Annotated in this window: 49 protein-coding genes (2 of these 49 cut by a window edge); 21 read left to right on the forward strand and 28 right to left on the reverse strand. The window is 65.2% G+C overall.

The features are described 5' to 3' along the window. The 14 genes from LC407_RS02445 to LC407_RS02510 form a co-directional block, all read left to right on the forward strand. Nucleotides 1-10,055 carry the 3' portion of a hemagglutinin repeat-containing protein gene (locus LC407_RS02445; RefSeq protein ID WP_223482138.1) on the forward strand. The gene continues 1,387 nt to the left of window position 1, outside the view, so only the last 10,055 of its 11,442 coding nucleotides appear in the window; its start codon lies off the left edge, out of view; the stop codon is at nucleotides 10,053-10,055. A 2-nt stretch (nucleotides 10,056-10,057) separates the two neighbouring features. After that, nucleotides 10,058-10,681, forward strand: coding sequence for a hypothetical protein (locus tag LC407_RS02450; RefSeq protein WP_080149388.1), 624 nt, complete (start codon nucleotides 10,058-10,060; stop codon nucleotides 10,679-10,681). Nucleotides 10,682-11,194: 513 nt separating this feature from the next. Further along, nucleotides 11,195-11,674 (forward strand): hypothetical protein, encoded by a 480-nt coding sequence (locus tag LC407_RS02455; RefSeq protein WP_223482139.1) that lies wholly within the window; start codon nucleotides 11,195-11,197, stop codon nucleotides 11,672-11,674. A 57-nt stretch (nucleotides 11,675-11,731) separates the two neighbouring features. After that, on the forward strand, nucleotides 11,732-12,253 hold the full coding sequence (locus LC407_RS02460) for a hemagglutinin repeat-containing protein (RefSeq protein ID WP_223482140.1): 522 nt from the start codon (nucleotides 11,732-11,734) through the stop codon (nucleotides 12,251-12,253). Then, the gene (locus LC407_RS02465) at nucleotides 12,244-12,444 is read left to right on the forward strand and encodes a hypothetical protein (RefSeq protein ID WP_223482141.1); all 201 of its coding nucleotides are present in this window, start codon (nucleotides 12,244-12,246) and stop codon (nucleotides 12,442-12,444) included. The genes LC407_RS02460 and LC407_RS02465 overlap by 10 nt, the downstream gene beginning before the upstream one ends. A 2-nt stretch (nucleotides 12,445-12,446) precedes the next feature. Next, nucleotides 12,447-12,773, forward strand: coding sequence for a hypothetical protein (locus LC407_RS02470; RefSeq protein WP_223482142.1), 327 nt, complete (start codon nucleotides 12,447-12,449; stop codon nucleotides 12,771-12,773). A gap of 10 nt (nucleotides 12,774-12,783) precedes the next feature. After that, the gene (locus tag LC407_RS02475; RefSeq protein WP_223482143.1) at nucleotides 12,784-14,193 is read left to right on the forward strand and encodes a hemagglutinin repeat-containing protein; all 1,410 of its coding nucleotides are present in this window, start codon (nucleotides 12,784-12,786) and stop codon (nucleotides 14,191-14,193) included. Then, on the forward strand, nucleotides 14,166-14,771 hold the full coding sequence (locus LC407_RS02480; protein ID WP_263292165.1) for a VENN motif pre-toxin domain-containing protein: 606 nt from the start codon (nucleotides 14,166-14,168) through the stop codon (nucleotides 14,769-14,771). Before LC407_RS02475 ends, LC407_RS02480 begins: the two co-directional genes overlap by 28 nt. Nucleotides 14,772-14,818: 47 nt before the next feature. Continuing rightward, nucleotides 14,819-15,691, forward strand: coding sequence for a CdiA family toxin C-terminal domain-containing protein (locus tag LC407_RS02485; protein WP_223482144.1), 873 nt, complete (start codon nucleotides 14,819-14,821; stop codon nucleotides 15,689-15,691). A gap of 7 nt (nucleotides 15,692-15,698) precedes the next feature. Continuing rightward, on the forward strand, nucleotides 15,699-16,070 hold the full coding sequence (gene cdiI, locus LC407_RS02490; protein ID WP_059063517.1) for a ribonuclease toxin immunity protein CdiI: 372 nt from the start codon (nucleotides 15,699-15,701) through the stop codon (nucleotides 16,068-16,070). After that, nucleotides 16,070-16,378 (forward strand): hypothetical protein, encoded by a 309-nt coding sequence (locus LC407_RS02495; protein WP_223482145.1) that lies wholly within the window; start codon nucleotides 16,070-16,072, stop codon nucleotides 16,376-16,378. The genes cdiI and LC407_RS02495 overlap by 1 nt, the downstream gene beginning before the upstream one ends. Before the next feature lie 368 nt (nucleotides 16,379-16,746). After that, nucleotides 16,747-18,969 carry a methyl-accepting chemotaxis protein gene (locus tag LC407_RS02500; RefSeq protein WP_223482146.1) on the forward strand — a complete coding sequence of 741 codons (2,223 nt, stop codon included), beginning with the start codon at nucleotides 16,747-16,749 and terminating at the stop codon, nucleotides 18,967-18,969. Between the two features lie 160 nt (nucleotides 18,970-19,129). Beyond that, nucleotides 19,130-19,498, forward strand: coding sequence for a glycine zipper 2TM domain-containing protein (locus tag LC407_RS02505; RefSeq protein WP_208081976.1), 369 nt, complete (start codon nucleotides 19,130-19,132; stop codon nucleotides 19,496-19,498). 191 nt (nucleotides 19,499-19,689) lie between these two features. Then, nucleotides 19,690-21,006, forward strand: coding sequence for a hypothetical protein (locus LC407_RS02510; protein WP_193601116.1), 1,317 nt, complete (start codon nucleotides 19,690-19,692; stop codon nucleotides 21,004-21,006). 45 nt (nucleotides 21,007-21,051) lie between these two features. Here the strand turns inward: LC407_RS02510 and LC407_RS02515 are convergent, their stop codons facing one another. The 5 genes from LC407_RS02515 to LC407_RS02535 all read right to left on the reverse strand — a co-directional run bounded on the left by LC407_RS02515 (nucleotide 21,052) and on the right by LC407_RS02535 (nucleotide 26,735). Then, nucleotides 21,052-22,179 (reverse strand): ABC transporter permease, encoded by a 1,128-nt coding sequence (locus tag LC407_RS02515; RefSeq protein WP_223482147.1) that lies wholly within the window; start codon nucleotides 22,177-22,179, stop codon nucleotides 21,052-21,054. Continuing rightward, on the reverse strand, nucleotides 22,176-23,363 hold the full coding sequence (locus LC407_RS02520; protein WP_223482148.1) for an ABC transporter permease: 1,188 nt from the start codon (nucleotides 23,361-23,363) through the stop codon (nucleotides 22,176-22,178). Before LC407_RS02520 ends, LC407_RS02515 begins: the two co-directional genes overlap by 4 nt. Further along, a complete protein-coding gene (locus tag LC407_RS02525; RefSeq protein WP_025873793.1) occupies nucleotides 23,348-24,361 on the reverse strand; it encodes an efflux RND transporter periplasmic adaptor subunit in 1,014 nt (337 codons plus the stop codon). Before LC407_RS02525 ends, LC407_RS02520 begins: the two co-directional genes overlap by 16 nt. After that, nucleotides 24,354-25,730: a TolC family protein gene (locus tag LC407_RS02530; RefSeq protein ID WP_223482149.1), complete on the reverse strand. Its 1,377-nt coding sequence runs from the start codon at nucleotides 25,728-25,730 to the stop codon at nucleotides 24,354-24,356. The genes LC407_RS02525 and LC407_RS02530 overlap by 8 nt, the downstream gene beginning before the upstream one ends. 111 nt (nucleotides 25,731-25,841) lie before the next feature. Next, nucleotides 25,842-26,735, reverse strand: a complete 894-nt coding sequence (locus LC407_RS02535) for a LysR family transcriptional regulator ArgP (RefSeq protein ID WP_223482150.1) — start codon at nucleotides 26,733-26,735, stop codon at nucleotides 25,842-25,844. Between the two features lie 104 nt (nucleotides 26,736-26,839). Here LC407_RS02535 and LC407_RS02540 point away from each other — a divergent pair, with 104 nt between their 5' ends. Beyond that, nucleotides 26,840-27,454, forward strand: coding sequence for a LysE/ArgO family amino acid transporter (locus LC407_RS02540; protein WP_099842158.1), 615 nt, complete (start codon nucleotides 26,840-26,842; stop codon nucleotides 27,452-27,454). Here the strand turns inward: LC407_RS02540 and map are convergent. The 15 genes from map to LC407_RS02615 form a co-directional block, all read right to left on the reverse strand. Beyond that, nucleotides 27,451-28,233, reverse strand: coding sequence for a type I methionyl aminopeptidase (map, locus tag LC407_RS02545; RefSeq protein ID WP_134832197.1), 783 nt, complete (start codon nucleotides 28,231-28,233; stop codon nucleotides 27,451-27,453). The genes LC407_RS02540 and map overlap by 4 nt on opposite strands. Before the next feature lie 10 nt (nucleotides 28,234-28,243). Continuing rightward, nucleotides 28,244-28,456, reverse strand: a complete 213-nt coding sequence (locus LC407_RS02550) for a ParD-like family protein (protein ID WP_025873788.1) — start codon at nucleotides 28,454-28,456, stop codon at nucleotides 28,244-28,246. Between the two features lie 67 nt (nucleotides 28,457-28,523). After that, nucleotides 28,524-28,883, reverse strand: a complete 360-nt coding sequence (locus tag LC407_RS02555) for a VOC family protein (protein ID WP_025873787.1) — start codon at nucleotides 28,881-28,883, stop codon at nucleotides 28,524-28,526. 186 nt (nucleotides 28,884-29,069) lie between these two features. Next, nucleotides 29,070-29,954, reverse strand: a complete 885-nt coding sequence (locus LC407_RS02560) for an arginase family protein (RefSeq protein ID WP_105163739.1) — start codon at nucleotides 29,952-29,954, stop codon at nucleotides 29,070-29,072. A 3-nt stretch (nucleotides 29,955-29,957) separates the two neighbouring features. Continuing rightward, nucleotides 29,958-31,022: a GNAT family N-acetyltransferase gene (locus tag LC407_RS02565; protein ID WP_223482151.1), complete on the reverse strand. Its 1,065-nt coding sequence runs from the start codon at nucleotides 31,020-31,022 to the stop codon at nucleotides 29,958-29,960. A 32-nt stretch (nucleotides 31,023-31,054) separates the two neighbouring features. Further along, nucleotides 31,055-32,455, reverse strand: a complete 1,401-nt coding sequence (locus LC407_RS02570; RefSeq protein WP_223482152.1) for an aminotransferase class III-fold pyridoxal phosphate-dependent enzyme — start codon at nucleotides 32,453-32,455, stop codon at nucleotides 31,055-31,057. Nucleotides 32,456-32,503: 48 nt separating this feature from the next. Further along, the gene (locus tag LC407_RS02575) at nucleotides 32,504-33,190 is read right to left on the reverse strand and encodes an MtnX-like HAD-IB family phosphatase (RefSeq protein ID WP_025873783.1); all 687 of its coding nucleotides are present in this window, start codon (nucleotides 33,188-33,190) and stop codon (nucleotides 32,504-32,506) included. A gap of 162 nt (nucleotides 33,191-33,352) precedes the next feature. Further along, a complete protein-coding gene (locus LC407_RS02580) occupies nucleotides 33,353-34,555 on the reverse strand; it encodes a DegT/DnrJ/EryC1/StrS family aminotransferase (RefSeq protein WP_223482153.1) in 1,203 nt (400 codons plus the stop codon). Continuing rightward, nucleotides 34,552-34,950 carry a DMT family transporter gene (locus tag LC407_RS02585; protein ID WP_025873781.1) on the reverse strand — a complete coding sequence of 133 codons (399 nt, stop codon included), beginning with the start codon at nucleotides 34,948-34,950 and terminating at the stop codon, nucleotides 34,552-34,554. The genes LC407_RS02580 and LC407_RS02585 overlap by 4 nt, the downstream gene beginning before the upstream one ends. After that, on the reverse strand, nucleotides 34,947-35,306 hold the full coding sequence (locus LC407_RS02590) for an EamA family transporter (RefSeq protein WP_025873780.1): 360 nt from the start codon (nucleotides 35,304-35,306) through the stop codon (nucleotides 34,947-34,949). Before LC407_RS02590 ends, LC407_RS02585 begins: the two co-directional genes overlap by 4 nt. A gap of 1 nt (nucleotide 35,307) precedes the next feature. Continuing rightward, complete coding sequence (locus tag LC407_RS02595; protein WP_025873779.1) at nucleotides 35,308-36,144, reverse strand: alpha/beta fold hydrolase; 837 nt, start codon at nucleotides 36,142-36,144, stop codon at nucleotides 35,308-35,310. Nucleotides 36,145-36,223: 79 nt separating this feature from the next. Beyond that, nucleotides 36,224-37,603, reverse strand: a complete 1,380-nt coding sequence (locus tag LC407_RS02600; protein WP_223482154.1) for a sensor histidine kinase — start codon at nucleotides 37,601-37,603, stop codon at nucleotides 36,224-36,226. Beyond that, nucleotides 37,600-38,271: a response regulator gene (locus LC407_RS02605; protein ID WP_025873777.1), complete on the reverse strand. Its 672-nt coding sequence runs from the start codon at nucleotides 38,269-38,271 to the stop codon at nucleotides 37,600-37,602. Before LC407_RS02605 ends, LC407_RS02600 begins: the two co-directional genes overlap by 4 nt. A gap of 131 nt (nucleotides 38,272-38,402) precedes the next feature. Continuing rightward, nucleotides 38,403-39,527 (reverse strand): metallophosphoesterase, encoded by a 1,125-nt coding sequence (locus LC407_RS02610; protein WP_223482155.1) that lies wholly within the window; start codon nucleotides 39,525-39,527, stop codon nucleotides 38,403-38,405. A gap of 74 nt (nucleotides 39,528-39,601) precedes the next feature. Further along, nucleotides 39,602-40,051, reverse strand: a complete 450-nt coding sequence (locus LC407_RS02615; protein WP_032976028.1) for a helix-turn-helix domain-containing protein — start codon at nucleotides 40,049-40,051, stop codon at nucleotides 39,602-39,604. Between the two features lie 79 nt (nucleotides 40,052-40,130). On the opposite strand from LC407_RS02615, the gene LC407_RS02620 reads away from it, so the two are divergent. Next, the gene (locus LC407_RS02620) at nucleotides 40,131-41,312 is read left to right on the forward strand and encodes an MFS transporter (protein WP_223482156.1); all 1,182 of its coding nucleotides are present in this window, start codon (nucleotides 40,131-40,133) and stop codon (nucleotides 41,310-41,312) included. 40 nt (nucleotides 41,313-41,352) lie between these two features. Here the strand turns inward: LC407_RS02620 and LC407_RS02625 are convergent, their stop codons facing one another. Then, nucleotides 41,353-42,768, reverse strand: a complete 1,416-nt coding sequence (locus LC407_RS02625; RefSeq protein ID WP_223482157.1) for a GGDEF domain-containing protein — start codon at nucleotides 42,766-42,768, stop codon at nucleotides 41,353-41,355. Between the two features lie 287 nt (nucleotides 42,769-43,055). Here LC407_RS02625 and LC407_RS02630 point away from each other — a divergent pair, with 287 nt between their 5' ends. Then, on the forward strand, nucleotides 43,056-45,302 hold the full coding sequence (locus LC407_RS02630) for a TonB-dependent siderophore receptor (protein ID WP_099783331.1): 2,247 nt from the start codon (nucleotides 43,056-43,058) through the stop codon (nucleotides 45,300-45,302). Nucleotides 45,303-45,443: 141 nt separating this feature from the next. After that, complete coding sequence (locus LC407_RS02635; protein WP_025873771.1) at nucleotides 45,444-46,418, forward strand: cation diffusion facilitator family transporter; 975 nt, start codon at nucleotides 45,444-45,446, stop codon at nucleotides 46,416-46,418. A gap of 27 nt (nucleotides 46,419-46,445) precedes the next feature. Here the strand turns inward: LC407_RS02635 and nfi are convergent, their stop codons facing one another. Next, nucleotides 46,446-47,126: a deoxyribonuclease V gene (gene nfi / locus LC407_RS02640; RefSeq protein ID WP_025873770.1), complete on the reverse strand. Its 681-nt coding sequence runs from the start codon at nucleotides 47,124-47,126 to the stop codon at nucleotides 46,446-46,448. Nucleotides 47,127-47,220: 94 nt separating this feature from the next. On the opposite strand from nfi, the gene gpmA reads away from it, so the two are divergent. Further along, nucleotides 47,221-47,970 carry a 2,3-diphosphoglycerate-dependent phosphoglycerate mutase gene (gene gpmA, locus LC407_RS02645; RefSeq protein WP_025873769.1) on the forward strand — a complete coding sequence of 250 codons (750 nt, stop codon included), beginning with the start codon at nucleotides 47,221-47,223 and terminating at the stop codon, nucleotides 47,968-47,970. A gap of 157 nt (nucleotides 47,971-48,127) precedes the next feature. After that, complete coding sequence (locus LC407_RS02650; RefSeq protein WP_033830681.1) at nucleotides 48,128-50,218, forward strand: M13 family metallopeptidase; 2,091 nt, start codon at nucleotides 48,128-48,130, stop codon at nucleotides 50,216-50,218. An 81-nt stretch (nucleotides 50,219-50,299) separates the two neighbouring features. On the opposite strand, the gene LC407_RS02655 is transcribed toward LC407_RS02650, so the two are convergent. From LC407_RS02655 to rlmJ, 6 genes are all read right to left on the reverse strand, one after another. After that, a complete protein-coding gene (locus LC407_RS02655; RefSeq protein ID WP_223482158.1) occupies nucleotides 50,300-50,860 on the reverse strand; it encodes a hypothetical protein in 561 nt (186 codons plus the stop codon). Nucleotides 50,861-50,959: 99 nt separating this feature from the next. Beyond that, the gene (locus tag LC407_RS02660; RefSeq protein WP_025873766.1) at nucleotides 50,960-51,565 is read right to left on the reverse strand and encodes an HD domain-containing phosphohydrolase; all 606 of its coding nucleotides are present in this window, start codon (nucleotides 51,563-51,565) and stop codon (nucleotides 50,960-50,962) included. A 182-nt stretch (nucleotides 51,566-51,747) separates the two neighbouring features. Then, nucleotides 51,748-52,263: a hypothetical protein gene (locus LC407_RS02665; RefSeq protein ID WP_025873765.1), complete on the reverse strand. Its 516-nt coding sequence runs from the start codon at nucleotides 52,261-52,263 to the stop codon at nucleotides 51,748-51,750. An 82-nt stretch (nucleotides 52,264-52,345) separates the two neighbouring features. Further along, nucleotides 52,346-55,810: a transcription-repair coupling factor gene (gene mfd / locus LC407_RS02670; protein ID WP_033830682.1), complete on the reverse strand. Its 3,465-nt coding sequence runs from the start codon at nucleotides 55,808-55,810 to the stop codon at nucleotides 52,346-52,348. Nucleotides 55,811-55,936: 126 nt separating this feature from the next. Continuing rightward, nucleotides 55,937-56,482 (reverse strand): GNAT family N-acetyltransferase, encoded by a 546-nt coding sequence (locus tag LC407_RS02675; RefSeq protein ID WP_025879325.1) that lies wholly within the window; start codon nucleotides 56,480-56,482, stop codon nucleotides 55,937-55,939. A gap of 95 nt (nucleotides 56,483-56,577) precedes the next feature. After that, nucleotides 56,578-57,435: a 23S rRNA (adenine(2030)-N(6))-methyltransferase RlmJ gene (gene rlmJ / locus LC407_RS02680; RefSeq protein ID WP_093817710.1), complete on the reverse strand. Its 858-nt coding sequence runs from the start codon at nucleotides 57,433-57,435 to the stop codon at nucleotides 56,578-56,580. A gap of 35 nt (nucleotides 57,436-57,470) precedes the next feature. Here rlmJ and creB point away from each other — a divergent pair, with 35 nt between their 5' ends. After that, nucleotides 57,471-57,671 carry the beginning of a two-component system response regulator CreB gene (creB, locus tag LC407_RS02685; protein WP_080149366.1) on the forward strand. It continues 525 nt past the right edge of the window, so 201 of the gene's 726 nt are visible here — the first part of the coding sequence; it begins with the start codon at nucleotides 57,471-57,473; its stop codon lies off the right edge, out of view.

Genomic DNA, 57,671 nt, shown 5'->3' on the forward strand with positions numbered 1-57,671 from the left:
GCACTGGCGGCGGTACGCCGGTGACGCCGGCTGTTCCGTTGGCCGCCGGTGTGCTGGACATCGCCGGCACGCTCGACAACGACGGCGGCAGCATCAGCAACGGCGGTCGTGTATCGCTGGTTGCGGGCAATGGTCTGGACAACAGCGGAGGCCGCCTTGGTGTGGCCTCGCTGCGCGCCACGGGCGATCTGAACAACGATGGCGGCACACTGCAGGTGCACGGTGACGCTGCGCTGCAGCTGGGCACGCTGTCCAACCAGAAGGGCGCGCTGAGTGTGGCCGGTGCGCTGCAGCTGCAGACACAGTCGCTGGACAACCGGGCAGGCGAGCTGCGCCATGCCGGCAGTGCCGAGTCGGCCTGGACAGTGCAAGGCGCGTTCAACAACGAGGGCGGCCTGCTGGCGACCAATGCCGAGCGCCTGACGCTGGGGGCAGGTCGGGTCTTCAACGCCGGTGGCCGCATCGAGCATGCCGGTAACGGCGGCCTGTTGCTGACCACGGGCGACTGGACCGGTGCCGGCGGTCGCCTGAGCACGCTCGGTCGCCTGGACTGGACGGTGGGCAATGCGGACGTGCGCAATGGCACGCTCACTGCAGCGCAGTTCCAGATCGCCGCCGGCACGCTGGACAACCGCGGCGGCAGCCTGCTGTCGCTGGGCAATCAGGGCAGCATGCTGCGCGCCGGTACGCTGGACAACAGTGCTGGTGGCACCGTGGCCGGCAATGGCGAGCTGACCGTCTCGGCGGGGACGCTGGATAACAGCAAGGGCCTGCTGCAGCAGGCAGGCAATGGCTCCCTGCGCGTGCACGCCGATACCCTGCATGGCAGCGACGGCCGCCTGCTCAGCAACGGTGACCTGACGCTGACCGGTGGCCAGCTGGATGTGAGTGGCGGCACCACCTCGGCGCAGAGCGTGCAGATCCAGGCCGACGGCCTGCGCAACGCCGGTGGCCAGATCGTGTCGCTCGGGAATTCCGAGTTGGCGCTGGATGTACGTGGCACCTTCGACAACCAAGGCGGGCAGGTGCTTGGCAACGCGGGCCTGCGCATCGATGCGGGTCGCATCGACAACCAGAAGGGCACGCTGCAGTCGGCCGGTAGCCAGGGCGCGACACTGACCGTGCGCGACGAACTGGACAACAGCGCCGGTGCGATCTCTGGCAATGGCCAGTTGCAGCTGCACGTCGGCAGCCTGCTCAACCAGGGCGGCAAGGTGCTTGCGGCGGGGAACGGCCAGTTGCAGGTGCAGGCCCGCGAACTGCTGGACAACAGCAACGGCGGCCGCCTGGCCGGCACGGGCGACGTGCTGCTGCAGGCGGCGCGGCTGGACAACCGCAGCGGTGCAATCGAACACGCCGGCAGCGGCTCGCTGCAGATCCGTGCCGATGCGTTGCAGGGCGCAGCCGGGCGGATTCTCAGCCAGTCGGCGCTGATGCTTGACGGCGGCGAGCTGGTGCTGGGCGCCGGTAGTACCACCCAGGCAGAGCACATTGCAATCAATGCCGAACGCCTGGACAACGCCGGCGGCAACCTCAGCGCCACCGGCAGCGACGCACTGCAGCTGCGCGTGGCGCAGGCCGTGGACAACAGCGGCGGCACGATTGCTGGCAACGGCGCGCTGGACGTGCAGGCCGGTGAACTGCTCAACCGCAAGGGCACGCTCAGTGCTGCCGGTGCAGCCGACAGCACGTTGCAGGTCAACGGTACGCTGGACAACCATGAAGGCACCATCGCCAGCAATGCCAACCGGCTGACCCTCACTGCCGCACAGCTGGACAATACCGCCGGTGCCATCCGCCAGGCCGGCAACCAGGGCCTGGATATCACCACGGCCCGCCTGGATGGAAGCAAGGGCACGCTGGTCTCTGCGGCTACGCTGACCCTGCGCGCGGATGAGGTAGACCATCGCGACGCAACGCTGGGGGCTGATCGCTTCGACCTCGAGGCCGGAACGCTGGACAACACCGGCGGCCGCATCATCGCAAGTGGCGAGGGTGCCAACCGCATCCATGCCACCACGCTGGGCAATTCCGGCGGTACGCTGGCCAGCAATGGTGACCTGACGCTGCAGGCGCAGACGCTGGACAACAGCGCAGGCAAGATCCAGCACGCCGGCAGCGGCCAGTTGCAGGTGCTCGCACAGACCCTGCTGGGTGCGGGTGGCAGCGTGCTCAGCAATGGCACGTTGGTGCTGGAGGGCAAGACCCTCGATCTGTCGAAGGCGACCACCTCGGCGCGCCGCATCGATATCGACGCCGATAGCCTGACCACCGCCGGCGGTGCGCTCACTGCCACCGGCGAAGAAGCACTGCGCCTGCGGGTGCAGGGGCTGCTGGACAATCGCGGCGGCTCGCTGGCCAGCAATGGTGTGCTCGACGTTTCCGCGCGGCAGCTGATCAATGCGCAGGGCACCCTGCAGGGCGCCGGCAGCGGCCGTTCCACCCTGGCCATCGGCCAGGCACTGGACAACCAGAGCGGGCGCATCCTGCTGGGTGGCGCGGGCACGATCAATGCCGCCAGCCTCGACAACCTCGGCGGTACCGTCCACGCCGGTGGCAGCGAGCTGGTGCTGGGCATCGACGGTCGTCTCGACAACGGCAGCCAGGGCCTGCTGTCCAGCACTGGTTCGATGACGCTGGAGGCTGCCAGCCTCGACAACCGGCACGGCACGGTGGTGGCAGGCAAGGCCCTGCTGCTGACCACGGTTGCAGGCGTGGACAACAGCGATGGCGCGATGCAGGCCGGCGAGCTGCTGCAGCTGCAGGCCACTGGCCTCGACAACCAGCGCGGCACACTGCTGGGTGGGCAGCTGACCGTCGATACCCGCGGCCAGCGGCTGGACAACAACGCAGGTACGCTGGGTACGCAGAAGGGTGCGCTGACGGTGCACAGTGGCGCGCTGCTCAACCAGGGTGGCCGGGTGCAGTCGGCCGCCGATCTGCGCATCGATACCGCAGGGCAGGCCATCGACAACCGGGACACCGCCAGCAGTGGTGGCCTGTTGGCGGCGGGCACACTGCAGCTGGACGCTGGTGCGCTGGACAACCGAGGTGGCACGCTGAACGCACAGGGCGATGCGCGGCTGGTGCTGGCCAGTGCCGACAACAGCGCCGGCGGTACGCTTGCCAGCGCGGCGGGCCTGTCGCTGCAGGCGACGACGCTGGCCAACGGCGCCGGGCGCGTGCAGGCCGGGCGCAATCTCGACCTGACCCTGAGCGGGCACCTGGACAACACTGCCGGCGCGATCGCCGCCGGCCAGTTGCTGAGCCTCACCGCAGCCAGCGTCGACAACCGCAACACCCGCGGCGGCGATGGCACCCGCGGCCTGCAGGCGGGCCAGCTGCAGTTCGGAACGCAGTGGCTGGACAACAGCCAGGGACAGATCGTCACCGATGGCGGCGCGCGGTTGCAGGTCAACGGCCAGCTGCAGAACAACGGGGGTGTCATCACCACCGGCGGCAACCTCGACAGCAGTGCCGACAGCGTCGCCAACAGTGGCGGCCTGCTGCGGGCCGATGGCAGCCAGACCCTGGTGGCGCGCGCGCTCAGCGAGGACGGCCAGGTACACGCCCAGCGCGACTTGAGCCTGACCCTGCAGCAGGGCCTGAGCAACCGCGGCGAATGGGTGGCCAACGGCACGCTGGCCCTGCATCTGTCCGGCGACCTGGACAACCAGGGCGTACTGCGTGGCGGCAACCTCGATCTCAACGCGCAGAACATCACCAACGCGGCCAACGGCGAGATCTCCAGCGAAGGCATCACCCATCTCAATGCACGCGGCCAGCTGACCAATCGCGGCCTGATCGACGGCAAGGTGACCCACCTCGAAGCCGACGTGCTGGACAACCTTGGCACCGGCCGCATCTATGGCGACCACGTGGCGATCTCGGCCGGCGTGCTGAAGAACCATGCCGAGGATGCCAACGGTGCCACCCGCGTCGGCACCGTGGCCGCGCGCGAGCGCCTGGACCTGGGCGTGCGCGAACTGCAGAACACCGGCAAGGCCCTGATCTACAGCGGCGGCGACGCGGCCATCGGTGGATCGCTGGGGGCTGATCGCATTGCTGCGGGCACGGCCGGCAGGATCGACAACATCGGTTCGATCATTGATATGAGTGGCAACCTGGCGATCGATGCGGGCGTGATCAACAACATCCGTGAGAACGTGTCGGTCGTTTCGACAAAGACGATCGACACCACCGCGAGCATGACGGTTGCGTCGTGGCAGAAGAATAGCAAGAACACGGCGGGAACGGTCAGCGACACCAGCAACTACAAAGCATGGGAGTTCTACTACATCGCGCCGGAAGACGTGCTGCAGGATGAACCCTTCATTGCCGCCGACGGCACCCGGCTGGGCAAGGCGGTGATCCGCCTGACTGCGAACACCTCGCGCTTCTTCTTCGGCTCTGGCGGCTTGGGCTATGACGTGCGTGGCGAGCGCTGGCGCATGGATCCGGTGAACGGGACGGTCACGATCTACTACGTAAGCAAGGGTACTGCCGCCAATCCGGACCAGGTGGCAGGTGGCGATCCCTTCGATGTGCTCAAGTCCAAGGAGAAGTTCACCTACCAGACCGACCGTCTGACGTTCTCCAACGCGTACGGAACCTGCAGTACCACGTGCATCCAGTTCATCACCCCCGCCGGCTTCAACAACCCAGACGCGACCATCTTCGGGCGCCGCCAGCACACCCAGGAAACCAGCCTCAACGAGCAGAACCGCCTGGCGCACCATGTCGCCTACGAGGACCAGCTGCAGTCCGGCGTCGGCGCCGATGCGGTCATTCGATCGGGTGGCAACATGCGCCTTTCGGTAGATGAGCTGAACAACCTCTACGCGCAGATCGCTGCCGGCGGCAACATGCAGATCGTTGGCCACGGCGCGGAGAGCCGTGTGCGCAATGAAGGCGTGGAGCTGTTTCGAACGCATACGTTCAACAACACATCGATTGCCTACAACGGCACCCGCACGCAGTGGGAAGCAGCACCCATCTCCGAAAAGATCGGTCAACTGGGCGGGCAGATCACCGCCAACGGTACGCTCAGCATCGACGTCGGCGATCTGAGCAACCTCAACCAAGGGCGCAACGCACCCAACGTGCAGGATGGCGCGGCAATGGCCAACCTCAACGTGCAGGGGCCGAAGACGCTGCCGGACGGCCCTGGCCATAACGGTGCGCAGGGACCGGGCCACAGTGGTGGGACGGGGGCGGAACGCGCGCTGGCACAGGCGGCAGATGCCGCTGGCACGCAGCAGGGCGGCACGGTCGGGGGCATCGCCGGCAATGGCGCCGCATCCGGTTCGCGCGTGGTCGCCGCCGCCGGCGGCTCGCCGGACCGCATCGCGATGGGCGCGCCGGACACCCGCGCACCCACGGCCAGCCTGTTCAACGTCAACCGCAACGGCGGCAACTATCTGGTTGAAACCGATCCGCGTTTCACCGACCACAAGACGTGGCTGAGCTCGGACCACCTGCTGGGGCAGATGGGCTACTCGCCCGATACCGTGCAGAAGCGGCTGGGTGACGGCTACTACGAACAGAAGCTGGTGCGCGAGCAGATCGGCGAGTTGACCGGACGCCGCTTCCTGGACGGTTACGCAAGCGACGAGGCGCAGTACCGCGCACTGCTGGAAGCCGGCGCTACCGTGGCCAGCGAATGGGGCCTGCGCCCCGGCGTGGCGCTGACCGAGGCGCAGATGGCGCAGCTGACCAGTGACATTGTCTGGCTCGTCGAGCAGACCGTGACGCTGGCCGACGGCAGCACCACCACCGCACTGGTGCCGCAGGTCTACCTGCGCCTGCGCCCGGGCGATCTGGATGGACAGGGGACGCTACTTGCCGGCGCCAACGTCGATATCAAGTTGGCCAATGGCCTGGTCAACACCGGTGACATCGCTGGCCGCAAGCTGGTGACCATCGATGCCGGCAACATCGAACACCTGGGCGGCAGCATTTCCGGACAGTACGTCGGGTTGGCTTCGGACAAGGACATCCGCATTGCCGGTGCGACCGTGACGGCGACCGATGCGCTGTCGGTGCAGGCGGCGGGCAATGTCACGGTGGCCTCGACAGTGGAGACCCTCGGCGCAGGTGGAACGCATGCGTTCGGGATTACCCAGCTTGATCGTGTCGCCGGACTGTATGTGACCAACCCAAGCGGCGATGGCGTGTTGTCGGTGGTGGCCGGCGGTGACATCAGCCTGCAGGCCGCGCAGATCCGCAATGCGGGCATCGATGGTTCTGTCCAGTTGGCTGCTGGTGGCAATCTGGCTCTGGGGGCACAGACCCTGAGCCGAAGCACCGACAGCACCTTCGATGACCGCAACCATGTCCGCACCAGCAAGACTACCCATGCGGTGACCTCCATCGAGGCGGGGGGCGACGTCGTGCTGGCCGCGGGCAAGGACATCAACCTGGCTGCGGCCCAGGTGCAGGCTGGTGGCGACATGGCGCTGCAGGCGGAGGGCGACATCACCAGCCAGGCACTGGTAGACAGCGAGAGCCGTGACTTCGCCAGTGCGGGCAAGCGTAGCTCGCTGCAGGTCAGTCAGAGCGACGAGACGGTGCGCGGGAGCCAGTTGCGGGCGGGGGGAGATATCGCTCTGAGTGCAGGGCGTGATCTCACCCTGATAGCAGCTGGCGTAAGGAGCGACCAAGGCATGCTCAGCATTGGTGCGGAGCGGGACGTCAATCTGCTTGCCGCGCAGGAGTCGCACACCTGGGAAAAGGATGCTCAGAGCAAGAAGCGCGGGCTCACATCAAGCACCCGAACCGCAACGCATGACGCCACGCAGGACGTCCTGGGAATCGGCACCACGCTCTCGGGAGAGAAAGTAATCATTGGAGCCGGCCGGGACATTACTGTTGAGGGGGCCAAGGTAGCGGCTACCGCCGACGTTCTGATGGCAGCCAAGGGCAATCTCAGCATTTTGGCTGCCGAATCAACTCATTCCGAACAACACAGCAGCGACCGCAAGAAATCTGGCCTTCTGGGAGGCATGAACGGCAGCTTCGGCGTGACGTTTGGGAGCCGTAGCAACGGAAACAGCAACTCGTTGACTGAAACGCTCGCCGAAGGAAGTCTCATTGGCAGCGCGCAAGGGAGCGTGACGCTCTCTGCCGGGCAGACCTTGCACCTGGGGGGATCGGATGTGCTGTCCAAGACGGGCATCACGATGATTGGCAAGGACGTGCTCATTGATGCTGCCGAGCAACAAACGACATACACCGACAATAGCTACTTCCGCCAGTCCGGTCTGAATGTCGCGTTGGGCGGTGCCAGCGTTGATACCGCGCAAAGCGCGAGGGCGGTCTATGCGACCGCCAAGAGAGCAGATGAAGTCGAAGATGATCGCCTGAAAGCACTTTATGCGTACAAAGCTGCTCAAGGAGCGATAGCCGTCGCCGAAGCGGTTGGCCAGCAGTCGGGCAACGGCGAGGGCGGTGCCGGCTTGAATGTCAGAGTGACGGTTGGCAGCCAGCGGTCCCGCTCTGAGAGCGTGATGGAGCAGACAACGCACCGGGGCAGCCTGCTGAAGAGCGAGGGCGACGTTGTTGTTGCTGCGACCGGCGGCGACCTGACGATTGTCGGCAGCCAGATTTCCGGCCGCAATGTCGATCTGGCTGCAGCCAATGACCTGATCATCCGTAGCAGTGAAGATCGCTACTCTCAGGAGAGCCGAAACCAGTCGCTGGGCGGGGAGGTGGGCGTTGCCATCAGTGGCAGCAGTGGTGGAGGTGCCGCCATCGGTGTTTACGTGGGCGCGAACGCTGCGCGCGGCAAGGCGGACGGCGAGGGCACCCTCCACAACGAGAGCATCATCCAGGCCGGCGACAGGCTGACCTTCACCAGTGGCGGCAATACCACCTTGCAAGGCGCACAGCTCCTGGCCGACCAAGTGGTCGGACGTGTAACCGGCGATTTGACGTTGCGCAGCGAGCAGGACACAGACCGCTACAAGACCGAACAGCTGGCTGCGAAGGGCGAGGCGACCATCGGCTACGGCTTTGAGGGCAGCGCCAGCGGTAGTGCCAGCATGATCGACAGTGACTATCGCAGTGTTCGCGAGCAGACAGGAATCGCAGCGGGTAGCGGCGGATTCCAGCTGCAGGTTGGGGGCAATACCCACCTCGCTGGCGCTGTGATCGGCAGTACGGCGGATCCGTCGAAGAATCAGCTGTCTACGGGCAGCCTGTCGTTCGAGGAGCTGAAGAATCGTGCCGAGTTCCTTTCTGCGTCCGTCAGTGGCGGTACAAGCGGCGGTGGCAATCCCTCGGATGGCTTCTCGTTCGATCCGTCACTGGTGCCCGGTCTGCCGACAGGGGACAGCAAGAGTTCCACAACTCGCAGTGGCTTGGCAGATGGAACAGTCGAGATCCGCAGCGGTGACGACTCCGCACTGGCAGGTTTGCAGCGTGGCGTGACGGGCTTGGACAACGCCAATGGCTTTGCGCCGATCTTTGACGAGAGAAAGGTGCAGGAGAGGCAGGAACTGACCCAGATGCTGGGGGCAATCGGCTTTGAAGTGATCGGCAACTTGGCCGCAAACAAAACTGCCCAGGCAAATGCAGACCTGGAAGTGGCCCGTGCCAATGGCGATGCCGAGGCCGAGGCCGATGCGCTTCGCCGGATTGAGCAGTGGGGTGAAGGTGGACGCAACAAGGTGTTGTTGCACGGCCTGACCGGCGCAGCGGTGGCGGCATTGAGCGGTGGAGATATTGGTGGCGCTGCAGCTGGCGCAGCCGGTTCCGAGCTGGCCAAGGACGCGATGATCAGGTTCCTCACGGGGCAGGGAATGGATCCACGTAGTGCTGAGTTCAACAGTTTGATTGAGATCGCCAGCGCTGCCTTGGGGGGCGTGATAGGTGGCAGTGATGGTGCAGCGGTCGCGTTGCTGGGAGACCGGTTCAATCGTCAGTTGCATCCCGATGAAGTGGTGTGGATCAACACTCACGCGGCAGCGTTTGCCAAACAGGAAGGAATAAGTGAAGACGAAGCTCGCCGCAGGCTGATAGTTGAGGGGGCTTCACGCGTTGATGCAAGAGTCAATAAATTGATTGGTAATGAGAACGTGGATGACGCAGCCACAGCGTTCCTTAGCACCATGGGGGGGAAGTACGGGTTCGGCGCGACGGAGGTCGAGTACAACAATTTCAATCTCTATGGGAACGAGCTGCTCAAGGACGACGCGCTGTACCGGCAGGTCTTTAACTCCTTGCTCGCTGCTGGTGTCTCCAGAGATGATCTGAACTACACCTTTTTTGATCTGAATAACCTGAGAGGTACAGTTGGGCGCGGTCGTGACGGCCAGATGATACTTGAAGGTTTCAGCGGTGATGTTGGGGCTGCAGGCAGCATGATTGCCAGCCTATCGCGGGGAGATGGCAACGGTGCCGCAATTACCGCCGCAACGTTCTTGATTCCGGTACGCATGCCTGGAGCGAAGATCGTTAGCGAAGTGGGCGTGGAGATCGCAGGATCTGTCGCGAGGGAGGCAGGGCGCCGATCGGATGAGATTCTCAAGTCAGTATTGAATGCGACCGCCGATTCGGCCTTGAAACGCGGCGCCGCAGCGTCGGAGGTTCCGGCTCGATCGCTGGAGCAGCTGCTTCCCAATGGGAAAGTTCCCAGTGTTCGAAATGGAGAGTTCAATCGTTGGTTCGATCAGCTTTCTTCTACGGAATTAGAAGTCCTTTGGGGGAATAAGGGAGTTCGAGACGCTATAGAAGCCCGCATACGTCAACCTGGCGGGCTGCACGAATGGTGCATGGTCTGTAGAGCTCCTGATTTCAAAAAATGGGGTGTTTCTATGGAGGAGATCAAGAGGTTCAGAACCAAGACAGAAGAGCTGAGATGGACCAATCCTGCTGATGGAAAGCTGGGTGGTCATGGTGGTCACGGCTCTGGAACTTTCCATAATGAGTTGGGGCGGATAATTGACGAAAGTAAGTCGCTCGAAGAATTCAATTCGAGTATTATAATTCTGAGGGATCGGTGGAAGATTGATCCCGGCCTGCTTCCGCCGCTTCCGAAATCTGGAGGGATGTAGATGTGAGTACGCTTTTGTCTGACTGGTGCGCGTTCTGTGAAGGGGTCGCTGTGTTCGATAAGTCTCATTTTTTGGGTTTGTTGAAAGAGCATGGGAGCGATTCTGAGCTTCGAAAGATATTTAGTTATTTCTCGTCCTCGGCGGATTTGCATGAGCGCGCGATTAAGGTTATTTCTTCCGGTAGATTGGACGGATCGTTGTACCTGCTTCCACGGTTCTCCACGTCCAGGGAGGAAATTGTTAGGCTTGGGAGCGAGTGGCTAAGAGGGCAGGAGGAAATATGTAGGAGGATCGGTGAGGTCGAAATTGAAGGAATTTGCAGGCGTGCGGAGGTAGTTTTTGTCGCCGGGAGTGATCTGGATTCCGTGCTTCGCATGGATATTCCTCAATATTGGCTATTTGACGGAATTGGTGACTCTGTAAGGGGGAGTAGAATATCTGAATCCGACCAGGTGTATGCGCTGTTCGAGGCGCTTTATGGCTTGGCTGCCGATTATTATTTGGCATGGTACATCGGTAGTTCTCTGTTTGAATTGGATGTGGATTTTGATCCCTATTTTGAATTTTGGCGGATGGGGGGGCGGTGCGCACTGACTGAGTCAGAGTTTCTGGTTTCTAATCAGTAAGTGGTGGCGGTGCATGTGTTCATCTTTTGGTGCACATTTGGAAAATAAACTATTTACTGGCATCCTCTCTGGTGATGCGCCGAGTCGCGTACTAAACGCCGTCCTTGTTCGTCGCCCTGATCTGGATAAGTATGATTTGGCCAATTTATTATTGGTTGAGTATGATTTGTTGGATAGTAAGATTCTCCCGTTGGTTTGGAATTGGAGGAGTGTCAGGTCAGTTAGGGGGATTGGCGACGAGGAATTTGATCGTGCTGTCATTGAGCATATGAGAATTGCCGGTTACGATATCTAATTTGTAGCGGTGATTTTGGCGAGGTGGCTATCTGGGGTGGGTTGATGTAGTTCTGCGCAATGAGGTGGGTGCTGAGGCGGATATTGGGTTTATTGCCAGTCGTACTAAAGAAGTGCAGCAAAATTATTTAGTTGCAAGGCTGGAGGTCTGAATGCGGGATATCCTGTGAGAGGCAGGTGGTGATGGCCCGATTACCAGATGATTTGCGGAGTAGCTTGGTGCTGCTGCTTGCTGCGGTAGCTCCTGATGACGGTGGCAGGGGTGTTGTTGAGGCGCTGCTGCAATGGATGGCAAAGTGCGGAAACGAGGTCCGCAGAGAGCCGTTCCTGAGTTATGGGTTTAATTCGATCGCGGATATGACGGGGCGTGCAAGCGAATATCCTCTCGCAGACATTAGTGAGGCAGATGTTGATCGTATATCTTCGCGAGCGTCCCGTCTGGCAAATGCGAGTGATGAAGTGATTGCTCAATTTGTTCGCGACTTGATGGAGGACTTGATTGCAGTTGAGTTTGATCGGGTCTGCTGCCGCTGTGGCGAGACATATATGCGAGCGTACATTGGAGTGTCCAGGTCTTTGCCTGCATTCCAATGTGACACTTGCGGATATGGCGAATTCTTGGATGGATCGTCGCTGAGTGGAGAGAGTTTGAAGTTTATCAGCTTGAAAGAAATGGACGCCTATGGGCTTCATTCTTGAGCGGCGGGCTGGCCCCTTCTGCGCGCCTGGATTGAGGATTGGGAGCCGCCGGGAAAAATGAGGCTGACTCGGAGTGGCTCCTCTGAGCTGTTGAAGGCGGAGGGTGACACCACCCTGCGTGGCGCGACCGCGACGGCTGACCGCATCGACGTCAAGACGGGCGGCACGCTGACCATCAAATCGCTGCAGGACATAGCCGAGAGCATGTCCAAGAACAGCCAAGTGGGCGGCAGCGTGCAGGTGGCCTTCGGCAACGCCTGGAATGCCGACGGTTACGTCAGTGCCGGCAAGGCCGAGGGCAGCTACCAGGGCGCGGGCCAGCAGAGTGGCTTGTTTGCCGACAATGGCGGGTACCACGTTGATGCCGGGCACGTGAACCTGATTGGTGGCGCGATTGCCAGCACGAACGCGGGCAACAGTGAACTGACCGCACAGACGCTGACCTTCAGCGACCTGCAGAACCAGATGGACTACTCGGCCAGCTCGGGCAGCATCAGCGGTGGTGCGGGCGGGCAGATGAAGGTTGGGACCCCAAGGCGGGCACTACCGCCCACCGCGGCGGCCCAGGCATGTCGATGACGGAGAACGGCAGCGACAGCAGTTCAACGCTTGCGACGCTGACCGAAGGCAACATCACCATCGGTGGCAAGCAGGCCACGGCGGCGGAGCTAGGCACTAATACCGATGCCAGTGCAGCGCATCCAGCGGCGGGGATCTCGGTAGTGCGACCACCGTTTGGAAATATAGTCACTGATTTTCCGGGTGTGTGAATATGAATATGGATTTGACCGCGAATAGTGCGAATAGGCTGAAATCAACAAGTGGCTGGATTAATTCCCCGGACGGGAATTTGATCAGGAAGCGGCTTCTCGCGGAATTGGGTGCCTTCCAAACCGTCGTGGTTCTTCATCATCACTTTGGTCAGGCGGAGGAGTGCTTTGTTTTGATGGTGGATCGCTCATCAATCGTGGAAGTGGAAGTTTCGTCGAATGGTGTCGAAGACTTCTCGGTTTTCTCGATAGCTGATTATTTAAGAATGAATAGAAAATTACCCGCTTCGTTTAGGTTTGATATCGAGGTGGCTCGCACTATGAGTTGATAGTGTCATCGTGCTGCTGGAAGCGGGCAAGGCACACGTGGCAGACCGCAGCAAGAGCAGCAATGCCGGCGCCGAAGTGGGCGTTGGCGTTGTCGTGGGCGCGCAGACGGGCGTGTATGTGTATGCCGAAGCCAGCGTGGGCAGCAGCAAGGCGAACTCGGACAGCAACACCTGGCAGAACATCACGCTGACCGGCCAGAACATCTCGCTGAAGGCCGAGGGTGATACCACCTTGCGTGGCGCGACTGCCACGGCCGATCGCATCGACGTCAAGACCGGCGGCACGCTGACGATCGAATCGCTGCAGGACATTGCCGAGAGCATGTCCAAGAACAGCCAAGTGGGTGGGCGCGTGCAGGTGGCCTTCGGTAATGCGTGGAATGCCGATGGCTACGCCAGCGCAGGCAAGGCAGAGGGCAGCTACCAGGGCGTGGGCCAGCAGAGTGGCTTGTTTGCCGGCAACGGTGGCTATCACGTGGATGCTGGACACGTGAACCTGATTGGCGGCGCGATTTCCAGTACCAACGCGGCCAACAGTGAACTGACCGCACAGACGCTGACCTTCAGCGACCTGCAGAACCAGATGGACTACTCGGCCAGCTCCGGCAGCATCAGCGGTGGCGCAGGCGGGCAGATGAAGGGTTGGGACCCGAAGGCGGGCACTACCGCCCCCCGCGGTGGCCCGGGCATGTCGATGACGGAGAACGGCAGCGACAGCAGTTCAACGCTTGCGACGCTGACCGAAGGCAACATCACCATCGGCGGCAAGCAGACCACGGCGGCGGAGCTGGGTATCAATACCGATGCCAGTGCAGCGCATCGTGCGCTGGAGGCGATGCCGGACGCCACCAAGCTGCTGGCGGACCAGCAGGCGATGGCGGGAGCGATAGGGACGGTGCTTTCCACAAGCCAGCAGATCGCCAACGACATTGGCAGTGCTGGAGCGAACAAGATCACCGACAAGTATCGGGAAGGGCTGAGCGTCGAAGAAAGACGGGTATTTGATGACCTTCCTTGGGACGAGCAGTTCAATCGTCTGGTGGCGTTCGATCCCACCTATCCCGAAGCGCTGGTGACCCAGCAGAAGTGGGCCCCCGATGGCGTCTATGGCCGCGCGCTGGGTGCGGTCACCACCGCGTTGGTCGGTGGCGTGGCCGGGCAGGGCTTGGGCCAGCTGGGCTCCAATGCGTTGGCGCCGTATGCGGCGGAACTGATCGGCAAGACGTTCGACCCGAACAAGCAGAGCGCGGTCCCCAGCGAGGCCATGCAGATGCTGTCGCACGCACTGCTGGGAGCGTTGTTGGCTGAGGCCAATGGTGGCTGGCGGCGGGTGGGGGTGAGCTGGCAGCGAAGTTCCTTGGCGACTACTACGCCAAACAGAATGGCGGGCAGTTGTCGCCCGAGCAGGCGGAGCAAGTAAGGGTGCTCGGACAAGCGGTCGGCGCAATGGCGGGAGGACTTTCCGGTGCAGGAATTTCTGGCGCGACATTGGGCATGGGTATCGCGAAAAACTCCGTTGAGAACAACTATCTGAATCACGACGAGCGGATGGAGTACCTCCAGGCGACTGTTATCTGTTCTGATGCAGGTAAAGACTGCGATATCAAGGAAAACTTCGAGCGGCTCTCCGCTGAGCGCGATTACAAGCTTATGATGGCATGCCAAGTGCCAGGGTCTATCGCGTGCAGTGAGCAGCGATCACTGGCGAAGATTGCATTGGAATCGCATAACTCTCCTATATATAAGGGAGAGTACGATGCATGGATGGCGGAGAACGCCGATAAGCTCATCGCTGCGAGCAAGAATGCCGGTTCTGGGGTCAATCTTGACACATTGACAATTCACTCTTCCACCGAAGATCTGCAAAGGAAGGTGTACTGTTCGCTGTTGGTGAGTGTGGTTCGAACACTGTCGATCTATTGCGTGGCGCAGGCTACGGTGCGGAAGCCGACTGGCTGTCGTCGACGAATCGAGCGGTCGCTGGTGCTGCGTTCGTAAACGGGCTCTGGACCGGGGGGAAGGACCTTGTAGCTGGTGCGGCAAGCATGAACCAGATCAGTGTTCTGCTGGGCTTTTTCTCGGATTACAAGGAGATGGACAAGCTTGGCTTGCAAGCCTTCTCCGAAAAACGCAACAACGCGATCAGTCAGGGCATCAATGAGTACATGGAGAAGACGGCAGGCCTTGCGTACTACCTGACTGGTGGTAGGAACTCGTGGAATTTTGAAGACGTAGATCAAGCGGCTGACATTGGTGGAAAGTTCACGTTTGACATCGGAACTTCCTTGGTCGGGCCGGGGGCATTCCTTGCAAAGGGGGCTAAGGGCACCGCATTGGAGGCTGCTGCTTCAGAGGCACTCGAACGAGCTCGAAAGGCGCGCTCGGTAAAATTGGAGCCGGATGGCTCGTTGCCGCCGCATTTGCTGCCAGATAACATTGCTGGGGATGGAAGTATTGCTCACTTGGGAGGTGTTAATTATCCGGATGGCATATCATTCAAGGTTGATATTGATTCGCATATTGCTCGTCCAGATGGTTATTCTCAGAAGAACGGAATTTCTGGAGCGCACAATTCAGTGGAATTCAGGTCGGAGGCCGCGGCTCGTGGAGTGAAAATCGTAAGCGAGGTTGCCACGGATGTTCCAGGTGTTTCCGTTATTTCCTATCAGATACCAGCGTTGGATCCTACTGGAAAAATAATTGTGGGCTATAAAAATAAAGTCCAGACGAAGACGGTTTATGATCCGGCTATAATGTCAGATAGGAAGGTTTTGGCGCTCGGCCAGGAAGCTGCTGCGAGGGGTTACAAGGACGCTGTTGCTACTGGGAAGAGGATATACGAGTCCAATGCGGGAGGCGTCTCTTTCGTTGTGTACATCGATGAGACTGGTGTAGTTAAAAATTTCCACCCTAAGTGAGGCTGTTATGAGTGACCAGTTGTTTGGATCTTGGATGGACAAGAGGGATTCTAATTGGGTGGTTTTTGCTTACTTTGATTGGATTTATTCGTCGGGGATGTTTATTCAGATGCTCGAATGTCTATCGAAGCGCTGGGGTTTTGGCACCGATGATGTTGATTGCAGGTTCCCGGACAATAATAGCTTCGACGTGGATGATCATTTTTCTGGGGTGGAATTTTCATATGGACTCATGTACGACCCGGATGTTGTGATTGTTAGTGATGAAGAGTTTGGTCGATACCTGGATATGGCATGTTTCAAATATATAGAAAGAACTCCGGGGTCGGCTGAGTACGTTCGCTCAATGCTGTCCCGGAATGAGCCGGGAAATGGCTAGTGCAGACTGCGGCCCTGCTGATGATGGCAGCATCGTTGATGCGGGCGCTGTGGTTGGCGCTGTTGCCATCGCTGGTGAGCCGTCTGCTTAGCGCATTGCTTGCAACCTCGCTGTGCCTGTGTCATTGCCGGAAACTCATCGCGCGAATTGGTGCCCGGCATGCCGGTACGAATCGGCGCGATCTAGAGTTGCGCAAGGCCGCGGCGTCAGCAGCTACACCGCTGCAGGAGCCGCACATGAACCCGATCGCGAGGCGGCCGAACGGAGCCAATCAGGAGGAGCTGGGTGCCCTGGCGATGCACACGTAGCCCGCGGACTCGTCTATCGACGACGTTTGCATGATTGAGCTGCACCTAATTCCGTGCGGCCCGCGTTGTGTATGCAAGTGTCATGAAGCCTTGCACCCTGGAGGGCGCACAGCGGGAGGTTCTACTGCAAGGGGCCAGGCAGACAGACTTTATCGTTGAGGGAAAGCGGCGTTTGTTCTCGACGCGCGCGGTCACTGGGCCTAGTGGGTAGTTTTAAGGATTGCCCTGCCGTAAGGGTGGTTTAGTCTGTGATCATTGAAGATCTTTTGAATGGATTCACCTTGATGACGATTCCCGGCGCAAAGCTTCCTTAAAGTTTCCCCGGGTCGTGCCGCCACCGATATAGGGCCACGATCAAGGGAATTGAGATGCTCGCCTTACGCAACCTCCGTGTGGGATCCCGGCTTTCTGCCGGCTTCGGTCTGCTGTTGCTGTTCATCATGGCCATCGTCGGCCTGGTGTTGTACGGAAACCATTTGAAGTCCGCCCAGTTCGAGAAAGTGGTGGGCGTGAACATGGTCAAGATGCGGTTGTTGAACGACATGCTCGATACCAACAACGCGGTGCTGATGCATCGCCGCCTGATGGTGATCAAGCGCGGCGAGGAGTTCGACAAGGATTACCAGCGGGCGCAGGAACTGAGCCGCACCTACGATGGAATCTGGGACAAGTACGTCAAGATTCCCCGCGATGCCACCGGCGATACGCTGGTGGCGCAGATCGCGGCGGCGCGCAAGGCCACCGACGTCTCCACTCAACAATTGCACGAGCGGATGAAGGCGGGCGACTACGACGGTGCAGCCACCGAGCTGCTGGCCGAGCACGGTCTGGCCACGGCCTGGAATGGAGCGATTTCCAGCCTGCTGCGGCACCAGGAAACTCTGACCGAACGCAGCCGTGAGGAATACCGCGCCACGGAAGCGTGGACGGGAACCCTGTCCATCGCCTTCGGTGTGCTCAGCCTGATTCTCGGCGCACTGGCCGCGTGGGCGATCACCCGCAGCCTGACCCGCCCCTTGGCGGGCGCGGTGAAGTTGGCTGATGGCATCGCCAACGGTCGCTTGGACAACGTCATCGATGCCTCGGGCAACGACGAGGTGACCCAGTTGCTGAAGTCCATGCAGCGCATGCAGGGGCAGCTGCAGGCGGTGATGGCCGCGCAGGGCGAGATGGCGCGGCAGCACGATGATGGCAGCCTGGGTTATCGCATGGACGAGAGCGCCTTCCCCGGCGACTACGGGCGCATGGTGCATGACACCAACGCGCTGGTGGGCTCGCACGTGCAGGTGCAGAACCGCTTGATCGAGGTGATGAAGCACTACGCACGCGGCGACCTGTCGGTGGACATGGATCGCCTGCCGGGCGAGAAGGCGGCGATCACCCAGGCCATGGACGAGACCAAATCGAGTCTGTCGGCCATCAACGGCGAGATCCGCCGGCTGGCAACAGCCGCTGCGGCCGGCGACTTCAGCCTGCGCGGTGACGAAGCACGCTTCGAGCATGATTTCGGCGAGATGGTGACCGGGCTGAACCGGTTGATGCAGACCACCGACGAGAACCTGGTGCAGGTGTCGAGCCTGCTGCAGGCGATCTCGCGCGGCGATCTGACAGTACGCATGCAGGGCGATTTCCACGGTGTGTTCGCCCGCATGCGCGACGACTGCAACGCGACCGTCGAGCAGCTGACCCAGATCGTCGGCCGTATCCAGGCCAGTGCATCCAGCATCAATCTGGCAGCGGGGGAGATTGCCTCCGGCAATACAGATCTGTCGCGGCGTACCGAGCAGCAGGCGGCCAACCTGGAAGAAACGGCAGCGTCGATGGAGGAGCTGACCTCCACGGTGAAGCAGAACGCCGAACACGCGCGCCAGGCCAACCAGCTGGCGATCGGTGCACATGGGGTGGCCTCGCAGGGCGGCGAGGTGGTCGGCCAGGTGGTGACCACCATGAGTGCCATCGAAGCGTCGTCGAAGAAGATCGCCGAGATCATCAGCGTGATCGATGGCATCGCTTTCCAGACCAACATCCTGGCGCTCAATGCCGCCGTGGAAGCCGCGCGTGCGGGTGAGCAGGGCAGGGGCTTTGCGGTGGTGGCCAGCGAGGTGCGCACCTTGGCACAGCGCTCGGCGGGTGCGGCCAAGGAGATCAAGGGCCTGATCGAAGAGTCGGTGGGCAAGGTGTCCGACGGCTCGGCGTTGGTGCGTCAGGCCGGCACGACGATGGGCGAGATTGTCGCCTCGGTGCAGCGGGTGACCGACATCATGGCGGAGATCTCTGCAGCCTCGCAGGAGCAGAGCTCGGGCATCGAGCAGGTCAACCAGACGGTGATGCAGATGGACGAAACCACCCAGCAGAACGCCGCGCTGGTGGAAGAGGCCAGCGCGGCAGCACGTTCGATGGAGGAGCAGGCCAACTTGCTGGCCGAGGCGGTGTCGGTGTTCCGCACCGGCGCTTCGGTGGCGGCGGCAGCGGTCCGGCCGATGTTGGCAGCGGTCGCTGCCAGCGTGCCGCAGGTGCGTCGCGCGACCGGCCTGCCGCCGCGAAATGCCCCGTCGCTCGCTGCCAACACGGGTGGGTGGGAAGAGTTCTAAGCCTAAGCCGGGTGGGAGGCGGCGCCCATCGCGAGGCTGGTCGCGATGGGCGCACTTTTGTTTCCTGAACCGATGATGGCCGCTCAGCCTCCGGAGACGTGGATTTCACCTGCAGTTGCCACGTGCAGGCAGACACTTGCGCCATACCGGAGCACAGGAGATGGCCATGAAGACCTCGACCCGATTGATGGTGCTGGGCACCCTGCTGGCGGCCTCGTCCGTTGCTGGCGCACAGAATTACGGCCCGCGTGATGAAGGGCGCAAGTTCAACGATGGCAGCCGCGTGGTCTGCAAGAACGTGGAAGTGCAGCGCAATTCCCGCGATCCCAACCGCATCACCGGTACCGCCACCGGCGCCGTGGTCGGTGGCCTGCTGGGCAACCAGGTAGGCGGCGGTAATGGCAAGAAGCTGGCGACTGTCGCCGGTGCCGTCGCGGGCGGTGCAGCTGGGCGCCAGATCCAGGGCAACCATCAGCAGAAGACCGGTGACCGTGTGGTCGAGCGCCGTTGTGAGCGCGTCTATCGCTGATCCCCGTGCGATAACCCCTTCCACACTGCGGTACCCCCGAACGCCGGCCCTGTGTCGGCGTTCTCCTTTTCCGGACCCGTTCCGTCGGGGCTGGGCGCATGCCTATACTGCGCCTGACCTCCAGGGATGAATCGCCAGTGAACAAGTCGAGCGCTGTAGACCGTCGGGAACCGTCCGATGTTGCGGATGCAATGCCTCGCACGACAGCCAGCTACTCCCGCGTGCGTGACCGCACCGACGAGCTGGAGCTGTTCATTTCCGGCCTGCTCGCCTTCGCACTGCTCGCCGTGCCGGGCTACCTGTTCGATGCGTGGGCGCGCAGCAGCCTGCATACCGAAGGGGTCTATTTCCAGGCGCTGTGGTTCGCCTTCAGCATCGGCGTCGGCATGTGCTACGTGCTGGCGGTGGCCTTGATCATCCACTTGGCCGTGCGTGGTTACTGGATCGGACTGATCGGCCTGAAATCGCACTTCCCCAACGGTATCGACTGGGATCGGTTGACGATGCTGGGGCCGTTCTCACGCGCGTTCCTGCAGCAGCGCGACGGCGGCCTCGACGGCACCATTGAACGCGCGGACCGGCTTGCTACCATGCTGTTCTCGACCACGCTGTTGTGCGTGCAGACCCTGGCCGGCACGCTGGTGGTAGCCATTGTCTCGCTTGGAGTGGCGATGGCCATCGGCGCCGCCTTCGGCGATGTCGATCGCATCACGCTGGGAATCGTTGCGGTGTTGATGCTCTGTCTGCTCGGTCTGGCGATGGTGCCGATGCTGCTGGAAAAGTCGATCGCGCGGCGTCGCGCGCGGGGCCTGGACACGGCACGGCAGGAGAAGCGACTGCAGTCGGTGCTGGCTGGCCTGCAGCGGGTACCCATGCTGCGCCTGCTGCAGACCATGCAGTGGACCCTGCAGAGCAACCTGCGCGGCCGCTCGTTCACGGTGATCTATATTTCGGCGGTGATGCTGGCGATGGTGCTCGCCGCCCTGCAGGTCTATGGCTCGATGACGTTCTCGCTGTTCAACCGCTACAGCGTGCTGACCGAGGAGGCAGTGAACCACGGCATGCTGGGCGCGCACTACGAATCGCTGCGCTCGGCGCACGACCAGTTGCTGCCTTATCCGATGATTCCGGCCGATACCATCAGTGCATCGCGGTTGCGCCTGTTCATTCCCCATCGCCCGCAGCGTGACAACCCGGTGGCGCGACAGCGCTGCGCCGGTGGTGCACGCAACGAAGCGCAGGGCGCACTGGCCGCGACAGCAGCGGTGAACTGCATGGCCACGCTGTGGACGGTGCAGCTCGACGGCGGCAAGGTCGACCTGCATGATTTCGTGCCGATGGAACGCCGCGACCTGGACATGCGCGGGCTGGTGGGCTATCTGCCGATGGCGGACCTGAAGCCGGGCCGGCATGACCTGCGACTGGTCTGGAACGTGGACGGCGGCGAACGCGGCCCCAGCCGTCGTCGCGAGTACAGCATCCCGTTCTGGTACGCGCCAGACCCGTAAAAGGGGACGGAGGGCATTAAGTCGCTTTCCCCCTCTCCGTGCCAGCTACGACTTAATCCCCTCCGTCCCCTTTGGGCTGTGCAGGCGCCAGAGGGCGAGGGCGCCGTACAGCACCAGCAGCGCGGCCAGGGTGATCAGTTCGCGGCTGACCTCGGCCAGGCTGGCGTCCATCTGGTTCAGGCGTACCATCAGGTTGATGCCGGAGGTGGTCGGCAGCAGCTGCGCCAGCCACACCAGCGGGCGCGGGGTCATCACCGCCGGCCACGACAGGCTGGCCAGGAAGAACAGCGGGATCGAGGTGGCGATGATGTACTGGAAGGCGCGTTCGCGGGTGCGGAAGAAACTGCCGACGAACAGGCCGAACGCCACCGTGGCAGCGATGAACAGGGTGCCGCCGAGCAGCTGGCCGAGCGGGTTGCCGCCACGCGGATAGTCCTGCACCCAGGCGGTGAAGCCGGCGTACCAGAACAGCCCGAACAGCCCGATCAGGCCGAAGCCGAGGGCCATGCCGGTCAGGGTGGGCAGGTCGAACTGCAGGCGCCGGCCCAGTACCAGCCGGCGGCCACCGAGCAGCACGCCGATGCCCATCAGCAGCGTCTGGTGCACGATCAGTTCGGCCACGCCGGGGACGATCGCGCTGCCATAGCCTTCCTGCGTGTTGAACAAGGGCCGCTGCACGAGGGTGACCGGTGGTGCCTGTGGCGCGCCCATGAACGCGGCCTGGGTGACCGCCGCCTCACGGCCGAACGCGCCCAGTGCATCGGCCACGCTGCCCAGCACCCAGCTGGCGCGGCCGAGGTAGGCGCCGTTGCCGAGCAGCACCAGCTTGGCGGGATGCCCGCGCAGGATGTCGCGTTCCAGGTTGGCCGGGATAAGCACGATGCCTTCGGCATGGCCGGCCTCCAGCTGTGCGCGCGCTTCCCGCAGGTCGGCCGGTTGCCCGACCACATGGGCCACGCGCAGCGAATCGAGCTTGCGCAGCAGTTCGCGGCTGGTCGCGCTGTGGTCTTCATCGACCACCAGCACGGGCAGGTTGCCGGCCACTTGGTGGCGATAGGCGGCGGGGTAGAAGAACGAGTACAGAATCACCGCGCCGACCATCACCACGATCGCGTAGCGATCGCAGAGCACGGCCAACAGGGTCTGTCGCAGGCTGTGCCAGATCCGGCTCATGCGCCTGCCCCGGCCGGTTGCGCGGCCTGCGGCGTGCGCGCGAACGCCAGCAGGCGCCAGCCGCCGATGCCGCCAGCAACCGCGATCATCAGCAGCAGCGTGGCCAGCGGCCATAGCGATACCGCCAACGGCGAGCCGATGAACTGCTGCTGGGTCTGCAGCTTGATGTAGGCGCTGAGCGGCAGCAGCAGGTGCCAGACGCGGGTGAACAACGGTGCGTCGATCACCGGGAACGTGGCGCTGGAGAACGCCAGCGCGGTGCCGATGCTCAAGCCCACCGCGGACAGGGCGGTGCCCATGTCGCGGGTAACGCCAACGAAGAACAGGGCATAGGCCGCGGTGGCCAGGTAGAACAGCGGCTGTGCGAGCAGCAGCAGAAGCACGCTGCCAGCGATGCCGTCGCCACGCAGCCAGGCCAGGTAGGCCGCGCCCAGCGCGCCGTACAACGAGAACAGCAGCACGTAGGGCAGCACCTTGCCTGCAATGGCCGACCATGGTGCATGGCCCAGCCAGGCGGGCAGGGTACCGTCGCGGATCTCACGGCCGAGGCTGCCGGCTACGGCCAGCGCCAGTACCAGCGACAGTACCGCCGGGAAGATCAGTGGCAGCAGGAACAGCTCGTAGCTGCGCGCCGGATTGAACAGGATGTCCGACTGCACCGCGATGGGCGCGGCACGCAGCTTGCCCGGCCCGACCTGCAGGCCGATGCGTTCGCGCAGCAACCGCGCGTTCCACGCAGAGACCGCGTCGCCGATATCCCGCGCGGCGGACTGGCCGGTGGTCATGTAGGTGGCGTTGTAATAGGAAAATACCGTGCCCTGCCGGCCGCGCAGCGCCTGGCGGGTCACATCGCGCGGCACCAGCACCACCGCGAACACCTCCAGCCGACGCAGCTGCGCGCGCGCCTCATCCATATCGACCGGTTGGCTTGCGATGCGCACGCCGGGGCTGGCGTCGAGCATGCGCAGCAGCAGGCGGCTGTCGCTGCTGTGGTCAAGGTCGACCACGGCAATCGGCACATCGCGCATCACCGATGTGGAGAACATCCAGGCCATCACCACCAGCATCAACAGTGGCAGCACGGTGACCAGCGCCAGGTCCGCACGGCTGCTGCGCAACCGGCGCAGTTCGCGCTGCCATGAGCTGCCGAAGCTGCTGCGGCTGGTGTTCAGTGCTGCGGCCATGCGAACAGCACGCTCATGCCGGGGCGGAAGCCCTCGATGCGGCGTACCGGGCGCACCCGCACTTCGAAGCTGCGCACGTCATAGCCCGATGACTGGCGGGTGGTGCGCCAGGTGGCGTAGTCGCCTGCGGGATTGATGAAGTAGACCTCGAACTCACCGTCCTTGCCGAGTGCCGGCACGCTGCCCTGCAGCTTGCTGCCGACCTTCAGGCCCTGCATCTGCGATTCGCGCAGGTTCATCGACACCCACATGCGGTCGATGTCGACCAGGGTGAACACCGGATAGCCGGCTGGTACCAGTTCGCCCGGGTCGGCCATGCGCTTGTTGATCTCGCCGGCCACCGGCGCGCGGCCTTCCACTTCAACGCGCGCGGCGTTGACTTCCGCCACCGCACCCTGGGCCTGCTGCACCTGGCCCTGCGCGGCACGCTTGTCCTGTTCGCGCGCGCCGGTCAACGCCATGTCGTACTGGGCGCGTGCGGCGCGGGCCAGTTCGCGCGAGCTGGTGGCCTGGGCCGCCGCTTCATCGCGCTTCTGCCGGGTCATCACCCCTTCGTTGAACAGGTTCTGCACGCGCCGGTAGGTGGCATCGGCAAGCGTGGCACCGGCTTCGGCGCGCTTCCAGTTGGCTTCGGCCGCGCGGATGTCTTCGCTGCGTGCGCCTTCGGCAGCCTTGTCGGCCACCGCCTGCGCCGCAGCCAGTGCGCCGTGCGCCTGCTGTTCCTTGGCTGCTACTTCGGGGCTGTCGAGCAGGAACAGCACCTGCCCGGCCTGCACGCGATCGCCCTCGCGGACCTTCAGTTCGGCCACGCGCGCGGTGATCTTGGCGGACACGTTGAGGGTGTCGGCGTCGGCCATGCCCTGGATCTGGTCGGCGGGGCTGCGCCAGGCCAGCCACAGGCCCAGCACCACCGCCACCAGCAGCACCACCAGCAGAATCGGCCCCAGCCGGCGCTTGCCCGGGGGCGTCGTTGCTTCGTCGTGCAACACATCACTCATGATCAATTACCTCGTCTGCACGCCGCCGATGGTCTTCGAAGCGGTCCATCTGTCCACTCACCTCAAGCAACTGCGCCAAGGCGATATCGTATTGGTAGGCGGCCTGCGCACGTTCGACGCGGGCACCGCCAAGACCGAGCCGTGCGTCGATCACGTCCAGCGAGGTGGCCTGGCCTTCGCGGAAGGCCAGCTCCTGCAGGCGCAGGTTCTCGTCGGCCTGGGCGATGCTGCTGTCCAGCAGCACGAACTGCTGGCGTGCGGTTTCCAGCTCGTTCCAGGCCTTGCGCACACCCAGCGCGACCTGGTTCTCGGCCTCGCGCAGGCCGGCCTCGGCCTGTTCCTGCTGCGCGCGTGCTGCACTGATCTGTGCCGGCCGTGAGTTCGGCGACAGGAACGTGTACTTCAGGCCGATGCCGAACGCCCAGTCCGGATCGGTCAACATCTCGTCGCGGCGGCGGAAGTCGTACTGGCCGAACAGGAATACCGTTGGCTTCAGCTTGGCCTGCTGCACGCGCACGCCCTGTTCGGCCTGCGCCACGATCGCGCGCAGGCGGGCGATCTGCGGCTGCCGTGCCTGCGCGGTACGCTCGAAGCTGGCGACCGGTTCCAGCGGCGCGCGCTGCACGAACAGCGGCGACAGCGGCTGCACTTCGCCGCCACTGCGCAACAGCGTGGCCAGCGCAGCCTTCAGCGTGGCCAGATCATTGAGGGTCTTCTGGTACTCGCGCTCGGCCTTGTCGCGGGCGACGGTGGCCTGCAGGCGCTGCGCACGCGTGGCGAAGCCTTCGCGTTCCAGTTTCTCGGCATCGGACAGGTGGCGGTTCAAGCCATCGCGCACGTCGCGGCGCACGACCACTGCCTGCTCGGCCAAGCGCTGACCGAAGTAGGCCTGGGCCAGTTGCACGGTCAGTGACTGCCGCTGCGCTTCGCGCTCGGCGCTGGCCTGTTCGCTGGCCGCGCCGGCAGCACGCTGCGCGGCCGGAATCAGGCCGCCGGTGTACAGCGGCAGCACCGCAGTGACCACCGGCCGTGTGCGCCAGTCGCGCTCGGTGAACGACAGGGGTGAGTCGATGCCAAAGGCTTCGGCCACCGGCGCCAGCGAGCCCAGCGGCAGGGTCAGTGTCTTCTGGAACTGCAGCCGCCGCACTTCGCCGGTGATCTCCGGCAGGCGCAGCAGGCGGGTAGCCTCATGCAGGTCTTCCTTGTTGCGCACGCCGGCATCAGCAGCGGCCAGCGCGTCGGAGACCTGTTCCAGACGCTGCCGCGCCTGTTCCCATTCCAGTGCGGGAGGCGCGCTGGTCTGTGCCGCTGCAGCCAGCGGCAGGCTGGCCAGCAAGGCCAGGCCGGCAGCGCCGAGCGCGCGATGCATCCTTGTCCGTGGGCAGCTCAGGCGCATGCCGTTCCTGTAGTGAAGAAGTGGGCAAACGGTAGTGGTCCGCGCGTGAAGCCGGGGTCTGCGGTGGTCTGGATCATGCTCTTTTCAACGTAGGGTATTGCCCGCGGCGATACGCAGCGCGTGGGTGATGTGTTGCAACGTGCTCGAACGCACGGCGGCATGCTGCCAGAACAAGGGTACGTCGAGCCAGCGACGCGGTTCCAGCACCACTATCTGTCCGGCCTCTGCCGCTGGCGTGACCAGGGCCTCCGGTGCCAGGCACCAGCCCAGCCCACGCGCGGCAGCATCGACGAAGCCGGTGGAGGAGGGCAGGTAGTGTACGGGCGGTTGCATTCGCGCGCGGGTGAGCCTGCGCAGGAAACGCCATTGCAGTTCATCCTTGCGGTTGAATACGATCATCGGCGCCGAGGCCAATGCTTCGGCCTGCATGCCCGCGCTGAAGTGGCGGCGCGCAAATGCCGGTGAGGCGATGGCGCGGTAGCGCATCGCGCCCAGCGGATGCACGTTGCAGCCCTTCAGCGGCCTGCGTTCGGCGGTGACCGCGCCAAGCACGCTGCCGGTGCGCAGCAGTTCCAGGGTGTGGTCCTGGTCGTCCATGCGCAGGTCGAACAGGTAGCCGTGGCGCTGGTGCAGTTCGGCGATGGCGGCGACGAACCAGGTGTCCAGCGAATCGTCGTTGACCGCTAGCGGAATCGGCGTACGGGTGGCATCGCTGCCGCGTTCCGGCAGCAGTTCGGCAAGCGCTTCGGCCTGCAGTGCCTGCATCGGCCGCACCCGCCGCAGCAGCACTTCGCCGGCAGCGGTAGGCCGGCACGGGGACTGGCGCACCACCAGCACTTGGCCCAGCCGGTCCTCAAGCGCCTTGATCCGTTGCGACAACGCCGACGGGCTGATCGACAGGCGGCGTGCGGCGGCCTCGAAGCTGCCTTCTTCGAGCACGGCGGTGAAGGCGCTCAACTGCGGATGTACCAGGTCCACGCGGTGCCTCTTCAGTTTTTCTGCACAGGATAAAGAAAAACCAGTTTGCCTTAACGAGTCCGTTGGTCGCACCCTGCGCCTCTTTTCAAGGTGGAGAGCGTCGGATGTGGATTGCTGCGGCATTGGCCGGCCTGTTTTCAGGTGCCGGCCTGATCATCGCCATCGGCGCGCAGAACGCCTTCGTGCTGCGCCAGGGGCTGCAGCGCCGCTACGTGGGCATGGTGGTGCTGGCCTGCATGGGCGCGGACATCGCGCTGATCCTGGCCGGGGTGGGCGGCATGGGGGCGCTGGTGCTGCAGTGGCCGTTGCTGTTGCAGGTGCTGCGCTTCGGCGGCGCCGCCTTCCTGCTGTGCTATGGGCTGCAGGCCGGGCTGCGCGCGTGGCGCGGTGGCAGCGCGCTGGCCGCGGCCGATGCCAGTGGTGGCAGCCGGCGGCAGGTGCTGCTGGCCTGCCTGGCCTTCACCCTGCTCAACCCGCACGTCTACCTGGATACGATGGTGCTGCTGGGCAGCCTGTCCACGCGCTACCCGGGTGACCTGCGCTGGGTGTTCGCAGCGGGCGCCTGCGTGGCCAGCGTGCTCTGGTTCTGCGGGCTGGGGTTCGGCGCACGGTTGCTGCAGCCGGTGTTCCGCAACGCGGCAGCATGGCGGTTGCTGGATGCAGGCGTGGCGGCCTTCATGCTGTGCCTTGCGCTGCTGTTGCTGCTGCGCCCGCTCTAGGCCGCATCCACCGCGCACAACGGGGTTTCACCAGGGCGCAGGGTCAGCACGCGCACGCCGCTGCCGGTCACGGCCACCGTGTGCTCGAACTGCGCCGACAGCTTGCCGTCGCGGGTATACACCGGCCATTCGTCGGGCTGCTGGCGGATGGCAGGCTTGCCCTGGTTGAGCATCGGCTCGATGGTGAACACCATGCCTTCCTGCAGCTCCATGCCGGTGCCGGCATGGCCGTAATGCAGGATCTGCGGTTCCTCGTGCATCTCCTGGCCGATACCGTGGCCGCAGTACTCCTTGACCACGCTGTAGCCGTGGCTGCGGGCGTGGCGGGCGATGGCGTGACCGATGTCGCCCAGGCGCGCGCCGGGCCGCACGGCGGCGATGCCTTTCCACATCGCCTGATAGGTCACCTGCACCAGCTTACGGGCGGCGTAGTCGGCATCACCCACCAGATACGTGGTGCTGGAATCGGCAATGTAGCCGTTCTTCTCCAGTGTGATGTCGAGGTTGACGATCTGGCCACTACGCAGCACGTCATCGGCCGACGGCATGCCGTGGCAGATGACGTTGTCGATCGAGGCGTTGAGCACGTACGGGAACCCGTACTGCCCCTTGCTGGCGGGCCGTGCCTGCAGCTCGTCGACGATCATCCGCTCGACGATGTCGTTGATCTCCAGCGTGCTGCGGCCCTGCAGGGGCAGGGCGTCGAGCATGGCGAAGACCTGCGCCAGCAGTCGTCCGGACTCGGCCAGGCGGTCGATCTCGTCGGGGCGCTTGATCATGGCCATCGGCTCAGGCCCGCCCGGGGGCAAGCAGCTGCGGCTGCACACCGGCGGCGCGCAGTTCACTGGCGACGACGTCCTGGAAGCTCAGGGTCGGGTTCATCTCGCACAGCATGCCGACCCGGATCCAGAACGTGGCCTGGGCGTTGATCGAGCGGTTGGAGACGGTGCAGGCACGGCGCAGCTGGTCGTGCAGGGTGTCATCGATGTTGACGATGCCCATGGGCGTTCTCGATTGGGAATATATGAAGCGTATACGAAGCGTATATTCCCGTTCAAGCGCGTGGCATTCAGCCAGCGTCGGTGGCGAAGCGCAGGCGGTTGCCATCCGGGTCGACGATCAGCATCTCGCGGCTTCCCCAGTCGGTATCGTGTGGCGGCTGCTCGATGGGTACTCCCGCAGCGCTGAACGCGCGGTGCAGGCCATCGACGTCGGTGACGATGAAATACACCGCACCGCCCACCTCGCAGTCGCCGGTGTGTTCGGTCAGGAAGATCGTCTGGCCTTCGCGGGTGAGCTGGGCGAACAGCGGGAAGCCGGGTTCGAAGCGGTGCTCCCAGTCGACGATGAAGCCCAGGCCCTGCACGTAGAAGGGCAGGCTGGTATCGGCATGGCGCATGCGCAGCTGCGGGATGACGGTCTGGGGCATGGCGGCGGCTCCGGGGGCAGACGTCCAGTGTAGTGCCGGCCGCTGGCCGGCATCCTCGTGAGCCCGGGAACAACGAGGTTGCCGGCCAGCGGCCGGCACTACCGACTCTGCCTGGGTCTGGCAGGTGCCAACCTTGGTTGGCACATCGTGGTACAGCTACCGGCCAGCGGCCGGCACTACCCCCGCTCAGCAGGCCATCGGAACGGCGGCCATCGCCGCCAGCAGTTCGCGGTTCACCTGCTGGTGCTGCTGCTGCCATGCCGGAAGATCATCGGCGCTGACGTCGGGCTGCCCATCCAGCGATGACAACCAGCGCTTGAAACGGCTCTGGTAGTTGGCAAGTGACACCTCGCCGGTGATGTCGCTGCCCACCAGTCCACCGGTGCGCAGGGCCTCGATCACCATCAGTGCGTGTTCAAGCTGGAAGCGGCCCTGGTCCCAGTTGCTGCGCGCAACATCTTCAGCGAACACGTCCTTGTCGATCGACAGGTAGGTCGGTTGAGGGGCCTGCGCCTGTTCGGCGGCGAACGCGGCGACCAGGGCCTCGGGATGGTCGAAGCGGCGGAAGGCAGCTGCCATGCCCACGCGGCTGGCCCAGCCCACATCCACATCCATGCACCAGTAGGTCAGCCGCCGCCCCAGCAGCGGCCGCCAGTGGTTTTCCCACGCATGGCCCAGGCCGATATCGGCGGAGGTGATGCCCAGCACATGCACATGCGATACCTGCGGCAATGCGGCGGCAGCATTGACCCAGGAACCGCAGTGCATGCCGAAGGGAAAGCGCATGTTGTCCGGATGGTTGTCCAGCACCACCAGCTGGAACGGGGCACGCGTGTGCAGGTGCTGCAGCAGCGGCAGGCTGAGATGGTGGAAGTCGCCGCTGCCGAGCATGACCGTGCCGAGCTGTGCCGGCAGCGGCCGAAGAACTTCACCGGCAAAGCGTGACAGCGTGGCGTTGCGGCAGGCAAAGCGCAGCGGGTCATGCCAGTGCTGCAGCGCAAGCGTGCGTGCCTGTGGCAATGGCAGTACGCCACCATCGAGGTCGAGGATCAGCGGCGGACGCAGTTGCATCGGTCAGCCTCCTCCATCCGGCTCAGCCTGCAGGTGCGGGGCCAGCCTGCGCAGGACGGCGCGCAGCAGCGGCGAACGCGCATGCACCGCGTGTACGGTGGAGGTGAAGCGGGCACCCAGTTCGGCCTTGATGCGTGAATCGGTCCAGCCGGCAACGTAGTGGCTGAGGCCGTGCTGCAACGCGTATTCCAGGTTGTGCATCCAGCTGACCGAGTACAGGTTGTGGTCGCGCGACTGCGGATAGGACAGGCCGATGTACTTGTCCACCAGCTTGCCGGCATGCACGTAGCACAGGTTCCAGCCGATCAGCTCGCCGTTGTGGCGGTAAAGGAACAAGCGCCCCTGTCCCTGCGTGTCTGCCAGCAGGTGCTGGAAGAAGGGTAGCTCGAGCCGGTCGAAATGCACGGCGCTCTGTGCATACACCTGCAGGTACAGCGCATGCAGTTCGGCCTGCAGCCGCGGTTCGGCAAGGGCAGGGTCACCGGTGGTGATGCAGTCGATCTGCAGGTTGCTGCGTGAGCGCAGCTTGCGCCGGATGTTCTTGCGACGCGCTGCGGACAGGCGAGCCAGATAGGCGTCGATGCAATCGAAATCGATCGCCACCCATGCCAGCGGCATGCCCTCCAGCGGGATGAAACCGCGTGCTTCCAGCGCCTGCAGGAAGGCGTGGCTGTGTGCGTTGGCGGCATCGTCCAGCAAGGGCGAATCGATCGCCAGATCCTTGACCACCAGCAGCCGGCTGTCACCGACGCCATGGCGCAGCACGTCGTCGGCCAGTGCCGCCGCAGAAACATGCCCCGGCAGCGGTGTGTACTCGGTGCTGGTGGCACCGATGAACCGCGTCTGCCAGGTCAGCCACGGCCGCCAAAGGCGCGACAGCGGCAGCCCCAGCAGGCGCGAGCGCAGTGCATCATCCAGGGTCGTGGTCAGATCCAATGGCGCACGGAAACTGGGCAGGCCGCTGGGCAGGCGGCTGGCATCGAACCCCAGGGGCGGGTGGGCCAGGAAGCCCTCCAGCAGCGCGGCCGGTTCCAGCGCGGTGCTGGATACACGCGGGATCATGTCCATGCGGGGCACGGGAACCGGCAGCGCATTCCCGCTCAGCCCTTGGCCTTGGTCAGCAGCTGGTCCAGCAGGGTGATCGCCAGGTCGATCTCTTCGTAGGTGATGTTCAACGAAGGCGCGAAGGTGATCACGTTCTTGTACCAGCCACCCACATCGAGCACGAGGCCCATGCGCTTGCCGTCGTGCAGCAGGTCGCCGGCCAGGCCGATGTCGACCATGCGATCCAGCAGTTCACGGTTCGGGGTGAAGCCATCGGCGGCGCAGATTTCCGCACGCAATGCCAGGCCGAGGCCATCGACATCGCCGATTTCCGGATGGCGCTTCTGCAGACCGCGCAGGCCGTCGAGGAAGTAGGCCCCCTTCTCCGGCACGGTGCGCTCGTAGTCCATCTCCTTGCCCAGCTTCAGCACTTCCAGGCCCAGGCGCGTGCCCAGCGGATTGGAGTTGAAGGTGGAGTGGGTGGAGCCCGGCGGGAACACGGTCGGGTTGATCAGCTCTTCGCGCGCCCACAGGCCCGACAACGGGTTGAGGCCATTGGTCAGCGCCTTGCCGAACACCAGCACGTCCGGGGTGACATCGAAGTGTTCGATGGCCCACAGCTTGCCGGTGCGCCAGAAGCCCATCTGGATCTCATCGACGACCATCAGGATGCCGTACTTGTCCAGCACGCGCTTGAGGCCCTTGAAGAAGTTGCGCGGCGGAATGACGTAGCCGCCGGTGCCCTGGATCGGCTCGACGTAGAACGCGGCGTACTCGGCCTGGCCGACCTTGGGATCCCACACGCCGTTGTACTCGCTTTCGAACAGGCGCTCGAACTGGTGCACGCAGTGGTCGGAGTACTCGTCCGGGGTCATGCCCTTCGGGCGACGGAACGGATACGGGAACGGGATGAACATCGCGCGTTCGCCGAAATGGCCGTAGCGGCGGCGGTAGCGGTAGCTGGAGGTGATCGACGAGGCGCCGAGAGTGCGGCCGTGGTAGCCGCCTTCGAAGGCGAACATCAGGCTCTTGCCGTTGCGCGCGTTGCGGACGATCTTCAGCGAATCCTCCACCGCCTGCGCACCACCGACGTTGAAGTGCACGCGGCCATCGAGGCCGAACTTCTCGTGCATGTCCACCGCGATGGTCTTGGCCAGCTGCACGCGCGTGGGGTGCAGATACTGGCTGGCGACCTGCGGCAGGGTGTCGATCTGGTCCTTCAGCGCATTGTTCAGGTGCTGGTTGGCGTAACCGAAGTTGCACGCCGAGTACCACATCTGCAGATCGAGATAGGGGGTTCCGGCGGCATCGAACATGTAGCTGCCTTCGCAGCGCTGGAAGATCTTCGGCGGATCAACGTAGTGCACGGTGTCGCCGAAGGAGCTGTAGCGGGCTTCATCTGCCAGCAGCTGCGCATCGGTGATGGCGGCATCGGCGTTCTTGTCAAAAATATTCATCGGTTCGGTTCCGGAGAGGGCATTCAAAGGAAGCAACGGGCGGAGCGATCAGGCGGTGGCGAGCAGCCGCGGAAGCGAGGGCTGAAGCAGGCTGCCGTCGAGAAGGCGCGGCAGCAGCGCAGTAGCGTCGTGGAAGGTGTCGATGGCGGCGTGGGGAATGCCGGCGTCGGTGCAATGGGCAATCAGGCGACGCTTGGCGAACACGAAATCGGCGTGTTCGGATACGCAGAAATCGGAGGCGCCATCGCCGATCATCAGCACGCGGGGAGCTTCGTCAGCACGCGCCTGCGCCGCGCAGGTGCACTTGCAGGTGCCGCTGCGGCAGCCTTCGGCCTGGTAGGGAGATTCAAGCTGCCAATGGCCGTCAGACCAGCGCAGGTGATTGGCCACCACAGGCAGCGGCGGCAGGCCGTGGTTGGCGAGGATGCGATGGATTGCGTAGTCCAGGCCGTCGCTGACGATGCGCAGTGGCAGGCCCAACGCCTGCGCGCGTTTGACGAAAGCGGCGAAGCCCGGATCGATCCGTACCTGGTCCAGGTGTGCATCGAGGGTGGCCGGATCAAGCTTCAGCAGGCGGACCTGGCCCTGCATGCATTCACGCGAACCGATCTCGCCCGAGCGCCACTGGTCTTCCAGCTGCTGCCAACCGGGCTGGCCGAAGTTTTCCAGCAGTGAATCGATGACGTCCTCGAGGCTGATGGTGCCATCGAAGTCACACAGGATGCTCCATTGCATGGGCAGCTCCGTCGATGAAGAGAGGCCTTGGCACGATGCCGGCGACGGGGCCAATGTAGGCAGGCCGTCTTTCTCGTTCCTTTCCACCTGAAAGCCCGAACGGAGGCACTCGGGAAACGTTCAGACAGTGAGCGCGAAGCAGGCTTTGCTCGCCTTCAGCCTCTACTGGCCAGCCAGTACCTTCACGATCTCGCAGCTGTCTTCGTGGGTCAGCCAGGGGCTGTTGCCCACGGTCAGGGAGCGGGCGGCGAAGTCGCGGGCATTGGGTACGTCCGCGTCTGCGACGACGCCTCGCAGATAGGCATAGTCCGGCAGGGCGTGGATGAACATGCGGCTGACACCCAGGCCGCGCTGCCACAGCGATGAAAGCGCTTTGTCACGCGCACGTTCGCTGGGCAGCAGCAGCATCAGCATCGGCCAGGTGCCAAGGGTGCCAGGCATCCCGTCCACCACTTCAACGGCAGGCAGCAATTCCAGCTGCACGCGCAGCTGCAGCGCGCGCAGGCGGGCGGCCTGCAGGAAGGCGGGCAGGCGCTGTGCAGCGTGTGCCCCGACGTTCTGCCGCCAGCGGCTGACGCGATGCTGCGGAATATCCAGTGGAAACACATCACCCACCGCAGCTTCCAGGTCGCCACGGCGCAGGGCACGCCGCAGCGGATTTCCATACACCAGCGACAGCAGGGAAGGGCGGTAGCAGGCCGCCAGGCCCAGCAGCTGCAGGCTGCGCGTCAGCTCCCAGCGCGGGTTGAAGGGCGTGTGTCCTGCGGCCTGCTCGATCAATGCCGCACGCAGTTCTTCATCGCGTGTCAGCAGCAGGCCGCCCTCATGCAGGCTCAGGCCCTTGCCGGCGGCCAGGCTGAAGAAGCCGATATCGCCGCGCAGGCCGACGCTGTTGCCGGCCACGCGTGCACCCAGTGCCTGTGCAGCGTCCTCGATCACCCACGCACCGACGCGGTGCGCAATGGCACATGCGCGATCAACATCAGCGATGCGCCCGCCCAGATGCGTGGGAATGATCGCCAGCGTGCGTGCATCGGCTGCGGCGTGCAGCGCGATCGGGTCGAAATCGAAATGGTCGCGGCGTGTATCGCACAGGTGTATGCGCAGGCCGAGGCTGTGCACGGCAATCGGTACCAGCGGACAGGTATAGGCCGGCAGGATCACCGTATCGCGCTGCGGCGCGCGCCTGCGCAGGGTGCGCAGGGCAATCAGCAGGGCATGGGTGCCCGAGCAGGTCAGCTGCAGCGGCGGCGTGCCCAGCTGCTCGGCGAGAATCGTGCACAGGTCGCCGCCGCCGGGCAGGAAATCGCTGGCCTGCAGGGGCAGGCCAGCGGTGGGAGGCAACTCGCGCGACAGCAGGCTCACGGGGCTGCTTCGGTAACAGCATGCGGATCATCCGCCTCGGCGCGGCCCAGGCAGATGATGCCGGCCACGATCAGCACCGCACCGATCAGGTGATGCAGCGTCAACGGTTCGTGCAGCAGCCACGCCGACAGCAGCAGCACGCTGATCACTTCCAGGTGCGAGGCCGCGAACGCAGGGCCGATCGGCGCGTGCCGCAGCAGGCTCATCCAAGTGAAGAACGCGCCGACGTAACCGAGCATCGCGCCGTATACCCAAGGCTGTGACAGCACGCGCAGCAGCCATGCGCTGTTGGCCTCGACCGGCAGCGCGGCGTCGCCGGCATACTTGAAGCACAGCTGGGCCAGGGTGTCGAAGGCCATCAGCAGCGGGAAGCCGACCAGGTACAGCCGCCTCATGTTCCGGCTCCGACCACGGCAACGCCGGCGCTGACCAGCAGCATGCCGGTCACCCGCAACGGCGTCAGCCGCTCGCGGAACAGGATGCGGCCGGCCACCATCAGCGCGACGATGTTGATCGAGCCGAGCAGCACGCCCTGTGACAACGGCACCAGCGACAGGAAAGCGATCCAGGCGACGAATTCAAGCACGTAGCAGGCGATGCCCAGCCACAGCCAGGGACGGCCGAACATGTGCTTCCAGCGCTGCAGGCCTTCGCCATCCTGCGGGTCGCTGGCGGCAGCCTTGAAGGCCAACTGGCCGCCGGTGTCGAGCACCACGTTGACCAGCCACAGCAGGGTCGCAAGCGATCCCATCTCAGGCGACCGCCTGCAGCACGCCCGCACGTTCGCCGATGTCGCTGAAGAAGCGCGCGCTGCGGCGGATCACCTCGCGCCGTTCGCGATCAATGGTGATCATGTGGTAGCTGTCTTCCAGTACCACCAGTTCGGTCGGTCCGCTGACGCGCGAGATCACCAGTTCGGCATTGCCCATGCTGGCCACGTCGTCCTCGCGGGCATGCATCACCAGGCATGGTGCCGTGACCTGATGCAGGTGACGGCGCGTCCAGGTGCTCAGTGCACGCATTTCGGCCAAGGCATGCCACGGGTTGCCGGGCAGGCCGGCAGCGGCACTGTCACCAGAGAGCATGGCGGCGCTGACCTGCGCACGCAGGCGCTCGTCGCGCAGGCCGTACGGCGGCTCTTCCATGAACATGCGGTCGCGGCCGATGCCCAGGCGCTTGAACCACGGCAGCAGGAACGAGAAGCGTGCGACCGCCGGAATGTTCCAGCCGTCGTAGCGGAAGGTGGCGCCGTACACCCCCACGCCGGAGACCCAGTCCGGCCGCCGCGCGGCCAGCGCCAGCGCCAGCACCGCCCCCATCGACAGGCCGCCGACGAACAGCTGGTCGACCTTGCCACGCAGGTCCGCCGCCGCATCTTCCACGCCCTGGTACCACTGTTCCCAGCGGGTCTGCAGCAGGTCTTCGACGCTGCCGCAGTGACCCGGCAACTGCACGCCATGCACGCTGAAGCCCGCGTTGTTCAGCCCTTTGCCCAGCATGCGCATTTCGGCGGGCGTGCCGGTCAGGCCATGGATCAGCAGGACACCCTGCGGGCCACCGGGAAGAAAGAACTCATGGGATGCAGGCACCAGTCGGCTCCAGCGCGGCAGTCGGGAAGGTCAGCATCGCAAGCGCGATTTTCGGCAACCTTTCAGCGGTTCGTCTGGATCAAGGGCCCTTCAGCAACGGTATGGTGATGGACACCTTCAGGCCACCGCCGGGACGGTTGAGGTAGCCCAGGCGTCCGCCCAGGTGCTCGACGGCCTCATGGGCGATGGCCAGGCCCAGGCCGGTGCCGCTGGCGGCAGTGCCGGGCGCGCGGAAGAAGCGCTCCCCCAGTCGCGACATCACGTCCTCGGGCACGCCTGGGCCATTGTCTTCGACGTACAGCTCGACATCGTTGTCGTCCAGGGCCTGCACGCCGACGGTGACGGTCGCATCCGCGCCGGCGTAGCGCAGGGCGTTGTCGATAAGATTGTCCAGCGCCTCGTGCAGCAGTGCGCCGTTGCCCAGTATCCGCACCGGCTGCTGCGGACCCAAGTAGCCCAGGTCGATGCCATCGCGGATCGCTTCGGGCACGCGCATGCCCACCCATTGCGGCACCAGCTCGGACACATCCAGCGCCTCCACCGTCTCCGGCACGGTCTGTGCCCGGCTCAACGCCAGCAGCTGGGTGCTGACGCGTGCAGTGCGCTGGTTGAGCCGGCGGATGTTCTGCAGCGCTTCGCGCACGGTCTCTGGATCGCTGTGGGCCAGTGCCTGGTCCACGTGCAGTGCCATGCCCGCCAGCGGCGAGCGCAACTGGTGGGCGGCGTCGGCAATGAAGCGGTTCTGCAGCGTGATCATTTCCGCCTGCCGCGCGAACAGACCATCGATGGTGCTGATCAGGGGCTGGATTTCCTCGGGCACGTCCGCGTCGGAAATCGGTGCCAGCTCGCCGCGGCGCTGTGCCAGGCGCGAAGTCAGCGGGGTCAGGATACGCAGGCCGTGGGTGACGCCGAACCAGACCAGCGCGGCCATTCCCAGCGCCAGCATGGCCATCAGCGGAATGACGATCATCAGGATTTCGCGTGCGCGCTGGCGGCGGTCGGCCATGCTTTCGGCCACGGTCACCGCCAGCTGGTCCAGCGGATCGTTCATCGCCTGCGTGCAGACCGTCGACATGCGCACCTGCTGGCCGTTCAATTCACCCTCGTACAGCGCCGGGTGGATGCCGCTGCAGTCCTGCGAGGGCGCATAGGCGCTGAAATCCGCATTGCCGGCGATGGTGCCCAGGCGGCTGCTGTCGACGTTGAAGTAGCGATGACCGTCGGGGTCGTACTCGATCAGAAAACGTGCCTGCGGAGACAGGTCGCTGCTGACCGGCATCGTGCTGAGCATCTGTGCGAACGACACGGTGTCGTCGGTCAGGTTGCGGTCGTGGATGCGGTTGGAGTAGTCCAGCGCTATGTAGTAGGCCAGCAGCGTGTTGAAGGTCAGCAGGCCCAGCATCGGCAGCGCCAGGAAGGCGAGCAGGCGCCGGCGCAGGCTGGGCGGTCCGCTGATCACGCGCTGGCGTCTTCCAGCATGTAGCCCAGCCCACGCACCGTGCGGATGCCCATGCCGCCCGGTTGCAGCTTGCGGCGCAGGCGGTGCAGGGCGATGTCCAGGCCATTGTCGGTCAGGTCCTGGCCCCAGTCGCACAGGGCCTCTACCAGCTGCGCACGCGAGACGATGCGCTCGGCGCGCACCGCCAGGGCGGACAGCAGGCCGAATTCGCGCGCAGTCAGTTCCAGTGTCTGCTCGTCTATCCATACGCGGTGGCCGGTCAGGTCCAGGCGCAGCCGGCCGATGCGCAGGTCGGGGTTGCCGTTGCTGGTGACTCGGCGCAGCTGTGCACGCACGCGTGCTTCGAATTCGTCCAGCGCAAAGGGCTTGACCAGGTAGTCGTCGGCTCCCAGGTCGAGCACGCGCACGCGCTCGGCCAGGCCATCGCGTGCGGTGACCACCAGCACGGCCAGGCCATCGCCGCGCTGGCGCAACCGCTGCAGCACGTCGCGGCCATCCAGCTGGGGCAGGCCCAGGTCCAGCACCAGCAGCGCGTACTGGGTGGAGTTCAGGGCTGCATCGGCATGCGCGCCGTTGTCCACGTGGTCGACCACGTGGCCCTGCCGGCGCATCGAGGCGCACAGGCCAGAGGCGATGTCCGGGTCGTCTTCTGCGATGAGTACGCGCATGCGCGGGGCTCCTGGGGGCGGATGGGCCGCCCGCTGGACAGGGCGGGCCTCTCGGCTGCCGAGGGTAGCGGCAAACGGGGCGGAGGTGGCGGGCGAGGGCGGCCTGCGCGCACCCGGCGCTGGCCCTTCGTTCAGTCCTGCAGGCCAGGCTGGCCCTTGGCCAGCGGCACCCGCGATCCGTCCAGCAGGCCGCGGCTGAGCTTGCCGTCCTCGATGAACAGCAGTTCGCCGTTCTCGCCATTCTTGATGCTGCTGTCGATGGCAATCACGCGGCCGTCGTGGAAGCTGCTGACGTGTGGCATCGAGGTGTGGCCGACCACGATGCGCTTGAGCTGGAGACGGTCGAGCACCGCCTGTACGCCCTGGCTGTCCAGGCGCCCGTCGAAGTAGCCGCGGTACCAGATCGGGCTGGTCTTGCCGTCGTACAACGGTGCGGTGGCGGGGGCTGCCTTCACCTCGGCCTTGGGAATGCCCAGCGAGGCCTGGTAGGCGGCATTGGTGTGGGCCGGGTCCAATGCCATCTGCACCGCTTCGGGCGAGATGCCGCCATGCAGGAACAGGGTATCGCCGATCTGCAGCAGCACCGGCCGCGTGCGCAGCCACTGGCCGATCACCGAGTCGGCAGCATACAGCTGCGGGTAGCTGCGACCGAGCAGCTGCGCGCTGCGCAGGTACTTCGGATTGACGTAACGCAGGTCGTCGTACAGCACCATGGTCTCGTGGTTGCCGAGCACGAAATGCACCGCGCCACCGGCGGCGGCCGCCTGCTGCTGCAGGCCATACAGCAGCCAGAACGCTTCGGTCACCTGCGGGCCGCGATCGAACACGTCGCCGGCGATCACCAGCGTATCCGTGCCCAGTGCCCAACGGTCCTGCGTGTCGATCACCCGGTTGGCGCGCAGCAGGCGGACCAGCAGCGCGTACTGGCCGTGGATGTCGGACACGGCGACGATGCGCGGCACGGCCGGCAGTACCGATGCCGACGGCGCGTTCGGCGGCAGCACATGCACCGCATGCGGGTAGCCGCAGCGCGCGGCAACCTCCGTGCCATCGGTGCCGGCCTGCACGCTGTGGGTTTCCACCTGGTCCTGGCAGATCCACTGCGCTTTCAGCTGCGCGCCCTCACGGAACAGGTAAGGGCCGTCGCTGTCCACGTGCTCTGCAGGTGCTGCCACGTCGCGGGCAGAGGCCGGTGGTGCGGCCAGCAGCAGGACGAGTGGCAGCAGGATCGACAGGGTTCGGGCGTGGTTCGGCATCGGCGGCATCCAGCGGCAGGAGACGAGCGATGCTAACCGCCCACGGACGCCACCGGTGTGCGCGAACGGGCGGATCAGGCCCGGCCGCCTTCCCCCTTGAGCTTGCGCACGCGGGTATCGGCGGCGCGCACGGGCTGGCCGTCACGGCCATGGGGTTGCATGTAGGGCAGTGGCCGGCGACTGCTGGATTCGATCAGTTGCGAGTGCGCTTCGCCAGCAGCGAAGCAATGCCGTTCTCCCCATTGGCGCAGGGCCACCAGCAGCGGAAACAGGTCCTGGCCGGCCGCGGTCAGCACATAGTCGTGGTAGGCGCTGCCATCGGCGGCGGGCTGCTGCACCAGCAGCCCCGCCTCGACCAGGCGCCGCAGGCGGTCGCTGAGGATGTTGCGCGCCGCGCCCAGGCTGCGCTGGAAATCGCCAAAGCGACTGACGCCATCGAAGGCATCGCGGATGACCAGCAATGCCCAGCGGTCGCCGAGCAGATCGGCGCTGCGGGCCACGGGGCAGGGGCTGTTGGCGTGCATGGCGGACTCCCTCGATTGTGGTTGCAGTTTAAAACCAGTGGCGCTACCGTGCACCTGGTTTCAAAATGCAACCACACTGATGATGCCTTCGCTTCCCCGCCCCGTGTTGGGCCTGCTCGCCATTGCTGCCGGTGCCAGCGTGGCCAATGTCTATTTCGCGCAGCCGCTGCTGGAGCGCCTGGCCCACGATTTCGCCCTGGATGCCGCCGTGGCCGGTGCAGTGCTGGCTGCCACCCAGGCCGGCAGCGTGCTGGCCCTGCTCGCGCTGCTGCCGTTGGCCGACCGTGGCGACCGCCGTCGACTGCTGCGGGTGCAACTGCTGGCGCTGGTGGTGGCGCTGCTATGGCTGGCCGCCGCCCGCAGTACCGCGTGGTTGCTGTCGGGCATGCTGCTGGCGGGTCTGCTGGGTACCGCGCTCACCCAGGGACTGATCGCCTACGCCGCCAACCTCGCTGCACCGGAGCAACGCGGGCGGGTGGTCGGCATGGTCCAGGGCGGCGTGTTCATCGGCCTGCTGTCGGCACGCGTGGTCTCAGGTGCGGTAGCCGCCGTAGCGGGATGGCGCGCGGTGTACCTGCTGTCGGCATTGCTGATGGCGGCGCTGGCACTGCTGCTGTGGCGGCGCCTGCCGCACGTGCCGGTGCCCGCAATGCCGCCGTCGTGGCGCAACCTGCTGCGTTCGATGGCCGATATGCTGCGGCAGGATCGCGCGCTGCGCGAACGCGGGCCGCTGGCATTGTTCCTGTTTGCCGGTCTCAACGTGTTCTGGGCCGCGGTGCCACTGCCGTTGTCGGCGCCGCCGTTGAACTGGTCGACCGCCGCCATCGGCGCGCTGGGCCTGGCCGGCATCATCGGCGCACTACTGGCAGCGCGGGTCGGGCACTGGATGGATCGTGGCCTTGCCCACCGGGTGAGCTTGGGGGCACTGCTGCTGATGCTGGTCGCCTGGGTGCCGTTGCTGGGCCTGCCGTACTCGCTGGCCCTGTTGCTGCTGGGCGTAGTGGTGCTGGATCTGGGCGGGCAGGCGTTGCATGTGTCCAACCAGGCCCTGCTGCTGCGTGCACCGGCCGAACAGCATGGACGCCTGGTGGCGCTGTACATGCTGTTCTATGCCGTGGGCAGCGGTGTGGGGGCTGCGGCAGGCACCTGGACGCAGGCGCGCCATGGGTGGCCGGCGGTGTGCGCGCTGGGCGCGGGCATCGCGCTGCTGGCACTGACGTGGTGGGCGACGTGGCGCATACCGCGCAAGGACGCTGCGTAGCGTCGAGACCGCCCGGCGCCACGTCACGCGCGCTGCAGGCTCAACGTTGCAGCGCGCGTCGTCCCGGAGCTTCCGGCAGTGCGTCGTCGGCCACCACCACCCGGTTGCGGCCCTGTCGCTTGGCGGCATACATCGCCGCGTCGGCGCGCGCCATCAGCCGCTCGTAATCGGGATGCCCATCGTGTCCGGCCACGCCGATGCTCGCGGTCAGCGCCAGCGTCTGTCCGTTGGGCAGGGTGATCGGCGACTGCGCGATCTGCCGGCGCAGGCTTTCGGCGATCACCTCCGCCTGTGACTCGCTTGCCGCCACCAGCACCACCACGAACTCCTCGCCGCCGTAGCGGAACAGGTAGTCGCTGCCTCGGGTCTGCTGGCCGAGCAGGGCTGCGACGTGCTGCAGCGCGCGGTCGCCGGCGTCATGACCGTGGCCATCGTTGATCGCCTTGAAATGGTCCAGGTCCAGCAGCAACAACGAGAACGGCGTGTGGTTGCGCGTGGACAACTCGATCTCACGGCGCAACACGGTCGGCAGGAAGCGTCGGTTGAGCAGGTTGGTCAACGCATCGCTGCCCGCATCCAGTTCACCGATGCGTTCGAACAACAGGGTCATCAGGTTGCGGATGGTGGCCAGGTCTTCGCGGATCATCGGCAGGGCGGTCAGCCGCCGTGCCGGATCTTCATCGGTGGCGCGCTGCAGGCCGCTGTCGATGCGTGCCATCAGCTGGCCCACCTGCTGCGTCTCGCTGCTTTCGCCGAAGCTGGGAATGCCCTTATGGGTGAACCACAGGCCGAATTCCGAGCTCGCCAGACTGGCGTTGTCGGCACCGGTCGCATGGCCGGCGAGGGTGTACAGCAGGCTGTTTTCCCAATCCAGCAGCAGGGCGCGCTGGCGCTCGCGCTCGGTGCTGACGTTCTGCACCAGCGAGAACAGCCGGTACGCCGCATCGGTGCGCGAAGAGCGCTCACGGGCGTGCGTATAGGCCAGCGTCATGCCTTCCATGGCGATGTCCATGATCGCGCTGAGGCAATCGATGGCGGCGAAGGCGGTGTCGTTGTCAGCGGCATCGGCGCGCAGGCGGATGAACAGCTCGTGCTTGAGGACGCGCGCACCGCGGGCCACCAGGTCCACCGGAATACCGACCCGTGCGTGCACATCGCCGATCACCCGTTGTGCGGCGACGGTAGCGGCAATGCCATCCGCATCGGTGGTCAGCAGCTGGGCCAGCCAACGCTGCATCGCTGGTTGCAGGCGCTGCTTGACCTGTTCGTGGGACAGGAAGCGGCGCGCACGCGTGTCCTGCAGCAGCACTTCGTAGAAGCGCTGCGCCAGCGTCGGCGGTGCATCGGCGGCCACGGCATGCAGCAGCGTGGCGGCGGCGGGGCCGGCCAGCAGCAGACACTGCTGCCAGGCCTGAGCCAGCGGTTGGCTGGCTTCGTCCAGTTGGGGTGTATCCACGTCGATCTCTAACGGCGCACAACAGACCACGGTATCGGCCGCAGCTGTCGACGGTTGATGGCAGGGAAGCCGGCCAGTTTAAGCGCCATGCAGGCCGAAAAACGCGGATGAAGCACATGCCGGCCGATGCCGCAATGCGTTGACGCATTTGAGAATCACTCGCATTTATGAAAAAATGACGGCAGGAACCGGCATGCGGGCATCCCGCAGTGATCGTTCCGCCTCCCCCGTCGCCGCCTCGTGCCCTATGCCAGAGGCTTCCGTTGCCCTGCCAGAAGGTTCAGAACATGCCTGCAAACACTCTTTCACCGCGCCCGCTGGCGCTCGCCGTCGCTGCACTGCTGGCCACCGCTGCCGTCACCGCCCATGCGGAAACCGATGCCACCGATATCGACACCGTGCATGTCACTGCCTCGCAGATCGCGCGGCAGGCGCTGGGCACCTCCACCATCACCGCCGAGGACATCGCCAAGCGGCCGCCGGTCAACGACATCGCCGAACTGCTGCGGACGATGCCCGGCGTCAATCTGACCGGCAACAGTGCATCGGGCCAGTACGGCAACAACCGGCAGATCGATCTGCGCGGCATGGGGCCGGAAAACACCCTGATCCTGATCGACGGCAAGCGCGTGGGTGCACGCGACGCGGTGCGCATGGGCCGCAGTGGCGAGCGCAACACGCGCGGCGATACCAACTGGGTGCCGGCGGAAATGATCGAACGCATCGAAGTGCTGCGCGGCCCGGCAGCGGCACGCTATGGCTCGGGTGCCTCCGGTGGCGTGGTCAACATCATCACCAAGCGCCCGACCGGCGACCTGACCGGTGCGGTTGACCTGTACGGGCTGGTGCCCGAACACAGTGCCGAGGGCGGCAGCGAGCGCCTCGGCCTGCAGCTGAGCGGGCCGATGACCGACACGCTGTCGTTCCGGTTGTACGGCAACCTCAACAAGACCGATGCCGATTCGCTGGATCTCAACCGCGACTTCGCCACCGGTGCCAATGCGGTACCGCCGGCGGGCCGCGAAGGCGTCAAGAACCGCGACGTCAACGCGCTGCTGCGTTGGGACGTGACCGCCAACCAAGTGGTCGAGTTCGAGGCCGGCACCAGCCGCCAGGGCAACATCTATGCCGGCGATCGTGCGGTCAGTACCACTGGTACCTCCACCGGTGTCGACCTGGCCGCGCTGGCCGAGCAGCAGGCCGAGACCAACCGCATGTATCGCACCACCGGCGCGATCACCCATCGCGGACGCTGGGGCGATGTCAGCTCGCGGCTGACGGCAGCGGTGGAAGGGGTCAACAATTCGCGCATCAACGAAGGCCTGGCCGGCGGCCCGGAAGGCAGCTTCAATGGCGCCGACTGGTCGACCTCGCGCCTGCGCAACTACCAGCTGGACGGCGAGGTCAGCTTCCCGACCACCCTCGGCGGCGCGGAGAACGTGTGGACGCTGGGCTTCGAGTACCTCGACAGCCGACTGACCGATCCCTATTCGATGAGCCAGTCCAGCAGCAGCGGTGGCGGCATTCCGGGCCTTTCGGCCGATCGTGCACGCGGCAAGTCCGATGCACAGACCACCGCCGTCTACGTGGAAGACAACATCTACCTCGGTGAGCGCTGGATCGTGACCCCGGGCCTGCGTTTCGACCATCACAGCCAGTTCGGCAACAACACCAGTCCGAGCCTCAACGCGCAGTTCCGGCTCAACAGTGACTGGGTGGTCAAGGGCGGCATCGCACGCGCGTTCAAGGCGCCGAACCTGTACCAGTCCAACCCGGACTATCTGTATTACACCCGTGGCAACGGCTGCCCGAACGCGTTGCCGAGCCTGGGCGCCGGCTGCTACATGCAGGGCAATGCGGATCTCAGGGCAGAGACCAGCCTGAACAAGGAACTGGGCGTGGAGTGGGCACCGCAGAGCGGCTGGCAGGCCTCGTTGACCTATTTCCACAATGACTACAAGGACAAGATCCAGGCCGGTTACACCCAGATCGGCCTGACGGCCGACCGCAAGGGCCGCATCTTCCGCTGGGAGAACGCACCCAAGGCCATCGTGCAGGGGCTCGAGGGCAACCTGGTGATCCCGCTGCTGGGCGAGCAGGGCGACCGCCTGAAGTGGAGCAACAACTTCACCTACATGGTGGAGAACGAAAACAAGAGCACCGGCCAGCCGCTGTCGGTGATTCCCAAGTACACCGTCAACACCATGCTGGACTGGCAGGCCACCGAGCAGCTGTCGCTGCTGCTGACCGGCACCTTCTACGGCAAGCAGGAACCGGCCACGGCCAACATCAACAACGATCCGCGCTGCACCGCCAACTGCGATGCGTCCACCGTGCTGCAGACCCGCGGCGCGTACAACGTCTGGGGCGTGAGCGCGCGCTACAAGGTGACCGACACGGTCAGCGTGGGCTTCGGCGTCAACAACCTGGCCGACAAGCGCCTGTTCCGCGAGGCCAACAGCAGTGACGCCGGTGCGGCGACCTACAACGAACCCGGCCGCGCGTACTGGGCCAGTCTGCGTTTCGGCTTCTGATCATCAGGCGGTGGTGCCGGCCGTCGGCCGGCACCCTCCCGCTTCGCGCCAGCCGTGCATGCCTGCAATGTTATAAACACCGTGATAGTTTCCCGACACCCGCCGGCGTAGCCTGACTCCCATCGCTAAGGAGCTGTTGCCATGGGTCACGACCACGATCACCTGCCATCCGAGATCCGCCACGAGAAACCCTTGTGGTGGGCGCTCGGCCTGACCTCCACCTTCCTTGTCGTGGAGGTGGTCGGTGCGTTCTGGACCAACAGTCTGGCACTGCTGTCCGATGCCGCGCACATGGCTACCGACACCCTGGCGCTGATGATCGCGCTGGTGGCCGTGCGGCTGAGCCGGCGCCCGCCGGATGCGCGCCGCACCTACGGTTATGCACGTCTTGAAGCACTGGGCGCGATGATCAACGGCGCAATGCTGTTCGTGGTTGCCGGCTACATCCTGTGGGAAGCCATCGGTCGCTTCCGCCAACCGCAGGAGATCGCCTCCACCGGCATGCTGGTGATTGCAGCGGTCGGCCTGGTGATCAACATGATCTCCATGCGCCTGCTGCAGGCCGGCAGCGGCGAGAGCCTCAACGTGAAGGGCGCCTACCTGGAAGTGTGGGCCGACATGCTCGGCTCGGTGGCGGTGATCGCCGGCGCGCTGTTGATCCAATGGACCGGCTGGAAGCCGATCGACCCGATCCTGGCCGTTCTGATCGGTTTGTGGGTGCTGCCGCGCACGTATGTGCTGATGCGAGAGGCCATCAACGTGCTGCTGGAAGGCGTGCCCAAGGGCATGGACGTGGCCAGGGTCCGCGACCGCCTGTCCGACCACGACGCAGTGCTGGACGTGCATGACCTGCACGTATGGGCGCTGGCGTCCAGCACGCCGGCACTGACCGCGCACATCGTGATGCGCGAAGGCGACGACGCCGACCGCCTGCGGCGCGAACTCGGTGATCGCCTGCACGATGATTTCGGTATCGAACACGTGACCCTGCAGATCGAAGCCGACCACTGCGGCGAAGCCTGTGGCCAGCCGTCGGCGGGCAAGGACGACGATCACGCCGGGCACGATCATGCAGCTGCCGATGCGCAGGGCCATCGCGGACACGTGCATCGCTGAAGCGGGTGTGGCGGCTGGTGCCCGGCGCTACCTCTGTTCGTCGCGCCGCGAGGCCAGCCGATCCGCCAGCCGGGTCGGCTCGGGCAGGCGATAGCCGCGCAGCGTGCGCTGCACCCAGGCCAGCGCGGTATCGGCACTGACCCGATGCCCGCCGGCGACGAACAGCGGCTTGCAGCGCAGCTTGCTGCGCAGTACCCAGCCGAGCTGCTCGCCGCCGTCCAGCAACGGCGTGTGCGCGCCGGCCTCAGGGTCGGGCTCGATGAAGCGGCCCACCAGCTTCGATTTGGCCACGCCGATGCTCGGCAGGTCGGTCACCACGCCCAGGTGTGCGGCAATGCCCAGCCGGCGCGGATGGCTGATGCCATGGCCATCGACGAACACCAGGTCCGGTGCGCGCGGCAGCAACGCCAACGCAGCCAGCAGCGCCGGCAGTTCGCGGAAGCTGAGCAGGCCCGGGATATAGGGCATCACGGTGGGGATGCGGGCGATTTCCTGCGCCACCGGCTGCAGGGTGTCCGCGTCGAGCAACACGGCCGCAGCGCGGGTGATCGCGCCGTCTTCCTCGAAGCCGACATCCAGCCCGGCCAGCCAGCGCACGGTAGCGGGCAGCCGGTCCTGCCGCTGCACGCGGGTCGCCAGCTGCTTCTGCTGTTCGCGGGCGGCGCTGACGCTGCCTTCCCAGCGCCCGGGGTCGATCAGTGTATTCATCGGCCACAGGATGACATCCGCACCGCCACGGCGCGGTGAGCGGGCGCCGGGGCTACAATGGCCGCCTGCCTTTCCTCGCGTTGGAGACCCTGCAGTGACCCGTAAACTCGTACTGTTGCGCCATGGCCAGAGCCAGTGGAACCTGGACAACCGCTTCACCGGCTGGGTCGATGTCGACCTGACCGAGCAGGGGCGCCGGGAAGCGGCTGCCGCCGGCCGCCTGATGCGCGAGGAAGGCCTGCAGTTCGACGTCGCCCACACCTCCGTGCTCAAGCGTGCCATCCATACCCTGCAGGGTGCGTTGGCCGAGCTGGAGCAGGACTGGCTGCCGGTGAACAAGTCCTGGCGCCTCAACGAGCGCCACTACGGCGGCCTGCAGGGCCTGGACAAGGCCGAGACCGCCGCCAAGCACGGTGAAGACCAGGTCAAGGTGTGGCGCCGTTCGTACGACATCCCGCCGCCGGCGATGGACCTGGAAGATCCGGGCCACCCGATCCACGACCGCCGCTATGCCGGGCTGGATCGCAACGCGCTGCCGGGCACCGAATCGCTGGCCACGACGCTCGACCGCGTGCTGCCGTACTGGCACGACGCCATCGCGCCGCAGTTGAAGGATGGCAAGACCGTGCTGGTCACCGCCCACGGCAACTCGCTGCGCGCGCTGTACAAGTACCTCAACAACGTCTCGCGCGAGGAAATCCTCGAGCTGAACATCCCGACCGGCATTCCGCTGCTGTTCGAGTTGAACGACGACCTCACCGTGAAGTCGTTCCGTTACCTGGGTGACCCGGAAGCGGCACGCAAGGCTGCTGAAGCCGTGGCCAACCAGGGCAAGGCGCGGTAGATACCCACCGTTGGTGGGTATTCCCCTGCTGGGTGTGTGCGGACCAACGGTCCGCACCTACCCGGTTGCGACCACGGGGGTTCCCCCTGTGACCTTTGGCCGGTCCCCACCATCGCCGCAGCGGCTACGCTGGACGATTCGCCGTTGGAGACACGCCATGAATGTCCGCAATCTGGTCCCGCTGGGCCTGACCATCGCCATCGCCGCTTCGCTCGCCGCCTGTGGCAAGAACGAGACCGCGCCCGCCGCCGACGCCGCCAAGCCGGCGTTCGACCAGTCGCAGATCAAGACCGCGCTGATCAGCCTCAACAGCGCCGATCTGGATCCGTCCATCGCCGCGTGTACCGACCTCAACGGCTTCGTCAACAGCAAGTGGCTGAAGGCCAACCCGGTGCCGGGCGACCAGACCACCTGGGGCAGCTTCGAAATCCTGCGCGAGCGCTCGCTGGAAGTGCAGCACGCGCTGGTGCAGCAGGCCGCCGCCAGCCAGGCCAAGGCCGGCTCGGTGGAAGCCAAGATCGGCGACATCTGGAAGACCGGCAACGACGAAGCGAAGATCGAGGCCGCCGGCCTGGCGCCGCTGCAGCCGACGCTGGACAAGATCGGCGCGCTGAACGACACCGCCGCCATCACCCAGTACCTGCGCGACAGCCAGGCGCAGGGCCAGGGCGTGCTGTTCTCGCTGTTCGCCAATGCCGATTACAAGGATTCGGCCAACGTCATTGCGTACGTCGGCCAGGGCGGCCTGGGCCTGCCGGAGAAGGGCTATTACTTCGACGACGCGCAGGCCAAGATCCGCGACGCCTACGTGGCCTACATCGCGCAGGTGCTGACGCTGTCCGGCGTGGACGCGGCGCAGGCTGCCGAACAGGCCAAGGCGGTGATGGCGTTCGAGACCCGCCTGGCCAAGGCCTCGATGTCGCGCATCGAAATGCGTGACCCGGCCAAGCGCTACAACCCGCTCAGCGCCGCCGACGCGGACAAGCTGACCCCGAACTTCAGCTGGACCGCGCTGTTTGACACCCTGAAGGTGCCGGCCGCGCAGAAGTTCTCGCTGGCCCAGCCGGGCTTCTTCAGCGAAATGGACAAGATGCTGGCCGACGTGCCGGCCGCCACCTGGCAGTCCTACCTGCGCTTCCACACCATCGACGACGCCTCGCCGTACCTGAGCAGCCAGTTCGAGAAGGCCAACTTCGAGTTCTACGGCAAGACCCTGCGCGGCCAGCAGGAAATGCAGCCGCGCTGGAAGCGCGTGCTGGAGTCGGTGAACGGCGGCATGGGCGAAGCCCTCGGCCAGCTGTACGTGGACGCGGTGTTCCCGGCCGAATCGAAGGAGGCCATGCAGCACCTGGTGCAGAACCTGTCGGTGGCGCTGAAGGCGCGCCTGGAGCAGCTGCCGTGGATGGGCGAGGAAACCAGGAAGAAGGCGCTGGAAAAGTGGGCCAGCTTCACCCCGAAGATCGGTTACCCGGACAAGTGGCGTGAGTGGACGGGCCTGCAGACCAACGGTGACAGCTACCTGGGCAACATGCAGGCAGCGCGTGCATTCAACTACCGCTACATGCTGGACAAGGTTGGCAAGCCGGTGGACAAGACCGAGTGGGGCATGACCCCGCAGACCGTCAATGCCTATTACAACGCCACCAAGAACGAGATCGTGTTCCCGGCGGCGATCCTGCAGGCACCCTTCTTCGATGCCAAGGCCGATCCGGCGCTGAACTACGGTGGCATCGGTGCGGTCATCGGCCACGAGATGATGCACGGCTACGACGACTCGGGCAGCCAGTTCGCCGCCAACGGCAACTTCGACAACTGGTGGACCGACAGCGACCGCAAGGCCTTCACCGAACGCACCGACCAGCTGGTCGCACAGTTCGACGGCTATGAATCGGTGCCGGGCGTGTTCGTGAAGGGCAAGCTGACCCTGGGCGAGAACATCGGTGATCTGGGTGGCCTGACCGTGGCCTACGATGCCCTGCAGATGGCGCTGAAGGAGAACCCGAAGGCGAACGTCGAGGTGGACGGTCACAGCCAGGACCAGCGCTTCTTCATGAACTGGGCCACCGTGTGGCGTCGCAACTTCACCGACGGTGAGCTGCGCGTGCGCCTGAACACCGATCCGCATGCACCGGCGAACTTCCGTGCCAACGGCGCGCCGTCGAACATGCCGTCCTATGCCGCCGCGTTCCAGTGCAAGGCCGGCGATGCGATGGTGCGTGCGGACGACAAGCGCGTGGTGATCTGGTAAGCGGTCGCCGGTAACGCGTGAAGCAGAAGGCCCGGCGAATGCCGGGCCTTCTCGTTGCAGTCGGCTAGAACAGGCGGCAGATCAGCCCGGGCATTTCAGGTACTGAGACAATGTGGCCTGCCATGCGCTGGCCGGGTCGAAGCCTGGCACCAGGCCACCGCCCTTGCCGGTGAAATTGGACATGCCATGGGCCAGCATGTAGGTCGGGGTGTACGAGGGCGGCCCCATGCGCTTGCTGAAGGTGCAGATGCCAGCGACGTAGGCTGGCGCCTTGTCGGGGCTCAGCTGCGCCTTCAATGCGCTGTCGAAGCGACCGAGATTCTCCTCGCCCATGGCTGAACCGGCCATCGCCTTCAGCGCGTTGTAGGCACCGTGTCCCGTCTCGTCTGCGACGCGCTGGCGATCGAAATGGGCGAACACGCCGGCGATGTTGTAGAGATCGATGGCGTCCTGCATGCGTCCATCCTGCACGCAGCGGGGCAGGGCATTCATCAGGGTGGCAGGTGAGGTGCCGGCGGTGATCTGGTTGCGCGACAGGCATGCGGCGGCTGGCGCGGTGCCATCCTGCTGGGCCTGCGCGAATGGCGCCAGGGCCAACAGCAACAGGCCCAGCGGTGCGGCGATACGGGTGTTTCCTTTCATGGGTGATGCTCCTCGTAAGCAGGGCCGTCTGCGGCCGACCCTCAGCTTGCGGGGATCGCCGCGGCTGCGCAAGCGAGGCGCCGTCCAGCCGGTGAAGGCTCAGGCCAGCGCCGGCTCATTCCTGAGCATGCCGTGGAAACGCTGCAGCACGTAGGGATCGATCAGGCCACCGGCCTGCTCATCGAGGATCCGCAGCACCGTCTCGTGCTCCATTGCCGCGCGGTAAGGGCGCACGCTGGTCATTGCATCGTAGGCATCGGCAATGGTGACGATGCGGGCGCCGAGCGGAATGGCCTCGCCGTGCAGGCCATCGGGATAGCCGCTGCCATCGAACGCTTCATGATGGGCACGGATCAGGCGCGCGACCGGCGCGGCATCACTGCGGCCGGTGGCCAGGAAAATGTGCTCGCCGCGCACCGGGTGCTCGCGCATGATCGCGCGCTCTTCGTCGCTGTGCCGGCGCGGGCTCAGCAGTACCTCGTCGGGGATGCCGATCTTGCCGATGTCGTGGAAGCGCGCGGCCAGGCCGACCTGCGCACAGGCGTCCTCATCCAGGTCGCAGTGCAGGGCAAGGTGCTGCGCAAGAAGGCCCACGCGGTCACAGTGGTGGCGGGTATAGGCATCACGCATCTGCAGCGACATCGACAGGGCGTCGATCAGGCAGGCCTGCGCGTGCAGGAGGTCGGGAGGTCTGGGCTGGGGCATCGGAACTGGCGGCGCGGCGAAGCTGCGCAGAAAACGGAAAGGCCCGCGAGAGCGGGCCGGGGCGGCGCATAGGGTACCCGCATCGGTGTCACGCGGGGGGCATCGACGGTCCCGCGTGGGGCTGTGCGTTCAGTCGCATGCAGCATTTGGCCCCGGCCGCATCGCAACCGGGGCTGCGCGGATCAGCCGGTGGTCTGCAGGTGGATGCGATGGGCTTTGGCGAAGGCGTCCTGCGCGTCGCTCAGGGTCTGCATGTCTTCGTCCATCCTGGTCACGGCCTCGTCCAGCGTCTGCAGCAGCGGGGTGACCTGCTCTTCGCTGTAGCCATCGGGCAGGGCGGCCAGCTGTTCCATCACGGCGAACATGTGTTCGGTGCTCTTCAGGGAATCGAGCAGGTTCTGGTGCAGTGCGTCGGCGTCCTTGCCATGGGTGAACTGCTGGACGAAAACCAGCCGGTCGGCGATTTCCTTGTGCGCGTTCTTCAGGCCGAAGCGATGCTGCTGCATGCTCTTGCCGTCCTGCAGCGACGCATGGAAGGACTCGCCGTTCGGGCCGTTGGTCCATTGCTCGACCATGCTGACCGTGCCGTTCCAGCTGGCGACATTCTCATGCAGGTAATCGCGGTTGCTCATGCCGCTGTGGCAGGCCGCAAGCAGGCCCAGGCTGGTGGCGAGCAGAAGGGGGGCGAAACGATTCACGGCAACACTCCTTGTCGCGGGCGCAGGAAACGGAAAGGGTGCCGGTCTGCCGCCCGCGGCGGACCGGCACCCTGCAGATCGATCAGCGCAGGGCCAGGGTCAACAGCAGTGCCCGCGCGGCATTGAAGCGGTCTTCGGGCAGCGGCAGCGGATGCTTGACGCGCAGCTTGTCCGGACCGTCCATGGCATAGAGGTTCGGTTGTTTCTGGATCAGCTGGATCACCGCCATCGGATCGATGTTCGGCTTGGATTCGAACACGATGCGGCCACCGTTCTCGCCCAGGTCCAGCTTGCGGATGCCCAGCGAGCTGGCCTGCAGCTTCAGCTCGGCAATGGCGAACAGGTTCTTGGCCGCATCCGGCAGCAGGCCGAAGCGGTCGATCATCTCCACCTGCAGTTCGCGCAGCGCATCGCTGTCGCGCGCGCTGGAAATGCGCTTGTACAGCGTCAGGCGGGTGTGCACGTCCGGCAGGTAGTCGTCCGGAATCAGCGCCGGCACGTGCAGCTCGACCTCGGCGCCCCGCGCTTCTTCGCCGGCATCGATGTCGGGCAGATGGCCCTGCTTGATGCTGCGCACTGCGCGTTCCAGCAGCTCGGTGTACAGGCTGAAGCCCACTTCGGCCATCTGTCCGCTCTGGTCCTCGCCCAGCAGTTCGCCGGCGCCGCGGATTTCCAGATCGTGGGTGGCCAGGGTGAAGCCGGCGCCCAGTTCGTCCATCGAGGCGATCGCTTCCAGGCGCTTTTCCGCATCCGGCGTGATCGAACGACGGTCGGGTACGACCAGGTAGGCGTAGGCGCGGTGGTGCGATCGACCGACGCGGCCACGCAGCTGGTGCAGCTGGGCCAGGCCGAAGCGGTCGGCACGGTTGATGATGATGGTATTGGCGTTGGGGATGTCGATGCCCGATTCGATGATCGTGGTCGACAGCAGCACGTTGAAGCGCTGCTTCTGGAAGTCCAGCATCACCTTTTCCAGCTCGCGCTCGGGCATCTGCCCATGGGCGATGCCGATGCGCGCTTCGGGCACCAGCTCGGACAGCTCGCGCTGCATGCGGCCGATGCTTTCCACGTCGTTGTGCAGGAAATACAGCTGGCCACCGCGTGCCAGCTCGCGCTGGAAGGCTTCGCGCAGCAGCGCGTTGTCCCACTGGGTGATGAAGGTCTGCACCGCCAGCCGGTTCGGCGGCGGGGTGGCGATGATCGACAGATCGCGCAGGCCGGCCATGGCCATGTTCAGCGTACGCGGAATCGGCGTAGCGGTCAGGGTCAGCAGGTGCACGTTGGCGCGCAGTGCCTTCAGCGCCTCCTTCTGGCGCACGCCGAAGCGCTGCTCCTCGTCGACGACGACCATGCCCAGGTCCTTGAACTTCACGTCCGGCTGCAGCAGGCGATGGGTACCGACGATGACGTCGATGGTGCCGGCGGCGACCTTTTCCAGCTCGGCCTTGATCTCCTTGGTGCTCTTGAAGCGCGACAGCACCTCGACCTTCATCGGATAGTCGGCGAAGCGGTCGCGGAAATTGCGGTAATGCTGTTCGGCCAGCAGCGTGGTCGGTACCAGCACCGCCACCTGCTTGCCGGCACTGGCGGCAGCGAACGCGGCACGCACGGCGACTTCGGTCTTGCCGAAGCCCACGTCGCCGCAGACCACACGGTCCATCGGCTGGCTGCTGGCCAGGTCACGCAGGGTGGCGTCGATGGCGGCCAGCTGGTCCGGGGTTTCCTCGAACGGGAAACCAGCGGCGAACGGCTCGTACATCGCGCGGTCCACCTGCAGTGCCAGTCCGGCACGCGCCTGGCGGCGGGCCTGGATCTCCAGCAGCTCGGCGGCCACATCGCGCACCTTCTCGGCGGCCTTGCGCTTGGCCTTGCTCCACTGCTCGCCGCCCAGTGAATGCAGTGGCGCGGTTTCGGCGGAGGCGCCGGAATAGCGGCTGATCAGGTGCAGCTGTGCGACCGGCACGTACAGGCGGTCGCCCTTGGCGTACTCGATTTCGAGGAACTCGCCGGGCATGCCGCCGACGTCCATCGCGATCAGTCCGCGGTAGCGGCCGACGCCATGGTCCTCGTGCACGATCGGCGCGCCTTCGGTCAGCTCGCCCAGATCGCGGATGATTGCTTCCGGCTCTCGTCCGGCGCGGCGCGTGCGACGGGTGCTGCCGGCGCGCTCGGGGAACAGCTGGCGTTCGGTCAGCACCGCGATGTGCGGCGCATCCAGGGCGAAGCCGTCTTCCAGCGGCGCCACGGCAATGGCGAAGCGTTCGTCGCTGGCCAGGAAGGACAGCAGGTCGGCCACCACCGGTGGCTTCAGCTCGGCGGCCTGCAGCACTTCCAGCAGGGCCTCGCGACGGCCCGGCGAATCGGCGGCGATCAGCACCCGGCCAGGGTAATGGCCAAGGAAGGATTTCAGCGCGTCACCGGCCGGTGCCTCGCGCGCGGCCACCGGCAGCGGCGGCAACGGCTGGTCGCCCAGCGCATGCGCCTCGGCGATGCGGGCGTGATCGGCGGCCCAAACCTCGATGCGCGGTGCGTCGTTCAAACGCTCGCGCAGCAGGTCCGGCGACAGGTACAGCGCCGACGGTGGCAGCAGCGGCCGTTCAACGTCATGGCGGCGTTGCTCGTAGCGCTCGCCGGTCTGCGTCCAGAACGTCTCTGCCGCTTCAGCGGCGCCCACGCAGACGACCGGCAGGCTGCCGGCAGGCAGGTAGTCGAACAGGGTGGCGGTGCGCTCGAAGAACAGCGGCAGGTAGTACTCGATGCCGGCCGGGGCCAGGCCCGATTTCAGGTCCTGGTACAGCGAACTGCGTCGGGTATCGACGTCGAAGCGCTCGCGCAGGGTCGCCAGCACCCGGGCGATGCTGGCGTCGTCCATCGGTACTTCGCGGCCGGGCAGCATGTGCACCGCCTCGACCTTGTCCAGCGAGCGCTGGCTTTCCGGATCGAACGCACGGATCGAATCGATGTCCTCGTCCAGCAGTTCCACCCGCAGCGGCTCATCGGCGCCCATCGGGTAGACGTCAAGCAGGCCGCCACGCACGGCGAAATCACCCGGGTCCATCACCTGCGGCACGTTGCGGTAGCCGGCGCTTTCGAGGCGACGCTTCTCCGCTTCCAGGTCCAGGCGCTGGCCGACTTCAAGATTGAAGCTGCCGCCGATGACATAGCTGCGGGGAGCCAGCTGCTGCAGCAGGGTCTGCACCGGCACCACCACCAGGCCGCGCTTCAGCGTGGGCAGGCGGTGCAGGGCCGACAGGCGCTGCGAAATGATGTCCGGGTGCGGGCTGAAGCGATCGTAGGGCAGCGTCTCCCAGTCCGGGAACGCCACCACCGGCAGGCTCGGGTCGCCTCCCAGCAGGGTATGCAGATCCGCTTCGATCTGGTTGGCACCGTGGTTGTCACGGGCCACCACCAGCAGCGGTGCGTCATGCGTGCGCGCTGCCTGGGCCAGATACCAGGCCAGGGCAGTGGGCGAGGCGGGGGCGCGCCACCAGGCGCGAAGCTGGCCGGCACGTGGCAGCGGCGGGGCGGGGTATTGAGTACGCGACATGAACCGCGGATTTTAGCAGAAGCCCCTGCCAGGCCCATGATCGTTACGTGACCGGGGTAGCGCAGGGCCATGCCCGGCGAGCGCAGCGGTCGGATCAACATCGCCGGGCAGGGCCCGGCGCTGCCGTCAGTTGTCCAGTTCCAGCACCATCCGCACCAGGCCTTCGGCCCCGTTCGGATGGGGGACCGGCTTGAAGCCCAGCGAGGCGGCCAGCTGCTTCATCGGCTCGTTCTCGGCGGCGACATCGCCATACAGGCGGTCCAGGTACTTGCCGCGGCCCCATTTCACCAGCTTGCGCATCAGCTGGCGGCCGAGGCCCTGGCCGATCAGGAAGCGGCTGATCAGGATCGCGTACTCGGCTTCCCGGGTACCGGGGATGATCGAGGCACGGGCCACCGCGCCGACCACGGCCTCACCGGCCGGCAGCGACTCGGCGGCGACCAGGGTGATCTCGGTCTTCGGGTTGGGATGGGTCAGGCGCTGGGTGGTTTCCGGTGACAGCTCGGTCACCGATTGCAGGAAACGGTCGCGGATTTCTTCCGGCCCGAACAGGCTGAAGGCGGCCTGCAGCGGCGCGCCATCTTCGGGGCGGATGGGGCGGATCAGCAGCTCGTGGCCGCTGGGAGCCTTGAAGATCTCATGCCAGGGCGGCATGCGGTTGCGAGTGGCCATACCGGGTGATTCCTTGGTGGTCCATCGATTGTGTCATCACCGGGGCTGCATTCCGTGAACGAAAGGCTCACGGTCGTACAGCCTCGTGAAGGCCCCTATTCGGCCGTCTTCAGCCAGTCCAGGCGGGTGCTGGCACCGGGCTCGCCCAGATGCTGGCGCAGGGCCGGCAGGGCCGGGCCGACCACGCGGTCGAACTGCCAGGGGGCATTGAGCACCAGCATGCCGCTGCCGTTGAGGCGCAGCGGGGAGTCGTCCGGGCGGACCAGGAACTCGATGGTCATCGCCGACTTCACCGGCAGTGCGGTGGCCTTGCGCAGGAAATGCAGGATGGTGCGGCGCTGCTTGATCGGGAACCAGACCGCACAGGTGGCCTGCGGCCAGCGCGCCAAGGTCTCGGCCAGCGCGGCAAGGATCGCCTGGTACTCGGCGTCCTGGGCTTCGTAGGGCGGGTCGATCAGGACCAGGCCGCGGCCGATCTTGGCACCGTTGGCCTTGGGCGGCAGCAGCGAGCGCAGCAGCGCATAGCCGTCACCGGGGTGCACGCCGACGCGGCTGTCATGGGCGAACAGGGTCTTCAGCGAAGCGGCCTCATCCTCCTGCAGCTCGCACACCGCCATGCGGTCCTGCGGGCGCATGGCCTGCGCGCTGAGCAGCGGCGAGCCGGGGTAGGCGATCATCGCGCCGACCGGATTGTCGGCCTGCACCGCCTTGAGGTAGCGCTCGACCACCTCCGGCAGCTTGGGCTGGGCCATCAGCCGCATGACCCCGGATTCGACTTCCAGGGTCTTGCGGCTTTCTTCGCTGGCCAGCAGGTAACGGCCGGCACCGCCGTGGGTGTCGAGCACGAAGAACGGGCTGTCCTTGCGCTTGAAGCTGTCGATCAGGGCCAGCTGCACGATGTGCTTGAGGACATCGGCGTGGTTGCCGGCGTGGAAGGCGTGGCGATAGTTCATGGGCGGCAGTGTACGGGGCAAGGGCCGCAGCGGCTATGCTGCGCGCCATGACAGCCCCTGTTACCCATGTCCTGGTGGTCGAAGACGAAGCGGCCATCGCCGAAACCGTGCTCTATGCGCTGCGCAGCGAAGGCTACGCTGCCAGCCATTGCCTGCTGGGCGGGCAGGCGCTGCAGCAGCTGCAAGCCGGCGATATCGACCTGGTGGTGCTGGATGTCGGCCTGCCGGACCTCAGT

Source organism: Stenotrophomonas sp. OVS01A, from assembly GCF_019969775.1.
GTDB classification, from domain to species: domain Bacteria; phylum Pseudomonadota; class Gammaproteobacteria; order Xanthomonadales; family Xanthomonadaceae; genus Stenotrophomonas; species Stenotrophomonas indicatrix.

Coding starts and splice junctions, on each gene's coding strand:
- LC407_RS02530 (WP_223482149.1), bottom strand. CDS start 25,730: ATGCATCGCGCGCTCGGCGCTGCCGGCCTGGCCTTGCTGGCCAGCCTG.
- LC407_RS02615 (WP_032976028.1), bottom strand. CDS start 40,051: ATGCACGCCAACAGCCCCTGCCCCGTGGCCCGCAGCGCCGATCTGCTC.
- LC407_RS02555 (WP_025873787.1), bottom strand. CDS start 28,883: ATGCCCCAGACCGTCATCCCGCAGCTGCGCATGCGCCATGCCGATACC.
- LC407_RS02605 (WP_025873777.1), bottom strand. CDS start 38,271: ATGCGCGTACTCATCGCAGAAGACGACCCGGACATCGCCTCTGGCCTG.
- LC407_RS02620 (WP_223482156.1), top strand. CDS start 40,131: ATGATGCCTTCGCTTCCCCGCCCCGTGTTGGGCCTGCTCGCCATTGCT.
- LC407_RS02655 (WP_223482158.1), bottom strand. CDS start 50,860: ATGAAAGGAAACACCCGTATCGCCGCACCGCTGGGCCTGTTGCTGTTG.
- LC407_RS02650 (WP_033830681.1), top strand. CDS start 48,128: ATGAATGTCCGCAATCTGGTCCCGCTGGGCCTGACCATCGCCATCGCC.
- LC407_RS02660 (WP_025873766.1), bottom strand. CDS start 51,565: ATGCCCCAGCCCAGACCTCCCGACCTCCTGCACGCGCAGGCCTGCCTG.
- LC407_RS02560 (WP_105163739.1), bottom strand. CDS start 29,954: ATGCAACTGCGTCCGCCGCTGATCCTCGACCTCGATGGTGGCGTACTG.
- cdiI (WP_059063517.1), top strand. CDS start 15,699: ATGAGTGACCAGTTGTTTGGATCTTGGATGGACAAGAGGGATTCTAAT.
- LC407_RS02520 (WP_223482148.1), bottom strand. CDS start 23,363: ATGGCCGCAGCACTGAACACCAGCCGCAGCAGCTTCGGCAGCTCATGG.
- LC407_RS02590 (WP_025873780.1), bottom strand. CDS start 35,306: ATGGGATCGCTTGCGACCCTGCTGTGGCTGGTCAACGTGGTGCTCGAC.
- LC407_RS02575 (WP_025873783.1), bottom strand. CDS start 33,190: ATGCAATGGAGCATCCTGTGTGACTTCGATGGCACCATCAGCCTCGAG.
- LC407_RS02570 (WP_223482152.1), bottom strand. CDS start 32,455: ATGAATATTTTTGACAAGAACGCCGATGCCGCCATCACCGATGCGCAG.
- LC407_RS02630 (WP_099783331.1), top strand. CDS start 43,056: ATGCCTGCAAACACTCTTTCACCGCGCCCGCTGGCGCTCGCCGTCGCT.
- LC407_RS02505 (WP_208081976.1), top strand. CDS start 19,130: ATGGCCATGAAGACCTCGACCCGATTGATGGTGCTGGGCACCCTGCTG.
- LC407_RS02470 (WP_223482142.1), top strand. CDS start 12,447: ATGAATATGGATTTGACCGCGAATAGTGCGAATAGGCTGAAATCAACA.
- map (WP_134832197.1), bottom strand. CDS start 28,233: ATGATCAAGCGCCCCGACGAGATCGACCGCCTGGCCGAGTCCGGACGA.
- LC407_RS02610 (WP_223482155.1), bottom strand. CDS start 39,527: ATGCCGAACCACGCCCGAACCCTGTCGATCCTGCTGCCACTCGTCCTG.
- LC407_RS02525 (WP_025873793.1), bottom strand. CDS start 24,361: ATGAGTGATGTGTTGCACGACGAAGCAACGACGCCCCCGGGCAAGCGC.
- nfi (WP_025873770.1), bottom strand. CDS start 47,126: ATGAATACACTGATCGACCCCGGGCGCTGGGAAGGCAGCGTCAGCGCC.
- LC407_RS02585 (WP_025873781.1), bottom strand. CDS start 34,950: ATGAGGCGGCTGTACCTGGTCGGCTTCCCGCTGCTGATGGCCTTCGAC.
- mfd (WP_033830682.1), bottom strand. CDS start 55,810: ATGTCGCGTACTCAATACCCCGCCCCGCCGCTGCCACGTGCCGGCCAG.
- LC407_RS02485 (WP_223482144.1), top strand. CDS start 14,819: ATGAACCAGATCAGTGTTCTGCTGGGCTTTTTCTCGGATTACAAGGAG.
- LC407_RS02550 (WP_025873788.1), bottom strand. CDS start 28,456: ATGGGCATCGTCAACATCGATGACACCCTGCACGACCAGCTGCGCCGT.
- LC407_RS02510 (WP_193601116.1), top strand. CDS start 19,690: ATGCCTCGCACGACAGCCAGCTACTCCCGCGTGCGTGACCGCACCGAC.
- rlmJ (WP_093817710.1), bottom strand. CDS start 57,435: ATGAACTATCGCCACGCCTTCCACGCCGGCAACCACGCCGATGTCCTC.
- LC407_RS02465 (WP_223482141.1), top strand. CDS start 12,244: ATGTCGATGACGGAGAACGGCAGCGACAGCAGTTCAACGCTTGCGACG.
- LC407_RS02515 (WP_223482147.1), bottom strand. CDS start 22,179: ATGAGCCGGATCTGGCACAGCCTGCGACAGACCCTGTTGGCCGTGCTC.
- LC407_RS02675 (WP_025879325.1), bottom strand. CDS start 56,482: ATGGCCACTCGCAACCGCATGCCGCCCTGGCATGAGATCTTCAAGGCT.
- LC407_RS02565 (WP_223482151.1), bottom strand. CDS start 31,022: ATGGACATGATCCCGCGTGTATCCAGCACCGCGCTGGAACCGGCCGCG.
- LC407_RS02540 (WP_099842158.1), top strand. CDS start 26,840: ATGTGGATTGCTGCGGCATTGGCCGGCCTGTTTTCAGGTGCCGGCCTG.
- LC407_RS02460 (WP_223482140.1), top strand. CDS start 11,732: ATGAGGCTGACTCGGAGTGGCTCCTCTGAGCTGTTGAAGGCGGAGGGT.
- LC407_RS02635 (WP_025873771.1), top strand. CDS start 45,444: ATGGGTCACGACCACGATCACCTGCCATCCGAGATCCGCCACGAGAAA.
- LC407_RS02500 (WP_223482146.1), top strand. CDS start 16,747: ATGCTCGCCTTACGCAACCTCCGTGTGGGATCCCGGCTTTCTGCCGGC.